The organism is Paenibacillus fonticola DSM 21315 (genome assembly GCF_000381905.1).
GTDB lineage: Bacteria > Bacillota > Bacilli > Paenibacillales > Paenibacillaceae > Fontibacillus > Fontibacillus fonticola.
The window spans coordinates 1-57,671 of record NZ_KB907252.1 but is presented as its reverse complement, the minus strand read 5'-3'; the positions used below and the strand labels follow the sequence as shown (position 1 = coordinate 57,671).

At 48.6% G+C, this 57,671-nt stretch carries 46 protein-coding genes and 1 riboswitch (1 of these 47 running past the window's edge); of the genes, 33 read left to right on the top strand and 13 right to left on the bottom strand.

Annotated elements, in window-relative coordinates; genetic code table 11:
• The 4 genes from G358_RS0109650 to G358_RS0109635 all read right to left on the bottom strand — a co-directional run.
• Positions 1 to 210: the start of an NAD(P)-dependent oxidoreductase gene (locus tag G358_RS0109650; RefSeq protein ID WP_019637009.1), read on the bottom strand. It extends 429 nt beyond the left edge of the window; 210 of the gene's 639 nt are visible here — the first part of the coding sequence; its start codon is at positions 208 to 210; the stop codon falls past the left edge of the window.
• An 80-nt stretch (positions 211 to 290) separates the two neighbouring features.
• Positions 291 to 1,271, bottom strand: a complete 981-nt coding sequence (locus tag G358_RS0109645) for a sugar ABC transporter substrate-binding protein (protein WP_019637008.1) — start codon at positions 1,269 to 1,271, stop codon at positions 291 to 293.
• Complete coding sequence (locus G358_RS29800) at positions 1,243 to 3,027, bottom strand: response regulator (protein WP_019637007.1); 1,785 nt, start codon at positions 3,025 to 3,027, stop codon at positions 1,243 to 1,245. The genes G358_RS0109645 and G358_RS29800 overlap by 29 nt, the downstream gene beginning before the upstream one ends.
• A 3-nt stretch (positions 3,028 to 3,030) precedes the next feature.
• A complete protein-coding gene (locus tag G358_RS0109635) occupies positions 3,031 to 4,830 on the bottom strand; it encodes a cache domain-containing sensor histidine kinase (RefSeq protein WP_026342172.1) in 1,800 nt (599 codons plus the stop codon).
• A 248-nt stretch (positions 4,831 to 5,078) separates the two neighbouring features.
• On the opposite strand from G358_RS0109635, the gene G358_RS0109630 reads away from it, so the two are divergent.
• From G358_RS0109630 to G358_RS0109550, 17 genes are all read left to right on the top strand, one after another.
• On the top strand, positions 5,079 to 6,140 hold the full coding sequence (locus G358_RS0109630; protein WP_019637005.1) for an ABC transporter substrate-binding protein: 1,062 nt from the start codon (positions 5,079 to 5,081) through the stop codon (positions 6,138 to 6,140).
• Between the two features lie 89 nt (positions 6,141 to 6,229).
• Positions 6,230 to 7,750 (top strand): sugar ABC transporter ATP-binding protein, encoded by a 1,521-nt coding sequence (locus G358_RS0109625; protein WP_019637004.1) that lies wholly within the window; start codon positions 6,230 to 6,232, stop codon positions 7,748 to 7,750.
• The gene (locus G358_RS0109620; RefSeq protein ID WP_019637003.1) at positions 7,747 to 8,784 is read left to right on the top strand and encodes an ABC transporter permease; all 1,038 of its coding nucleotides are present in this window, start codon (positions 7,747 to 7,749) and stop codon (positions 8,782 to 8,784) included. The genes G358_RS0109625 and G358_RS0109620 overlap by 4 nt, the downstream gene beginning before the upstream one ends.
• Positions 8,777 to 9,739: a galactofuranose ABC transporter, permease protein YjfF gene (yjfF, locus tag G358_RS0109615; protein WP_019637002.1), complete on the top strand. Its 963-nt coding sequence runs from the start codon at positions 8,777 to 8,779 to the stop codon at positions 9,737 to 9,739. Before G358_RS0109620 ends, yjfF begins: the two co-directional genes overlap by 8 nt.
• 139 nt (positions 9,740 to 9,878) lie before the next feature.
• A complete protein-coding gene (locus G358_RS0109610) occupies positions 9,879 to 11,078 on the top strand; it encodes an ABC transporter substrate-binding protein (RefSeq protein WP_019637001.1) in 1,200 nt (399 codons plus the stop codon).
• Between the two features lie 224 nt (positions 11,079 to 11,302).
• Positions 11,303 to 12,865: a response regulator transcription factor gene (locus G358_RS0109605; protein ID WP_019637000.1), complete on the top strand. Its 1,563-nt coding sequence runs from the start codon at positions 11,303 to 11,305 to the stop codon at positions 12,863 to 12,865.
• Positions 12,862 to 14,931 carry a histidine kinase gene (locus tag G358_RS29795; RefSeq protein WP_019636999.1) on the top strand — a complete coding sequence of 690 codons (2,070 nt, stop codon included), beginning with the start codon at positions 12,862 to 12,864 and terminating at the stop codon, positions 14,929 to 14,931. Before G358_RS0109605 ends, G358_RS29795 begins: the two co-directional genes overlap by 4 nt.
• 544 nt (positions 14,932 to 15,475) lie before the next feature.
• Positions 15,476 to 16,792, top strand: a complete 1,317-nt coding sequence (locus tag G358_RS0109595; RefSeq protein ID WP_026342171.1) for an ABC transporter substrate-binding protein — start codon at positions 15,476 to 15,478, stop codon at positions 16,790 to 16,792.
• A 242-nt stretch (positions 16,793 to 17,034) separates the two neighbouring features.
• Positions 17,035 to 17,928, top strand: a complete 894-nt coding sequence (locus G358_RS0109590; protein WP_019636997.1) for a carbohydrate ABC transporter permease — start codon at positions 17,035 to 17,037, stop codon at positions 17,926 to 17,928.
• Positions 17,925 to 18,749 carry a carbohydrate ABC transporter permease gene (locus G358_RS0109585; protein ID WP_019636996.1) on the top strand — a complete coding sequence of 275 codons (825 nt, stop codon included), beginning with the start codon at positions 17,925 to 17,927 and terminating at the stop codon, positions 18,747 to 18,749. The genes G358_RS0109590 and G358_RS0109585 overlap by 4 nt, the downstream gene beginning before the upstream one ends.
• 293 nt (positions 18,750 to 19,042) lie before the next feature.
• Positions 19,043 to 19,435, top strand: coding sequence for a hypothetical protein (locus G358_RS33015; protein ID WP_051107667.1), 393 nt, complete (start codon positions 19,043 to 19,045; stop codon positions 19,433 to 19,435).
• 805 nt (positions 19,436 to 20,240) lie between these two features.
• Positions 20,241 to 21,767, top strand: a complete 1,527-nt coding sequence (locus tag G358_RS0109575) for a glycoside hydrolase family 43 protein (protein ID WP_019636995.1) — start codon at positions 20,241 to 20,243, stop codon at positions 21,765 to 21,767.
• Between the two features lie 16 nt (positions 21,768 to 21,783).
• Positions 21,784 to 22,611, top strand: coding sequence for a response regulator transcription factor (locus G358_RS29785; protein ID WP_019636994.1), 828 nt, complete (start codon positions 21,784 to 21,786; stop codon positions 22,609 to 22,611).
• Entirely contained in the window at positions 22,608 to 24,416 is a 1,809-nt protein-coding gene (locus G358_RS0109565; protein WP_019636993.1) for a cache domain-containing sensor histidine kinase, read from the top strand. The genes G358_RS29785 and G358_RS0109565 overlap by 4 nt, the downstream gene beginning before the upstream one ends.
• 143 nt (positions 24,417 to 24,559) lie before the next feature.
• A complete protein-coding gene (locus G358_RS29780) occupies positions 24,560 to 25,903 on the top strand; it encodes an ABC transporter substrate-binding protein (RefSeq protein WP_019636992.1) in 1,344 nt (447 codons plus the stop codon).
• 125 nt (positions 25,904 to 26,028) lie between these two features.
• Entirely contained in the window at positions 26,029 to 26,913 is an 885-nt protein-coding gene (locus G358_RS0109555; protein WP_019636991.1) for a carbohydrate ABC transporter permease, read from the top strand.
• Between the two features lie 19 nt (positions 26,914 to 26,932).
• Positions 26,933 to 27,775, top strand: coding sequence for a carbohydrate ABC transporter permease (locus G358_RS0109550; RefSeq protein ID WP_019636990.1), 843 nt, complete (start codon positions 26,933 to 26,935; stop codon positions 27,773 to 27,775).
• A 27-nt stretch (positions 27,776 to 27,802) separates the two neighbouring features.
• Here G358_RS0109550 and G358_RS0109545 read toward each other — a convergent pair whose 3' ends face one another.
• The gene (locus tag G358_RS0109545) at positions 27,803 to 28,138 is read right to left on the bottom strand and encodes a type II toxin-antitoxin system PemK/MazF family toxin (protein WP_019636989.1); all 336 of its coding nucleotides are present in this window, start codon (positions 28,136 to 28,138) and stop codon (positions 27,803 to 27,805) included.
• Positions 28,135 to 28,437 carry an AbrB/MazE/SpoVT family DNA-binding domain-containing protein gene (locus G358_RS0109540; RefSeq protein WP_019636988.1) on the bottom strand — a complete coding sequence of 101 codons (303 nt, stop codon included), beginning with the start codon at positions 28,435 to 28,437 and terminating at the stop codon, positions 28,135 to 28,137. The genes G358_RS0109545 and G358_RS0109540 overlap by 4 nt, the downstream gene beginning before the upstream one ends.
• Positions 28,438 to 28,585: 148 nt before the next feature.
• On the opposite strand from G358_RS0109540, the gene G358_RS0109535 reads away from it, so the two are divergent.
• The 3 genes from G358_RS0109535 to G358_RS29775 all read left to right on the top strand — a co-directional run bounded on the left by G358_RS0109535 (position 28,586) and on the right by G358_RS29775 (position 32,719).
• Complete coding sequence (locus G358_RS0109535; protein WP_019636987.1) at positions 28,586 to 29,347, top strand: SDR family NAD(P)-dependent oxidoreductase; 762 nt, start codon at positions 28,586 to 28,588, stop codon at positions 29,345 to 29,347.
• Between the two features lie 134 nt (positions 29,348 to 29,481).
• Positions 29,482 to 29,811: a thioredoxin family protein gene (locus G358_RS0109530; RefSeq protein WP_019636986.1), complete on the top strand. Its 330-nt coding sequence runs from the start codon at positions 29,482 to 29,484 to the stop codon at positions 29,809 to 29,811.
• A gap of 628 nt (positions 29,812 to 30,439) precedes the next feature.
• Positions 30,440 to 32,719: an outer membrane protein assembly factor BamB family protein gene (locus G358_RS29775; RefSeq protein ID WP_019636985.1), complete on the top strand. Its 2,280-nt coding sequence runs from the start codon at positions 30,440 to 30,442 to the stop codon at positions 32,717 to 32,719.
• Between the two features lie 138 nt (positions 32,720 to 32,857).
• On the opposite strand, the gene G358_RS0109520 is transcribed toward G358_RS29775, so the two are convergent.
• Genes G358_RS0109520 through G358_RS29770 form a run of 4 tightly spaced genes read right to left on the bottom strand, consistent with a single transcriptional unit; the run spans position 32,858 to position 34,918 of the window.
• On the bottom strand, positions 32,858 to 33,400 hold the full coding sequence (locus G358_RS0109520; RefSeq protein WP_019636984.1) for a phage tail protein: 543 nt from the start codon (positions 33,398 to 33,400) through the stop codon (positions 32,858 to 32,860).
• 16 nt (positions 33,401 to 33,416) lie between these two features.
• The gene (locus G358_RS0109515; protein ID WP_019636983.1) at positions 33,417 to 33,911 is read right to left on the bottom strand and encodes a phage tail protein; all 495 of its coding nucleotides are present in this window, start codon (positions 33,909 to 33,911) and stop codon (positions 33,417 to 33,419) included.
• An 18-nt stretch (positions 33,912 to 33,929) separates the two neighbouring features.
• Complete coding sequence (locus G358_RS0109510) at positions 33,930 to 34,430, bottom strand: phage tail protein (protein ID WP_019636982.1); 501 nt, start codon at positions 34,428 to 34,430, stop codon at positions 33,930 to 33,932.
• Entirely contained in the window at positions 34,427 to 34,918 is a 492-nt protein-coding gene (locus G358_RS29770; protein ID WP_019636981.1) for a GNAT family N-acetyltransferase, read from the bottom strand. Before G358_RS29770 ends, G358_RS0109510 begins: the two co-directional genes overlap by 4 nt.
• Positions 34,919 to 35,126: 208 nt before the next feature.
• Here G358_RS29770 and G358_RS0109500 point away from each other — a divergent pair, with 208 nt between their 5' ends.
• From G358_RS0109500 to G358_RS0109480, 5 genes are all read left to right on the top strand, one after another.
• A complete protein-coding gene (locus tag G358_RS0109500; protein WP_240480001.1) occupies positions 35,127 to 39,557 on the top strand; it encodes a cadherin-like beta sandwich domain-containing protein in 4,431 nt (1,476 codons plus the stop codon).
• A 489-nt stretch (positions 39,558 to 40,046) separates the two neighbouring features.
• The gene (locus G358_RS31255; protein ID WP_019636978.1) at positions 40,047 to 40,685 is read left to right on the top strand and encodes a stalk domain-containing protein; all 639 of its coding nucleotides are present in this window, start codon (positions 40,047 to 40,049) and stop codon (positions 40,683 to 40,685) included.
• A 229-nt stretch (positions 40,686 to 40,914) separates the two neighbouring features.
• Positions 40,915 to 41,679: a methionine ABC transporter ATP-binding protein gene (locus G358_RS29760; protein WP_019636977.1), complete on the top strand. Its 765-nt coding sequence runs from the start codon at positions 40,915 to 40,917 to the stop codon at positions 41,677 to 41,679.
• Positions 41,672 to 42,355, top strand: a complete 684-nt coding sequence (locus G358_RS0109485; protein ID WP_019636976.1) for a methionine ABC transporter permease — start codon at positions 41,672 to 41,674, stop codon at positions 42,353 to 42,355. The genes G358_RS29760 and G358_RS0109485 overlap by 8 nt, the downstream gene beginning before the upstream one ends.
• Positions 42,356 to 42,416: 61 nt before the next feature.
• Positions 42,417 to 43,262: a MetQ/NlpA family ABC transporter substrate-binding protein gene (locus tag G358_RS0109480; protein WP_019636975.1), complete on the top strand. Its 846-nt coding sequence runs from the start codon at positions 42,417 to 42,419 to the stop codon at positions 43,260 to 43,262.
• Positions 43,263 to 43,394: 132 nt separating this feature from the next.
• Here the strand turns inward: G358_RS0109480 and G358_RS0109475 are convergent, their stop codons facing one another.
• Both G358_RS0109475 and G358_RS0109470 read right to left on the bottom strand, forming a co-directional pair.
• A complete protein-coding gene (locus tag G358_RS0109475; protein ID WP_019636974.1) occupies positions 43,395 to 44,147 on the bottom strand; it encodes an ABC transporter permease in 753 nt (250 codons plus the stop codon).
• Positions 44,135 to 44,881: an ABC transporter ATP-binding protein gene (locus G358_RS0109470; protein ID WP_033403916.1), complete on the bottom strand. Its 747-nt coding sequence runs from the start codon at positions 44,879 to 44,881 to the stop codon at positions 44,135 to 44,137. The genes G358_RS0109475 and G358_RS0109470 overlap by 13 nt, the downstream gene beginning before the upstream one ends.
• A 312-nt stretch (positions 44,882 to 45,193) precedes the next feature.
• A riboswitch (FMN riboswitch) is annotated at positions 45,194 to 45,346 on the top strand.
• A gap of 131 nt (positions 45,347 to 45,477) precedes the next feature.
• Here G358_RS0109470 and G358_RS0109465 point away from each other — a divergent pair.
• Both G358_RS0109465 and G358_RS29755 read left to right on the top strand, forming a co-directional pair.
• Positions 45,478 to 46,458 (top strand): DMT family transporter, encoded by a 981-nt coding sequence (locus G358_RS0109465; protein WP_019636972.1) that lies wholly within the window; start codon positions 45,478 to 45,480, stop codon positions 46,456 to 46,458.
• A gap of 421 nt (positions 46,459 to 46,879) precedes the next feature.
• Complete coding sequence (locus G358_RS29755) at positions 46,880 to 50,332, top strand: 5'-nucleotidase C-terminal domain-containing protein (RefSeq protein WP_019636970.1); 3,453 nt, start codon at positions 46,880 to 46,882, stop codon at positions 50,330 to 50,332.
• A gap of 228 nt (positions 50,333 to 50,560) precedes the next feature.
• On the opposite strand, the gene G358_RS0109450 is transcribed toward G358_RS29755, so the two are convergent.
• Entirely contained in the window at positions 50,561 to 51,232 is a 672-nt protein-coding gene (locus tag G358_RS0109450; RefSeq protein ID WP_019636969.1) for a phosphatase PAP2 family protein, read from the bottom strand.
• Between the two features lie 674 nt (positions 51,233 to 51,906).
• On the opposite strand from G358_RS0109450, the gene G358_RS0109445 reads away from it, so the two are divergent.
• The 6 genes from G358_RS0109445 to G358_RS0109420 form a co-directional block, all read left to right on the top strand.
• Complete coding sequence (locus tag G358_RS0109445) at positions 51,907 to 53,403, top strand: contractile injection system protein, VgrG/Pvc8 family (RefSeq protein WP_019636968.1); 1,497 nt, start codon at positions 51,907 to 51,909, stop codon at positions 53,401 to 53,403.
• Positions 53,404 to 53,417: 14 nt separating this feature from the next.
• Positions 53,418 to 54,515, top strand: coding sequence for a pentapeptide repeat-containing protein (locus tag G358_RS0109440; RefSeq protein ID WP_019636967.1), 1,098 nt, complete (start codon positions 53,418 to 53,420; stop codon positions 54,513 to 54,515).
• 12 nt (positions 54,516 to 54,527) lie between these two features.
• Positions 54,528 to 55,052, top strand: a complete 525-nt coding sequence (locus G358_RS0109435) for an imm11 family protein (RefSeq protein WP_157274315.1) — start codon at positions 54,528 to 54,530, stop codon at positions 55,050 to 55,052.
• Positions 55,052 to 55,669 carry a hypothetical protein gene (locus G358_RS0109430; protein WP_019636965.1) on the top strand — a complete coding sequence of 206 codons (618 nt, stop codon included), beginning with the start codon at positions 55,052 to 55,054 and terminating at the stop codon, positions 55,667 to 55,669. Before G358_RS0109435 ends, G358_RS0109430 begins: the two co-directional genes overlap by 1 nt.
• 42 nt (positions 55,670 to 55,711) lie before the next feature.
• Positions 55,712 to 56,113: a DUF4280 domain-containing protein gene (locus G358_RS0109425; RefSeq protein ID WP_019636964.1), complete on the top strand. Its 402-nt coding sequence runs from the start codon at positions 55,712 to 55,714 to the stop codon at positions 56,111 to 56,113.
• A gap of 16 nt (positions 56,114 to 56,129) precedes the next feature.
• Positions 56,130 to 57,671, top strand: a 1,542-nt coding sequence (locus tag G358_RS0109420; RefSeq protein WP_019636963.1) for a type VI secretion system Vgr family protein, incomplete at its 3' end; no start/stop codon positions are given.

Genomic DNA, 57,671 nt, shown 5'->3' with positions numbered 1-57,671 from the left:
AACATCACAATCCTGGAGCAGCTGTCGTATATGATCTCTATTTTCCACATTGCCCTGCAGAATTTCGATTCTGTCATCTTGGCCGTCCAGTTTCCGGGGATTTCTTACGAGCATGCGAACCTGATAACCTTTTCGCAGCGCAGCTGCGGCGATATGGCGTCCTACTTTTCCTGTCCCGCCGATAATGGCTATTTTGTAGTTATTTGTCATAAATACGCCCCTATTCAAGTTCTCATTCATCAATCCATCCAAACAATAGTTCTGTTATCCGATTATAATACAGCCATGTTTCATTCCGATGACAGGCTCTGTACAACTTGGGTATCGGTGTCGACGAAGGGAGGAATAGGCTCGCCCTCGGCTGCCCGCAGCAGATGCTTGATGAGCAGATGCCCCCAGTCCTGTTCATGCTGGGAAATGACGGAGGTGATCTGTCCGTTGCGGATTGCTTCTTTCATTTCCGGGGTCATGTTGAAAGAGAGTGCAAACCGGTTCAAGCCTTTGGCCTTCCAGACGAGCACAGAAGTTGAGCTGGAGATCAAATCGATCGACACTAACGAATCGAAATGCGGGTGATCGTCGATCATTTGTTCCAAATCGGATAAAGCTTTGTCGCTATTTCCTCCGTGGTAGCGGATTTCAAGCACTTGAATATTCGTGTGATCCTGCAAATACCGGAGCAAGCCTTCGAGACGCTCCTGATTCACTTTCATGCTCTTCACGCCGGATTCAATGAGAAGCATACCTTTGTTGTTGTGCAGCTGCTGGATGACTTGGCCCATTTGCTCCCCGGCCTTGACGTTATCCGTACCGATCAAAGAGAGCCGCCGGCTTCCCGGCGAGTCCGACTCGAAGCAAATGACTGGAATTCCGGCCTCAACCGCCCTGTCAATGACCGGAGCAAGGGCGGCCGCATCGATTGGAGCAATGGCGATGGCATCAACCTGCTGCTGGATCATTGTCTCCATCATATGGATCTGCTGGTCGGCACTGAAGCTTTCCGGCGCTTTCACGATAAGCCGAATGGAATGAGGAGCTGCCGCCTCCTCCGTCAAACGGGTAATCTCCTCATAAAACAGATGCGCAACCGGATATATGATGCCGAAGGTATAGCTTGGCCCTTCATCTTCGCTCGCAGCAGCAACTTTGATGGACGGTGATTTGGATTCCGTAGTCGCGGCAGATTGGCAGCCTGCAAAGACCAAGCAGCTAAACAGCATTATTGCGACTGGCAGGACCTGGCTATAAAGAAATTGTCTGGCTGCTCTCATCTGCTGCTCCTTCTGCCCGGTGCAACGCTGCAGGGAGCGTTCCCTTCCTGCGGAATTGCGTCGTGGTCATCCCGGTAGTTCGCTTAAATAGATTAGAAAAATAATGCGGATCGCTATAACCCACCCGAAAGGCGATTTCATACGTTTTGGCCTGCGTGGAGTGCAGCAGCTCCATCGCTTTGCGAATCCGGGTCTGGGTCAGGAATTCGATGAACGTCTGTCCCGTTTCCTGGCTGAATATTTTACTGAGATGGCTCGGGCTTACATTCACATAATCAGCCGCATCCTGTAGAGAAATATGGTCCTTGTCATAGTTGGCTTGAATGTACGCCTTGACCTGGACGAGCAGGTGGGCGTAGCGGTCGGAGGAGCGGGTGCGCCAGAGCCAGAACTGTTCTGCCAGCCGGGTCAGATAAGCGCACGCATCCTCCCAGTCTCGGATTGACTCAATGTCGCTCTGAAACGGCCGAAGGAAGCTGTCAGGAGACTCGGGCTGGCGGTACAGCTCCTCCGCCGTGCGAATGACTTCCAGTGTGATGTCGTTGAGAATGTAGTAACCGATCAATGAGGTGTTCCAGTCAATAGGCTGCAGCACCGCTGCAAAATCCCTGATGAAGCCTGGCGTTTCCGGGGGAGAGCCGACCTTTAGAAATCCGATGAAGGCCTGCCGGTCCAGAAAAATGTTTCTGTGCAAGGTACTGCGGGTGGCCTCCCATAAATTTCGGCGGTTCTGCCGGGACAGCCGCTGCCAGTGCATATCCTCCTCCGCTTCCAGACAAGACAGATGAACGCCCTGCAGCCGATCCTGAATCGAGCCGATACCGACCGCCATGACACAGCTGCGGGCATGTTCGGCCGCGTTCTCTTGCAGCCTTCGGAACGGCTCGATCCGCTCGTTCAGGGTATCGACCGTATCGCCTTTGACAATCCAGCCGGTCTTTGTCCGGCTCTGGCGGAAGGGGAGAGCTGTGTCCTCCTCCCAGGCACTGATTTGCTGCATTAGTTGCCTATTCACCGTGCTTAGCTCTGCAGCCTGCCCGAGCAGGAGCCTAGCATCAAGGAACAGTCCCTCCGGCGCATCCTCTTTGGTTCCTGTCTCAAGGCCTTCAGCGGCACGGGTCCTGGCACTGGTCATTTCACCGGCGGTCTGTTGCTCCGGCACGTGTGCGCCTGCCGGGTCATCGGCTTCGCGCAGATCCATCACCACGACCGCATAATAACGGGCGACCAGGGGCACCTCGAGCTGGGACGCGGCATGCAGCGCCTCCGGTGTTGTGAGGAAGCCGCTGCATAGATCGTCCAGCAGCTTTGCCCGGGATTGCACCCTGCCCATGCTCTCGTTCCGCCGGAGACGTTCAAGCTGCGCCTGCTCGCTGCGTTCCTTATCGATCTTTCGGCTGACACTCCGCAGCAGGCTGGTCAAATCCGCAGAGCTGATCGGCTTCAGGCAGTATTCCTCGATTCCGATGCTGAGGGCGCTCCGGGCGTACTCGAATTCGCCGTGTCCGCTCAGAATGATGATTTTGATATCCGGCATACGCTGGCGGACGAGAGTGCACAGCTCCAAGCCGTTCATGAAAGGCATCTTAATGTCGGTGATCAGAATGTCCGGATGAAGCTCCTCGATCAGCGGCAGCGCGACCTCGCCGTCCGAGGCATCGCCGCAGTAGAGGAAGCCTTCCTGCTCCCAATGGACGCAGTCCCGGATCGTCTCCCGGATCAGAATTTCGTCATCGACTAGAAATACCTTCTTCATTGCTTAATCACGTCCCCTCATCGGAATTCGCATCGTTACGGTCGTACCTTCTCCTTCACTGCTGTCGACCTGAACGCCGTACTGCTGTCCGTAATACAGCCGGATTCGCTGCTGTACGTTGTGCAGTCCGAAGCCGCCGGAGACCTCCTCGCCGGTTTCAGCCGGAAGCCGTTGATTCGCCAAATTGGCGCGCAGCTGTCCAAGCTTGTACGCGTTCATTCCGCAGCCGTTATCCTGAACTCGGAGCTCCATCTCCCCGCCGTCTGCGGCACGGGCGCTAATCTGAATAAGGCCCTTGCCCCGCTTGTTCTTGATTCCGTGGTAAAGCGCGTTTTCCACGATAGGCTGAAGCAGCATTTTCAAGGTCGGAGCGCTGAGAAGATGCGGCTCTGCCGCGATCTCGTATTCGAGAATATCGCGATAACGCATTTGTTGAATAATCAAGTAACTGTGCACATGCTCGATTTCCTTCTCCAGGCTGATCCAGTCCTTACCTTTGCTCAGACTGATCCGGAACAAACGGGAGAGTGACTCGACCAGGCGGATCACTTTATCGGTCTTGCCGGCCTCGGCCATCCAAAGAATCGAATCCAGCGTGTTATACAGAAAATGCGGATTGATTTGCGCCTGCAGCGCCCGGAGCTCGGCCTTTTTCATTTCTTCCTGCTCCCGGATATTCTGCTCGAGCAGTGTCTTGATTTTGCTTAGCATAATGTTGAAGCTTTGGCCGAGATCGGCGATTTCGTCATTGCCTGTAGGAGCGACCTTCGATTCCAGGAAGCCGGAAGCAGCCAGCCGCATTTTATTTTTCAACAATTGGAGAGGTCTAGTGAGTCTGGATGAGATGAAAAAATGAAGCGACACCGCAAACACGATGCTTAAGATGACGCTAATGATGATCAGCTGCCGGATGGAATTCGCCTCGGACACGATCTCCTGAAGCGGCACTTGCCCGATGATTTTCCAGCCGGTGGCCTTGGAAGCCGAGGTAAAGATAAATTTAGGGCTGCCCCGAGATGTATCTACGTAGCTCGTCATGGAGCCGGCCGCTAGGCTCGTTAAATTGTCCTGCGCGGGGAGCTGGATTTCCCGGCTTGAACGCGCGGGCGTAAAGATCGGCCTCCCGTTCTGATCAATGACGTAGAAGAATCCCGTCTCGCCGATGGTGACATTGTCGCAAAACTGCTTGACGACGGCATCGTCCAGATCGATCACAATGAAGCCGATGACTTCGTGCGTGATCCGCTGCTTCACGGCAGCCATGATGGAAATGGCATGCGGCTCGGCGAAGCCGTCCAGCCGGTCTAGCGGATTGGCATCCGGCGGCGGAACATAGAGCACGGTATCCGGATGATGCAGCAAAAAAGTAAAGTGGGGATTGCGCAGCGGATTTTTATCCAGCTGGAAGACACCGCGACGCTCGCTGATTCCCCGGCCGTACAAATTGATCATCGAGATGTTGAGAACGCTTTCATATTTATAGGTTTGCCGATATGAATCCATCAATTTAAGCACTTCTTTGGCATCTTCATAGGTGTCGTTCTGAGAGAAGAGGAAGTGCAGCACCCGCGGATGCTTGCCTAGCTCCAGCAGCTTGCCCGTATCCGTAAACAGCATCTCTAAATCCTGAGCCAGCTGCTCAGCAATTAACACGGCGCCAGCCTTACTGTTCTCGTACACTGTATTATACGATTTCTGGTAAGAGATCAGTCCGATGGCGATTAACGGTATGACGGTCAGGAGTACGAACATAGCAAGCAGCTTCGCCCGCAGGCTGGAGGAGAACGAGTGGATCAGCTTCATCGGAAGTCGGACCCTTTCCTTATAAATAATGTAAATTAAATTATGAATGATCCCCCATAAAAACGCAATCGATAATAAAAAATTGAACCATCTTGACAAGAAAACAAACAAAAGGCGAGCCGGCCGCCAATAATGCAAAAAAAATCGCATCAAGCCGCGATGAAACTCCATATCCTCCTGTTTTGGAAGCGTTTTATAATCGGGTCACGCCATTCAAATTGGTGATGAGCAAAAGGGGAGGATACACAATGAAGGTATTCAGGAAATCAGGAATTATAGTTGCGGCCGCGCTGATGCTGCTGATGTCCGCGGCTTGCGGCGGCGGAAGCGCTGGGGGAAATGGCAGCGGCAATGGCGGCGGGGATGCCCAGCAGCCAGCGGTAAGCCAGTCCGGCCAAGATCCGGCGGTGAACAAGGAGAATGCCAGCGACCGGAAAATTACACTGGGCTTCTCGCAGGTCGGGGCGGAGAGCGGATGGAGGACGGCCAATACGAAATCGATCCAGGATGCGGCGAAGGAGGCCGGAATCGAGCTCAAGTTCTCCGATGCGCAGCAGAAGCAGGAGAACCAGATTAAAGCGATCCGCAACTTCATTCAGCAAAAGGTGGATGTGATCGCCTTCTCCCCGGTCGTTGAGTCGGGCTGGGATACCGTTTTAAAGGAAGCGAAGGATGCTGGCATCCCGGTGATTCTGACGGACCGTGCGGTGGATTCCAAAGATACGTCTCTATATGAAACATTTATCGGTTCCGATTTCGTCGAGGAAGGGCGCAGCGCAGGCAAATGGCTGGTCGAACAATACAAGGATACCGAGGAAGAGATCAACATCGTAGAGTTGCAGGGTACAACGGGTTCAGCACCGGCCATCGACCGGCAGAAGGGCTTTGCCGAGGAGATCGCATTCAATCCGAAGCTGAAGGTGATCGCTTCCCAGACGGGCGATTTCACGCGGGCTAAAGGGAAGGAAGTCATGCAGGCGTTCCTGAAGGCGCATAAGAAGATCGACGTGCTGTACGCACACAACGACGATATGGGATTGGGCGCGATTCAGGCGATTGAGGCCGCAGGCCTGAAGCCCGGCGAGGACATCATCATCATTACCGTTGACGGCGTAAAGGACGGATTCGTCGCAGCGAGCGAAGGCAAAATCAACTTTATCGTCGAGTGCAATCCGCTGCTCGGCCCGCAATTGATGGATGCGGTACGCGACGTGGTAGACGGCAAGGATGTGGCTAAACGGATTGTTACGGTAGAAGGTGTGTTCACCTCGGAGGATGCGAAGCGGGAGCTGCCGAACCGCCAGTACTGACGGGGATGGCAAGGAAAAATGGGGCTCCGGACAATTGGCCTGGCCAAGCGTCCGGAGCTGCTTACTATGGAAGGGAGAGGACTGTGCAAATGATAGAGAACGAACCTATGTTACGAATGACTGGCATCCATAAGCAGTTCCCCGGCGTCAAGGCATTGTCCGGCGTAAACTTCCGGTTATTCCCGGGAGAAGTTCATGCGCTCATGGGCGAGAATGGCGCAGGCAAGTCGACGCTGATCAAGGTGCTCACGGGGGTGTACACCATCGATGCAGGCAGAGTTGATATGAACGGCCAGACGATTGCGGTTCACAACCCGCAGGAGGCCAAGCAAGCTGGGATTAGCACGGTGTACCAGGAAGTGAATTTATGTCCTAATCTGTCGGTTGCCGAGAACATATATATTGGTAATGAGCCCCGTAGCTTGGGGCGTATCCGCTGGAAGGAAATGAACCGGAATGCGGAGCGGCTCTTGCAGGACAGATTGCATTTGCATATTGATGTCACGCGAACACTTCAATCCTATTCGGTAGCGGTTCAACAATTAATAGCCATCGCTCGGGCCTTAAGCGTCTCGGCCCAGGTGCTTATACTGGATGAGCCGACCTCGAGCCTTGATCAAAGCGAGGTTGCCCAGCTGTTCAAGATCATGCGCAAATTGAAAAGCGAAGGGTTGGCGATTTTGTTCGTAACGCATTTTCTGGACCAGGTGTATGAAATTTCAGATCGAATAACCATTCTCCGTAATGGAGAATTTGTTGGGGAATACATGGCGCAGGATCTTCCCCGTATAGAGCTGGTAGCGAAAATGATCGGCAAGGAGCTTTCACTGCTCGAGCAGCTGCCCAAGCAGTCCGGCGAGGGGGCAGAGCGGTGCGCTGAGATCCTGCTGGAGGCGAGCCGCCTTGGCAAGCGGGGTTCGATTGAACCGTTTGATATTCGCATTCATAAAGGCGAGATTGTAGGCATTGCAGGACTGCTCGGCTCGGGACGCACGGAGCTCGCCAGGCTGCTGTTCGGTGCGGATCGCGCTGATGAAGGTCATGTCCAGCTAGGCGGGTACAGAGGAATGATGTCCAGCCCGCGGCAAGCCATAGACCTGGGGATCGCTTTTTGCTCGGAGAATCGAAAGACGGAGGGCATTATCGACGATTTGACTGTGAGGGAGAATATTATCCTCGCCCTTCAGGCGACAAAGGGCTGGTTCCGCGCAATTTCCCGCAAGCGTCAGGATGAGATCGCCGAAGAGTATATCCGCTTATTGAATATCAATCCTCCGGCACCCGAGCAGCTTATCCGCCACTTGAGCGGTGGCAATCAGCAGAAGGTGCTGCTGGCGCGCTGGCTGCTCACAGAGCCTGGCCTGTTGATTCTGGATGAACCGACAAGAGGCATCGACGTTGGGGCCAAAGCGGAAATCCAGAAGCTCGTGGTCACTTTGGCGGAGAAGGGAATGTCCGTCCTGTTCATATCCTCCGAGCTGGAGGAAGTGCTGCGGGTGAGCGATCGCGTGGCCATTATGCGGGATCGCCGCAAGGTGCAGGAAATACAAGGCGGAGCAGCAAGACAGTCGGAAGTTATGCAGGCGATAGCAGGGGGGGAGCAAAGATGATCAAGCATCGTTTGTTTTGGCCGTTATGCGTGTTGGCCGGTTTGCTGCTATTTAATCTCATTTATTCGCCGGATTTCTTCTCCATCAAAATGAGGGACGGCCATCTGTACGGCAGCCTTATCGATATTCTCAACTTCGGCTCGCCGCTGATCCTGGTAGCCATAGGAATGACACTAGTGATTGCGACGAGCGGCATTGACCTGTCGGTCGGCTCGGTCGTGGCCATTACGGGAGCCATGGCCTGCCTCAGCATTAGCCGCAGTGCCGACCAGAATGCACTTATGACCATACTGATAGCCGTCGCGAGCGCCCTTCTATTGTCTGCATTGCTCGGGCTGTGGAACGGCTTGCTAGTGGCGGGCTTCGGCATTCAGCCGATCATTGCGACGCTCATTCTGATGGTCGCCGGCCGGGGGATCGCCCAACTGATCACGAACGGGCAAATCATCACCGTGCTCAGTCCGAAATATCAATATATCGGTGCTGGTTCATTGTTCACCCTGCCCTTTTCGATCTTTATCGTGGCCGTCATGTTTGCGGCCGCTTCACTGCTGACGCGGAAAACGGCGCTGGGCCTGTTCATCGAATCGGTCGGCTGCAAGCCGACGGCGAGCCGTCTGGCGGGAATCCGCTCAAGGACGGTCATGCTTGCCGTCTATATGTTCTGCGGCCTATGCGCGGGGATGGCCGGGCTTATTCTAAGTTCCAATGTGTCCAGCGCCGACGGGAATAATGCCGGACTGTGGTATGAGCTGGATGCGATCCTGGCCGTCGTCATCGGCGGGACTTCGCTGAACGGCGGCCGGTTCTATTTAACGGGGACGCTGATTGGCGCGCTGATTATCCAGACCTTGACGACCACGATTTATATGGTGGGCGTTCCGCCGGAAATTACGCTTGTCGTCAAAGCGGTCGTCGTGCTTGCCGTCTGCCTGGTCCAATCGGATAAATTCCGGGGGCTGCTCCGCGGACGCGGTGGGCGCGGAAAAGCCGGCAATTATCCGGCGAACCGGGAGGTGAACCCTCATGCTTAAGCGCCAATATGTTCCGCTGCTTGTGACGGTTGGCCTGTTTATCCTGCTCTTTGCTGCCGGATCGTTCAGGTATACCGGATTTTTCTCCCTTCAGGTGCTGATGAATTTGCTTATCGACAATTCGTTCCTGCTGATTGCTGCTGTTGGGATGACCTTTGTTATCGTGTCAGGGGGGATCGACCTGTCCGTCGGCTCGATGATTGCGCTAACGACGATGATTTCGGCGAGTCTTCTGCAGCAGGGCTGGCCGCCGTATATAGTCATCCCGCTCGTGCTGTCGCTTGGCATCCTGTTCGGAACCACGCTGGGTGCGATGATCCATTATTTCAACATCCAGCCGTTCATCGCCACGCTGGCGGGAATGTTTTTGGCTAGAGGGTTGTGCTATGTGATCAGCATTAATACGATTACAATCGATAATGCCTTCTACACCACGATGGCTCAGACGAAAATCAGGCTGCCGGGGAACACCTTCGTTTCAATCAGCGTCATTATCGCATTGCTGGTCGTCGCGCTTGGCATTTACGTGGCCCACTACACGAGGTTCGGCCGCAATACGTATGCCGTCGGCGGCAATGAGCAATCAGCTCTGCTGATGGGTCTGCCGGTCGCCCGGACGAAAATCATGGTGTACGGCTTCAGCGGCTTGTGCTCTTCACTGGCCGGCGTCGTGTTCACCTTCTATATGCTCTCCGGGTACGGTCTGCATGCGAGCGGCATGGAGCTCGACGTCATCGCGGCGGTTGTCATTGGCGGCACGCTGCTCACTGGCGGAGTAGGTTTTGTCTTCGGCACTTTTTTTGGCGTGATGATTCAGGGTGTCATTCAGACGATCATCAGCTTTGAGGGAACGCTGAGCTCGTGGTGGACGAGAATCGTTATCGGCGTGCTCCTGCTGCTGTTCATTCTGCTGCAAAAGCTGCTCGGGGAGCGGCGTCTGGCGGAGCGCAGCTGAGGGGAGAGGCTGTTAATTTGAAGGATATTCAAGGGGAAGGCATCTTGTCCTTGGATATCCTCTTTTGCCTGTAAATGGACGAAAAACATGTTAGACTTGCAAAATAAGGAGATATAAAGGCGATAAGGGGGATTGAGCGGTGAAAAAGGATCGCAAGGATTCGAAGCCTCTCGCTATGCGGCTGCTGAAGCTCATCTTGGCAGTCTGCCTAGTGGTGCTTCCGTTGGGCTGCGGTGAGGTCCGCATGGGGAATGAGGATACGGCTGGTTCGCATAGGCATGAGAATAGGATCGGCGAAGCCGGAAGGTCTGCAGGAGGCATGACACCAGAGGACGTGGCGATTCCAAGAGGCGGCCCCGTGCCTGGAGAAGGCTTATCATTAGACGGAAGACTTTCGTCCGCCGAAATCATGCCGTCTCATAGAGAGGGTCAGTTTGGAGGCACCGTCATGCCATCCCGTCCGATCGTGCTTGGCTTCTCGCAGCTTGGCTCGGAGAGCGACTGGCGTAACGCCAACAGCCAGTCTGTGAAGGAGGCGGCGAAGGAAGCGGGCATTACGCTGATCTTCGACAATGCCGAGCAGTCGCAGAGCAAGCAATTTGAGGCGATCCGCAGCTTCATCCGGCAGAAGGTCGATGTCATCGCTATCGCTCCGGTCGTCCAATCTGGCTGGGAGGGCATTCTGGGGGAAATCCAAGAAGCGGGCATTCCAGTCATCATCCTTGACCGGGCAGTGGACACAGCCGACGCCTCGCAATACGTGACATTGATCGGGTCGGATCTATATGAGGAAGGGCAGAAGGCCGGGAAGTACGTGCTGGATAAAATGGCGGCCAACACCGGACCAATCGGGATCGTGGAGCTGAAGGGGACAGAGGGCTCGACGCCGACGATCGACAGGAGCAGGGGATTCCATGATACAATTACGGGTACCGATAAGTTTGTATTTCTAGGAAGTGAATATGCTGATTTCACCCACGAGCAGGGCAAGGAGAAGATGCGTTCACTGCTCCATCGACTGGGCGGCGATATCGACGTTTTATTTTCGCATAATGATGATATGGCTCTTGGAGCCATCGAGGCGATGGAGGAATACGGCCTGCAGCCGGGCAAGGATATCGTTATCGTCTCCGTGGATGGGACGCGCAAGGCGCTGGAGCAGCTAATCGAGGGCAAAATCAACTGTGTGGTCGAATGCAACCCGCTGCTCGGCCCAAATCTGATGCAGGCGGTGAATGAAATCATGGAAGGCCGTACCCTGCCCAAGCGGATCGTTACCCCGGAGAGCGTGTTTACGGAAGTGACGGCGGAGCGGGAGATCAGCAGCCGCAAGTATTAGCTTGCAAGCAAGCAAACAAGCAAGCGGAAAGCAAGCAAGCGTAAAGAAAGCATAAAGTAAGTAAGTAAGTAAGTAAGCTGGTGAAAGCAGGCCGCAAAAACGACGAAAGAGAACGAACAGGGGAGCCTGAGCACGAATAGAAGGCAATGGTGGGAATAGGGAGTAAACGCATGTATAGGAAGCAGGAGCACATCGTTGGACGTTGCTTGAAGGAGAGACTAGAAATGGGGAATCGCGAACTGTACAGAATACTCGTTGTGGATGATGAAATACTGGTGCGGCAGGGCATCAAGCATATACTGAACTGGGAGCAGGACGGCTTTCAGATCGTCGGCGAGGCATCGAACGGCAAGGAAGCGCTGGAGTTGATCGAGACGCTGCGCCCGCATATCGTATTGACAGATATCGTGATGCCGGTCATGGACGGTGAGGAGCTGACCCGGCTCATCAAACATAACTGGCCGGAGATCGAGGTCATTGTGCTGAGCAGCTTCAGCGAATTCGACTATGTGCGCTCGACCTTCCAGAGCGGGGTATCCGATTATATTCTGAAGCCGCATTTGGAGACGGGAATGCTGCTCGAGGTGCTGCGTAAAACAGCGGCGAAGCTGCCTGCTCCAAGCGGAGGCGTGCGTCAGTACGCAGATCCCGCATCGATTTCCATGCAGCAAACGTTGGAGAAGCTGCTTGCAGGATATGAATTAGAGCTGGATCGCGAACAGGTGGAGGAATGGTTCCCTTACCCTTATTTCTATGTACTGGGGAGCAGCGGGAATTCATCCGTTCTGGATGAATTGAAAGCGCTATTTCCGCGAATGGCTGCGGCAAAGCTGCCATGCGGTCCGATTGCCGGGCATCCCGGGCTTTGCGTGTACGTATTGAATGTCGACGAAGAGGGACGGGAGGCGCTGCCAACCAAGCTGAAGATGCTGTATCCTGCTTCCTTGTCAGAGGCAGGGGAGCTGTTATGGGTGCTCAGCGCCCCCTTTCCCCTATTGGATCAGCTCGGCGGGGTTTACCGGGACGTCTGGATAAAGCTGCTGCAGTATCGTTTCTTTTTGCCGCTGGATGCTGCGCTGATGCCAGGCGAACTACCGGAGCCGGAAGAGGTGAAAGAGTTTCCGCTTCAAGCCTTCATGGAGCAAATTCGCAGGCTGCAGCTGGAAGAGGGGTTCAATGAGCTGGATCGGTACATCGCGCAGCATACCAAGGCCTATACAGCGGAGGTGTTTGGTTTTAAGTCATTGATCGGAAACATTCTGTTTAACGTTATACATATGCTTGGCAGTCTGAATCTGGACGTTAGGGCGCTGGACGAAGCCAAATACGCGTACTTCAAAGCTATTGATGAGGCGGAGCATGTCAGCGGCATTACTTCGCTGCTAAAGGAGTTTCGCCGGCAGGCGGAGGACTGCGTGCTGGCCGCCCAGCAAGCACTGCAGGAGGGAAACCCCAGCATGAAGCTGCTGCTTGATTATATCGATGAGCATTACGCGGAGCCGATCAGCCTTACGGAGATGGCGAGGCATTTCCATTTTAACCCGTCTTATTTGTCCAGCTTCTTTGCGGCACATCATCATGAAGGCTTCAAGGAGCACCTGAACCGGGTGAGGATCGACAAGGCGGCCGATTTGCTTCGAAAGGGGGATATCCCGATCTCAGAAGTCAGCAGCAGGGTGGGATATGGCGATCACAGTTATTTTTGCAAAGTGTTCAAGAAGAGCATAGGGCTGTCCCCGACCCAATACCGGAGACAATATGCCGAACGAGTGGTGAAGAAGTTATGATGAGGGCACGATTTGAGCGGCTGAAATTTCATGGATTATTTATTAAATTGTTCGTCGTTATGGTCATTTGCATTGTGACGATTACGGTGTCCGTCGTGTGGACGAATCTGCGCATGACGGAGCAGCTGTTCCTGGAGACGTTCAGCATTTCGAATTCCAAAGTCATTGATCAGATTCATAACAATTTCGAGGCGTTCCACTACTCGATCGTGCTGGCGGCGAATCAAGCGCAGCAGAGCGGGACGCTCAAGACCTTTCTGACGGAGGCCGAAGCGCCCCAATCTATACGTGTGATGAATTCCTATTACAACATGACCCAGCAAATGAAACGGGTGCAGTCCATGGTGGATGCCTATTCCGTCGGGGTCGCAATTGTCGGGAAGAACGGGCGGAGCTACTCAGGCAACGTCAATTTAACCAAACCATCGGCTCTTGAACTGCAGCAGAGCGGACTTACGGCCAAGGCAAAGGCGTATCCGGACAAGCTGATGTATCAAATATACCGCGATGCGTCCGGAAGGCAGTTCATCGTGGCAACCAAGGTGCTGCTCGAACGGACGACGGGCCAAGAATACGGCATGCTCTATATCGTCATTGACGAGAATGACTTCAAACCCTTCTACACCAGCTTTACAAGCGAAGGAAATGATGTTGTCATTATGGACAAAAGCGGGATGGTGATGACGAGCAATTTGCCGGATCTGACCGGGCGAAGAAACTTCGCGCTGCTGTCTTATGCCGAGGAGATCGAAGATCAGGGACTAGATGTCAAAAAAGTGCAGCTCATGGGCAAAGACCAGCTCATGCTGGCCCAGTACTTGCCTTCCTACGACTTCTACCTGGTCAACATGATCGACCAGCAGATGGTGCTCGGCCAAATGGTCAATACGCGAAGCGTCGTCCTCATTTGTCTGGCGATCGTGCTGGTTGCCCTGGCCGTGGTTTTTCTGATCTCCCGCAAAATGACTCGCTCACTCACCCTGCTGGCCCGCCAAATGTCGAAGGTGACCCGGCGGAATTTCCATAACTATGTCAACGTCTCGGGCGGGTACGAAATACGCGAGCTGGGCCGGGCCTATAACTATATGCTCGACGAGATCCATGAATATGTCGACAAGCTCGTGGAGACACAAAAGGGGCAGCGGAAGGCGGAGCTTGCCGCTTTGCAGCAGCAGATCAACCCTCATTTTCTGTACAATACGTTAGCTTCGGTCAAATTTCTCGTTCAGCAGGACAGCAAGGACAAGGCGGTGGAGACGATCCATGCGCTTATTTCGCTGCTGCAAAATACGATCAGCAACGTCAGCGAGACGATTACCGTGGAGCAGGAGCTGGCGAATCTGAGAGCCTATGTATTCATTAACCATATCCGCTATGGGGAGCGGATCCGGGTGAACTATTACGTTGCGCCGGATTGCGCACATTACCAGGTGCCGAAGCTGATGATCCAGCCGTTTATGGAAAATGCCTTTTTCCATGCCTTCAATGTGAAGGGGGAAGGCGTGATCCATGTGCTGGTAGCAAAAGAGGGACCCAAATTGGTCTGCGAGGTGGCCGACAACGGCGATGGCATGGATATGGCGGCGTTTGAGCTGGAGTACTGGACGACGGGCAGAGCCGGGCGACCGGCTTGCGAGGCTGCTAAGACAGAGGCTGGCAAAACAGAGGCTGGCAAAACAGAGGCTGTTGGGGCAGATGCTGCTGGGATAGGGGCAACAGAGGCAATGGTTGTTGAGGCAGAGACTAGCAATACAGTGGCAACAGAGGTAGAGACTGGCGCAACAGAGGCAGAGACAGGCAAAACAGTGGCAACAGAGGTAGAGGCTGCTAAGATAGGGGCAGCTGATGCAAAGGTTGGCAATGCCCCGGCTGGTGCAGGGGCAGGCAGTACTCAGGCTGGTGCAAAATCCAGAGGCTCACGCAAGCTGTTCTCAGGCATCGGCGTGGCCAACGTCAACGACCGGATCCGGCTGCTTTATGGCGAGGAGTACGGTGTGACGATTACGAGCAAGCTCGGCGAGGGCACCCGTGTACACATCACGCTGCCGCTCATTGTAATTAATTAAATTCAATTACAAATTGCCTTATATTTTGGTCTTCATCGAATGTTAAAATGCCATACCCTAATGCCTATACCAAGCTGTTATTATTCTAAATGGAATTCATGTAACTAAAATCGCCCTAAGTGAATGTTTCAGAGGATTAAATGGATTTTACGCACCTAAAATCAAAAATCCAGCCATCATTGGCAATTTCCCCCCTTCTAATGACATGAAATCCATCTAAATCTATTTTTATCTCCTTGCCGCAGAAACTAACTACGATAAATCCATTTATTCTTGGAGCTGAACAATTTAAAACGGACGTGAGCCATTAAAAGAAGCCAAAGAAGCCAAAGAAGCCAAAAAAATTACCAAAATCCAAAGAATAAACATACTCCAATTGAAAGCGTATTCACCCAAACGATATAATCACAAATTCCACTAAAGGAATTGCTAACGCTGCTTTCTGGCCCGGTGCTACGATAAATTCAGACCCTGCGGTAAGCGTTTGCAAATCAAAGGCAAGCAGGGGAAAGAGAACTCATTTACGATCAAAGGGGCTGAAACGATGAAGAAGGTACTAGCTTTATTCCTAAGCTGCATGGTGCTGCTGGCAGGCTGTTCATCCGTCGGAGGCGGCAAAGAGCCGGCGGCAAGCGGAGGCAATAGCGGCAGCGGCGATTCCGGGAGCAAGGCGGAGGAGATTACCATTTGGGCCTGGGACCCGGCGTTTAACATTGCCGCGCTGAACATTGCGAAGGAAGCGTACAGCAAGAAGAATCCCGACGCCAAAATCAACATCGTAGAATTCGCGCAAGCGGATATCATTCAGAAGCTGAACACGGGGCTGAACTCCGGGACGACGAAAGGGCTGCCGAACATCGTACTGATTGAGGATTACCGGGCGCAGGGCTTCCTGCAATCCTACCCGGACGCATTCTATGATCTCAGCGGCAAGGTGCGTTCCGAGGATTTCGCGGATTACAAAATCGGGCCAACCAGCCTGAACGGCAAGCAATACGGCGTACCGTTCGATTCCGGGGTCACGGGCATGTACGTCCGCAAAGACTACATTGAGCAGGCAGGGTACACCCTGGACGATTTGAAAAATATCGATTGGAAGCAATATATCGAAATCGGCAAGGTTGTTAAGGAGAAAACCGGCAAGGACATCATTACGCTGGACCCGAACGACCTAGGTATCATCCGCATGATGATTCAATCTGGCGGATCATGGTATTTGGCGGAGGACGGCAAAACGCCTGACTTGGCGGACAATGCGGCGTTGAAGGAAGCGTTCGAGTTGTACAAGGAAATGATGGAAGCGAACGTTGTGAAGGTGAATGCGGACTGGAGCCAGTTCATCGCTAACATCAACAACGGAGATGTCGCTACGGTACCGACGGGCAACTGGATTACGCCGTCCGTCAAGGCGGAAGCCTCTCAAGCCGGGCAGTGGGCAATCCTGCCGATCCCTAAGCTCCCGCAAACGCCGAACTCCGTGCACGCGACGAACTTAGGGGGAAGCTCCTGGTACGTCATGAACATACCAGGTGCAGAGACGGCTGCGGATTTCCTGGACGAAACCTTCGGATCGGACGTGGAGATGTACCAGAACCTGCTGACGAACGTCGGCGCGATCGGCACGCTGAAGGCAGCCGCTTCCGGTGAAGCTTATGCCAAGCCGGACGATTTCTTCGGCGGCCAGCAGGTCGTCAATGATTTCGCAGCATGGACGGCCGAAATTCCGAAAGTGAACTACGGCATTTCCACTTATGCGATCGAGGATATCCTAATCGTCGAAATGCAAAATTACTTGAACGGCAAAGGCATCGATCAGGCGTTAAGCGATGCACAGGCACAGGCAGAAGCTCAGGTTAAATAAAGCGGCGTGATATCCGCCCGTTTCATAACAATTACCCAGAACCCCTGGGCGCTGAGCTGCATCCAGACATGTTGAGGCGAAGCGTCCCGGGGTTATTTTAAGATTATAGAAATGATAAATTTTCAGCGGAGCTGAACAATTCTATAATCGCGAGAAAAACTACCGCCAAACGCGGCCTATCATCCTTGGAGAGTACGTCGAAAGACGTTTTTCTTACGGGCAGAAAGGGGCTCTTGCTAACGATGAAAGCGGACAGAACAGGCCTTAGCATCCGCGCCAAAAGCAATTTAACCGGGTGGAGCTTCATCCTGATTGCCGTGGTTATGATCGCGACCTTCTACTTCTATCCGATGGTTCAGGCGCTGATCCTGTCCTTCAAGACCGGAACGGGGAGCAATTTGACTTATACGGGAGGGTCCAACTACGTAAGGCTTCTATCCGACAAAACATTTCTGACGGCCTTATCGAACACGTTCATTTATTTGATCATTCAGGTTCCGATCATGATTCTTCTCGCGTTGTTCATTTCGGTGCTGCTGAACGACAGCAAGCTGAAATTTCGCGGGTTTTTCCGGACGGCGATCTTCCTGCCATGCGTTACCTCGCTTGTCGCTTACTCCGTCGTGTTCAAATATTTGTTTGCGGCAGACGGGCTGGTGAATTCGCTGCTGATGAAGCTGTCCATCATTCAGGAGCCGATTCAGTGGATCACCGATCCGTTCTGGGCGAAGATTACGATCATTTTTGCGATTACCTGGCGCTGGACGGGATATAACATGATCTTTTACTTATCAGCGCTGCAAAATATCGACAGCTCTATCTATGAAGCCGCGCGGATCGATGGGGCCTCGTCATTCAAGCAATTTACGAAAATTACGGTTCCGATGCTGAAGCCGATCATTTTATTCACCTCCATCACCTCCACGATCGGTACGCTGCAGCTCTTCGATGAAGTCATGAACATTACGAAGGGCGGACCCGGCAATGCGACGCTCTCGATTTCGCAGTATATTTACAATCTGTCCTTCAAGTACACGGCGGACTTCGGATATGCGGCAACCGTATCGTACTCCATCGTGGTCATCATTGTTCTGTTGTCGATCCTTCAATTTAAAGTGGCAGGTGATAAAAAATGAGGAAGCTGAAGCGTGTATTCACCTACGCTTTTCTCGTCAGCGCGGCGTTCGTCTCGATCTTTCCCTTCCTGTGGATGATCGTGAGCGCTACAAACAAATCGGTTGAAGTCACGAAGGGCCGCCTGCTGCCCGGCAGTCATTTGCTGGACAATTTCCGGAAGCTGGCCGAATCGACCGATCTATGGACATCATTGTGGAATTCCGCAAAAATATCCGTGCTTACAACGATTTTGGCGATTGTCATTGCCTCACTGGCCGGGTACGGGTTTGAAATTTTCCGCAGCCGGGCGAAGGATATCGTCTTCAGCATCCTGCTGTTATCGATGATGATTCCATTTGCAGCGCTGATGATCCCGCTTTACCGGATGTTTGCCAACATTTCCGGCAACCTTCCGGCGATCGGAATCGATACGATGGCTTCGGTCATGCTGCCGACGATTACGACGGCGTTTCTGATTTTTTTCTTCCGGCAAAATTCGAAGATGTTTCCCAAGGATATGGTGGAGGCCGGGCGCATTGACGGGCTGAGCGAGCTGGGGATATTTTTAAAAATATTCATGCCTACGATGAAAACAACCTACGCTGCTGCGGGCATCATTACATTCATGTCGAGCTGGAACAATTATTTGTGGCCGCTCATCGTACTGCAATCGCCGGAGCAGAAGACCATCCCGCTGCTCATATCCAATCTGGGATCGGGTTATTCGCCGGATTACGGTCTGATCATGCTGGCGATTGTCATCGCAACGCTGCCGACGGCGCTGGTATTTTTCCTGATGCAGAAGCATTTTGTGGCAGGCATGATGGGTTCGGTGAAGTAAATCTATCTGCTATGTATGGTGGTGTAATTACAGTGAAGTCGATGAGTCATTATGAGTTAAAGCCTACTGAACGACAAAGATGAGATAGGAGTGATTGAGTTGACAGAACAGAGGATGGCATTCTGGATCAACAGCGATTGAGTTGACAGAACAGAGGATGGCATTCTGGATCAACAGCGATTGAGTTGACAGAATAGAGGATGGCATCCTGGATCAACAACGTGAGTTGGCAGGATAGAGGATGGCATCCTGGATCAACAACGATTGAGTTGGCAGTACAGAGGACACCAAGCTTGGTTTGGTTTAGTGATGCGAGTGTATTCGCGGTGAACCGGCTGTCGGCGTATTCGGATCACAGGTATTACAGGAGCAGGGCGCTGGCTGCAGGAGCAGGGCTGCCGGCTGCAGGAGCAGAGCTGTCGGCTACAGGAGCAGGGCTGCCGGCTGCAGGAGCAGAGCTGTCGGCTACAGGAGCAGAGCTGTCGGCTACAGGAGCAGGGCTGTCGGCTACAGGAGCAGGGCTGCCGGCTGCAGGAGCAGAGCTATCGGCTACAGGAGCAGGGCTGCCGGCTGCAGGAGCAGAGCTGTCGGCTACAGGAGCAGAGCTGTCGCTACAGGAGCAGGGCTGTCGGCTACAGGAGCAGAGCTGTCGGCTACAGGAGCAGGGCAGCCGACTACAGGAATAGGGCAGCCGGTTACAGGGCAGAGCGGCCGGTGGTGCGGCATCTCCCCGTACAGTTCGATAATAAACCGTCCGGTAATCCGGGCGGTTTATTTTGGCATATCCAACATAGGAGATAGACTTTCGTGCAGCGCTGCAGATGTACATAGTTTTACTGTATTTAGGGTACTTAAAAACGTTGCGCATCACTGGATATTTCTTTTAAATGGATATCTAGTATTTAAAAAAGAACTTTCGGACAAGAGAGAGTGAATAGGCATGACTAAATACATGAAGTCCATCTAATTCCCTGGAATCTCAGAATTAACAATAGATAAGTACATGAAATCCAGCTATTATGTTGTGGTCTGTTTTCAGGCACATATTAAGACGGATTGTATGAGTTCTGCGAAACCTAATTGCCCATAACTGCACGCACGCAGTTATTTGTATGACGATCAGGAAGATAGTCTAAATAAATGCGAAATAACATTACTAGAAAAATGCAAGAGCTGTAACTTTAGAATAAAATGCCGAAAAAAATCGAGTTTTAAGAAAAGTTTTTTACCCATATTAATCATCTTTCGTTTAGAAATTTAAACTTGAAACTAATAGAAGTAACTAATTTTACTCGTTGAATATACCCATTGAAAATAACGCAAAAATATCTCCAAAATGATACTTTATTTATCCATATCGTTCGACGAGGAGAATTGACGAAAAAAGGAAAAACGTTGTATGAATAGTCTCAAGTTATATGAATAGCCTCAAGTTGCATGAATGTCTCAATAAGTTTCAAAACATTTTATCTGAAGAGAGGATTGACGAACATGTCATACCGTAACCCTGTTATTACCGGTTTCCATCCAGATCCGAGCGTTTGCCGGGTTGAGGAAGATTATTATCTTGTGGCGAGCTCGTTTGAATATTTTCCTGGGGTACCGATTTTTCATAGCCGTGATCTGGTGCATTGGCGCAAACTGGGACATGTACTGAATACCCCAGAACAGCTGCAGCTAGAATATGCGCGAAGCTCCGGGGGGATATATGCCCCGACGATTCGATACCACCAAGGCAGGTTCTACATGGCTACAACAAACGTGTCGGGTGGCGGGCATTTGTTAGTGTGGAGCGATGATCCTGCAGGTCAATGGTCTGAGCCCGTCTGGATCGACCAGCCGGGGATTGATCCTGATTTGTTCTTTGATCAGGACGGAACGCTGTATTTTTCAACGTCTTCTGGAGAGGCAGAAACCGGAATATATCAGAGCATTGTTGACCCACAGACAGGACAACGGCTGACAGAACCACAGATTATTTGGAGCGGGACAGGCGGCAAGCACCCCGAGGCACCTCACTTGTATTACGTCAACGGCACCTATTATTTAATCCTTGCTGAAGGTGGAACTGAATACGGACATATGGTTACGATCGCTAGAGGTCCTAGCCCAGCCGGTCCGTTTATTGGTTGTCCGGACAATCCAATTTTGACGCATCGGAGTAAATCAAGCTCGATTCAGGCGACAGGACATGCTGATCTGATCCAGGCACATGACGGGAGCTGGTGGGCTGTATGCCTCGGCATCCGTCCGGTAGGTTACCCGAGTCGGCATCATTTGGGCCGGGAGACTTTTCTTGCGCCAGTTCACTGGAATGAAGCGGGTTGGCCGGAAATTGGCGAAGGCGGTATGATAGCGGAAATAGTGAATGCGGATACATTACCTTTACACCCTTGGCCGAGTGATAACGGAATACGTGACGATTTCAACGGAAAATCACTTGGAGTAGAGTGGAATTTTCTTAGAAATCCGAAACCGGACAGATGGTCATTGACCCAACGGCCGGGGTGGCTCACTTTACAAGGCTCGCAAGTTACTTTGAATGAGGAGGATTCTCCGGCGTTTCTGGGAAGAAGGCAGCAGCATTTTGACTGCAGTGTATCAACCCATCTTGAATTTACTCCACTACGTGAAGGGGATGAAGCCGGATTAACTGTACTAATGAATCATCGCTTTCACTACGAAATTGCGTTAACGATGTTGGATGGAGAACAGATTTTGATTTTCCGCCGCCGCTTAGGTTCTCTGTGGAAAGTGGAGAAGACCATTCCCTGGCTAGCAAGCAAGGTAATTTTGGGAGTTCAAGCTGACCGGGAGAAATACATATTTACTTATCGTTCCGCGGAAGAGGGAGCTGAATCCGCTATTGTTGGCGAAGGCGAGTGCAGTATGCTGGCGACTGAAGTTGCTGGAGGATTTACAGGCATTTATTTTGGACTTTACGCAGTGAATGGCTCCAATGAATCTGTCTCCCCTGCTTATTTTGATTGGTTTGATTATGCTCCAATGAATCAATGAGAAGGAGGAAGGAGATATGATCAAATTGATCATTGCCGATGACGAGCATATTACTCGTCTGGGTCTCCAATCGATGGATTGGGAAAATGAAGGATTTCGGCTGGAGGGAGCTGCCTCCACTGGGCCGGAAGCACTGGCTATGGTACGTTCCCTTGCCCCGGATTTGCTCGTTACGGACATTCGAATGCCTGGCATGGATGGATTAACGCTGATGCAAACGCTCAAGCAGGAATATCCGAAAATTAAAGTGGTATTTATTACAGCTTATCATCAGTTAGACTATGCCCTTTCGGCGATTGAGCTAGGTGCAGTCGGTTTTGTGTTAAAACCAACGGACCCGGATGAGATCCTAGAGGTTTGTAGAAAGGCGAAAGATCAGATTGAAGCCGAACGTGAACAGGCGGCAGCCGAAACGCATCTGCGACAGCAGCTGAAGGAGTATACGCTGACGCTTCAGGGAAAAGTGCTGCCAGAGGCGGACAGCGGAAATGCTATTGTTGCAACAATGACTGATTTTTTGGAGCACCATTACATGGAGGATGTCACGATAGGCAAAATTTCCGAGGAGCTGCATTTTCATCCAGATTATTTGAGCCGTTTGTTTAAAAAAGAGACGGGAGAAAATTTCAGTGACACTCTTACCCGTATCCGAATGCAAAAGGCTGTGGAGCATCTCGCTGATCCAGAGATAAGAGTGTATGAAATCGCAGCTAAAGTTGGGATTAAGGATGCCCGCTATTTTGGCCAAATGTTTAAGAAGCGGTTCGGTTTGACACCTAATGAATTCCGGCAGCAGCAGCTTGCTTTAATTGACGAGGATAACAGTGGGCGAGCGGAACCTTGATTCAATCCAAGCTCAAAATAGAAGGAGCATATGACCATGATATTTCGAAAATTAGGATTGAAAATGTTCCAGCGAGTCCGCGATTTCAAAATTCGCAGCAAGCTGCTGGCCTCTTTCTGCTGCTTATTCTCGTACCTATTGCGCTGATTGGCACACTGACCTATCAAAAATCCAGATCTCTGATTCAGGAGAAGACGAACGATTATACACTGGATTTGCTTAGTGAAGTTAGCAAAAACATCGAATTGCATCTACTGGAAATCGATCGGCTTTACCACACTGTTTTTACAAGTGCAGACGTCCGGAATGCTATGAGAGAAGCGAACAAAGGTTTTAAGACACAGGTAGATTATGTTGCATATGCCAAAAGGGTCAGTCATTTTCTAGACGGAACGATTATTGACCGCGATGATGTGCAATCCATTCAGCTGTATTCTTTAAGCAACTACCGTTTTCAGTCATCGGATTTGCCGATGACGGAGTTAAACGAGGAGGAGTGGAGCAGCCTTCAGGCCAATGAAGGGAATTTAATTTGGATGGATCCGGTTCCACTGGTGCCCGCTGTAACAGCGGGCAGCTCTATTTATGATACGGACACGCTGAAGAAGACAGGTTATTTTGTACTTCATATGCGTGAAAAAGCGCTCTACTCCAGTTACAGCCAAATTCATCTGAGCAAGCAAGGGGAACTGTATATTATCAACCAAAATGGCATGATCGTGTCGCATGGCAACAAGGAATTGATTAATACAAGACCGGCAGAAGCTTATATCGATGAGGTGCTGAACGGAGAGGGCCAATATCAGGGAAGCTTTGTGGAGAGTGTTGACAAGCGGAAAGTAGTTGTCAGCTATCGGACGATCGGCGACACCGGCTGGAGAATTGTTAGTGTCATTCCCGCGACAGAGTATGAGAACCTGTCCATCATTCTCAAAAATTGGATGTTTGTCATTTTCGCTATTTTTATCGTTGTTGCCGTTATTCTTTCTTTTATCGTCTCGAATAGCATTTCCAAGCCGATACGCAAGCTGTCCGCCGTGATGAAAAATGTAGAGGGGGACAATCTGAATGCGCGCTTCGTCTACAATTCCAGAGATGAAATCGGATTGCTTAGCCGAAACTTTAACCGCATGGTGGATCGGATTGATCATTTGGTCAAAAAGGTCTATCAGGAAGAATTGTTAAGCCAGCAATCCCAATTGAAATATTTGATGTTCCAGATTAATCCGCATTTTCTGTTCAATACACTGGAAACGATTAACTGGCTAGCCCGCATGCAGGGAGCGGAAGAGGTTGGCAAACTGTCCAAGGCATTAGGAGATTTGATGCGGGAAGGCATTAAAGGCAAGGACTTTATTCCACTCGTCAATGAGATGGAGAACATCGACAAGTATGTGTACATTCAGCAGCATCGGTTCGGCGACAAGTTCGAAGTGATTACCGGCATTGATCCGGAAGCATTATCCTTGTCCGTTCCAAGATTCATTCTTCAACCGCTTGTTGAGAATGCGATCGTTCATGGACTGGAGCTGGCGATGGAGAAGGGATTTATTGAGATTCGAGGAAGGTTTGAGGAAGGCCGCCTGATATTGACGGTAAATGATAATGGCTGCGGAATTGAACCTGTCAGGCTGAAAGAAATTCATCAAGTGCTCCGCTCAAGTCAAATGGAGATCCATACGGGCATTGGCTTAATGAATGTGCATCAGCGGATTCAGCTTTATTATGGCAAAGATTACGGCTTATGGGTCGAGAGCACGTATGGCGAAGGCACTTTAATTACGATTACCCTTCCGGCAAATTAGCTTTACTCCAGATTTCAAGGGGAGCTGGCGGCAACAGGTCGGGAAATTCCACCATAAGGTCGGTAACACCGCGTGGTGGAATTTTTGCTTGCTCTTTATGATTAAAGAGTAACAGTTAGCAGAAAAAAGGGAGGGTTCGGTTGATGAATAGAAAAAAATTAAAAGCAGCCGGTTTGGCGGTCATGCTCATCCTGACTGTCGCGTTGTCCGCTTGTGGCGGAGGGAATGGCAAGGCTTCAAACGGCTCAGCTGGCAATCAAACTGCTGCTGACGGCAGTGGCAGTAAAGTGAAAATGGTCATGTACGATTGGCAGACAAAAGACAATGTTGTTACGAACCTCGCGGATGAATTGGCTAAAGATTTTAGTGAACGGCCGGATTCCGGGGCAACGCTGGAAATTCAGCACATTCCGGGGGATCCTTATTATCCGAAATTGAATGCTGGACTAGCGGCCAATAAGGGGCCGGACGTATTTTCTGTTCATGCGGCTGGCAAAATGAAAACTTATGTCGATGCCGACCGCCTGCTTCCGCTAGATGACGCCCTTGCAGCGGACCCGGAATGGAAAGAGAAATTTACTTCAGGGGCATTTAACTTACTAACCTTCGACGGCAAGATTTATGGTATCCCTACTTCATTCTCAGCCGTCGCAATGTTCTATAACAAAAATACTTTTGAGCAATACAATCTCGAGGTGCCTACGACTTATGAGGAACTGAAGCAAGTAATTCAAGTTTTGACAGACAATAAAGTGATCCCGTTCGCATTTGGCGCCAAAGAGGCATGGACGAGTGCACTATTCAGTGAAATTGTGGCGAATCGGATCGGTGGAGATGAGCCGTTCAATGCGATTATGGACGGCGGCGGAACGTGGCTTGATCCTTCGTATATCGAAACAGGGCGAATTATGCAGGAACTGGAACAGCTTGGAGCTTTCCCTGATGGTTTCCTCGGTATTGATAATACCGGCATGATGAATATGTTCAAGAACGGCGAAGCGGCGATGATGGTCACTGGAAGCTGGGCGATTAATCAAATTACGGGCGAAGACTCCAAAGTGAAGGATGATCTTGGAATCGCTAAGTTCCCGACTTTTGAAGGTGGCAAAGGCGACCTGGATACTTGGCTTGGACAGCCGGCTTTTAACCTTGTTATAAATGCAAAGACGGTTAACAAGGACGCCGCGATCAAGTTTTTGAAAACCTGGTCTGAAGACAAGTACCAAAAGCGGATTGCGGAAGAAGCGGGGGATATCCCTGCAACTCAGGTTGAACTTGATTCGAACAAGGTCCCAGCTTTATCTCAGGAATTGAATCAACAGATGTCGACGATGAAGGGAATGTTCATCTTTTATGATGTAGGCCTTGGCGCGCAAATCGGTGATGAGTATAACAACACGATTCAAGCGATTTTGGCTGGTAAATCTCCAGAGGATGCCTTCAAAGATCTACAGACTTATACGGAACGATTCCGCTCCGAGAACTAATTCTACTATTGATAGGGGCAGTCATTCAGGCTGCCCGATCGATGAACTAGAAACGATTTCATTGCTCGGAATGGACGATGGGATCGTTTTTGCTTCTATACAAAGACAGAATGGAGTTGTCGGATATGGAAAAGGTGCTCAGGAGCAGAACAGCCATTTTGTTCTTCATTTTACCTGCATTGCTCGTTTACACGGCGATTGTATTTATTCCGATTGTGTCCTCTATATATTTCAGCTTTTTTAAATGGGATGTCGTCAGCCCGATGAAGTTCATCGGTATTGATAACTATATACGGATGTTTACGCAAGACAGCGTGTTTGGTACCAGTGTGCGTAATATGCTGCTGCTCCTCGCAGTTAGCTTGGTTCTGCAGTTGGGTATGGGATTTGTACTCGCTGTTGTGCTGAGTGGCAGGCTGCGGGGGAAGGAATGGTTTAAAAATGTATTCTTCATGCCTGCTGTTATTTCCAGTGTTGCGGTAGGGATGATGTGGACGTTCATTTATGATCCATCCATGGGTATTCTCAATGAGCTTCTTAGAGCTGTTGGCCTGGAATCCTGGACACGCCAGTGGCTTTCGGATCCAAAGACCGCGATGTGGGCGATTTCTATTGTGACGTCCTGGCAGTTCGTTGGATACACGATGATTTTATTTATTGCGGCAATCCAGAATATTTCTGCGGATATTTTTGAAGCAGCAAGGATTGACGGAGCTACCGGATGGAAAATTATTAAGCATATTACAATTCCGCTGGTCAAGCCGATTACCCAGGTCAATACGATTCTGATATCTATCGGGTCATTGAAGTTCTTCGACTTAATCTTCGTCATGACGGGCGGTGGGCCGGCGAATCGTACACAGGTTATTGCTTCCTATTTATATTACCGCTCTTTCAATTCGTTTGAGTATGGATACGGTGATGCTATGGCCGTTATTTTGCTTATGATGTGTTTAATTGTCACCTTAATTATTAATAAGCTGTTTAGTATAACGAATCGGGATTTCTGAGGAAAGGGGGGATGATCTAATGACGCAAAGCGATGTAGGCAGGCATCCTTTCAAAATGGTGCTGATTTACGTCATATTAGGTATAGGGACTTTATTTTATTTGTATCCTTTGCTATGGCTAATTCTTAACTCTTTAAAGCATACGCCGCAAATTTATGAGAATCCTTGGGGGCTTCCGAAGGAGTTTATCTGGAGCAACTATTCAGACGCCTGGACGACAGGAGGAACCGGAGAATTTTTATTCAACTCGATCCTCATTACAGCGATTACGCTATTGATTGTGGTTGGGATCAGTTCTATGGCAGCCTATGCTTTAGCGAAATTAAAATGGAAGGGTTCCAAAATAACGCTCGGCTATTTTCTGATCGGAATGATGGTACCGATTCATGCGACGCTTATCCCGCTGTTCGTTTATTTTTCCAAAATGGATTTAATAGATTCTCATATTGGACTTATTTTGATTTACGCCGCTTTTGCATTACCTGCTGCGATTTTGATTTTATGCGGGTTCCTCATGGCAATTCCGAATGAACTCATGGAGGCGGCTGTCATTGATGGATGCTCTATTTATGGCGTATTCTGGCGGATTATACTCCCTGTCGCCAAGTCAGCGCTAATGACCATCGTAATTTTCAGCTTCGTCAGCATCTGGAATGAGCTGCTCGTTGCCCTCGTATTTATTTCCGATCCATCGAAGATGACTTTGCCGGTGGGATTGTCGAATTTCAAGGATCAATACACGACGGACTATGCTCCGATGTTTGCCGCTATTTTGATGGCGACAATTCCGACGATTACGGTCTGTGCTATTTTTAGCAAACGCATTATGTCCGGTATGGCCGAAGGCGCCATCAAAGGGTAAATCAGGTAAACCATAGAAAGAAGATCTTTATGCCAATATAGCTCTGGTATTGCGAAGAACTTGTCTCATAAAGCTGGAATCGGCGGGAACATGATCTATCACTTTGAATTTTCGTTTATTCACGTCCAGACTTTTTAATTGATCTGTGAGCACGACACCTGATATTTGCAATCCCTCTGGAAGCGGGACTTCAAATGCATAGTTTTTAATTTGACTTGTAATGGGACAAAGAAACGCGAAACCAGTAATTTCATTAAACTCTGCCTCAGATAATACGATGGCAGGACGCCGTCCTGCCTGCTCTCTCCCCGCCTGTGGATCGAAATCCAGCCAAACGAGATCACCACGTTGAACTATATTCAAATCAACTCGTCTCCTTCGGTGCCAAGGTCAACTTCCTCATGGCGAGGTGATTCAGGCTTAATCATGGAGAGAAGAGCTTGTAAATGAGCACGTAAATCTTCGTTTGTCTCTTCGGGTTTTGATAAAGGGCGGAGTAAAATATCATTGTCTGCGGTCAGCATGATCTGAATTTCAGCTCCTTCCTCGAGGTTAAGCTGCTTAATAAGTTGATTAGGAATACGTATAGCATGGCTATTTCCCCATTTACTAAGCGACGCGGTTGTCATCGGAATTCGTCCCTTTCCTTCATGATGTTTCAATCATACCTCATCCTTTCAGTAATGTATATACATATGATATACATGTGAAGAGGATTTGATACGAAAGAAATCATAAGAGAATTATCGTAAAATAGTAAATGAAGCTATGATGATACTATGAAGAAGTAAGGGAAAGGGCGGATAATGTATGCAAATCGATCTGACAGGGAAGGTAGCGTTGATCACGGGGGCAACCGGGCAGCTTGGAAGAGTGATGACCCGAACGCTTACTGATTGCGGAGCCAAAGTTGCGATTCACTACAATAATAATGAAGTAAAGGCGAAGGAGCTGCAGCAGGAAATCAACTCCGCAGGCGGTTCAGCTATTATCGTACAAGGAGATGTCACGAAGGAGTCCTCCATATTGGAGATGAAGGAGCGGATTGGCGCGGAGCTGGGTGCCCCGGATATCGTCGTTGCGAACGCTGTTATCCAGTATAACTGGACATCCGTCCTGGAGCAGCCGCCGGAGGATTATATCAGTCAGTTTGAGTCTTGCGTGATGCAGAGTGTATTTTTGGCCAAAGCCTTCATTCCTGCCATGACCGCCAAGCGTGCGGGACGCTTCATCGGGATCAATACGGAGTGCGTGATGCAGAACTTTCCCGGCCAATCCGCTTATACTGCAGGGAAAAGAGGCATGGACGGGGTATACCGCGTCTTAGCTAAAGAGGTCGGGGAGCATCAAATTACCGTCAATCAGGTAGCTCCCGGCTGGACGATCAGCGAGAAGGATCGCAGCGCAGGCGATTTGCATGATGCGGCATATGTGGCCCAGGTCCCTTTGAAGCGCCGCGGGGAAGATCAGGATATTGCGAATGCGGTAGCGTTCCTGGCCTCGGACTTGGCGGGCTTCATTACGGGAGCGTATATTCCGGTCAGCGGCGGAAACGTGATGCCGTCCATTTAACCAGAGCGCTGGAAGGAAATTCATACGTTTGCCAGGAGGTATTCATTTCGCACCGCGCGAAGCTCCCAGCGCGCGGTGGCCGGCGTTACATGACGGTGGTCAACCACAATTTAACTGTAGGGAGGTGGGTTCGCATGCAGAGATTATATCAACTAAGCGAAATTAAACAGATGATTCAGGAGCACTCTTTGGTGCTGCTACTAATCAAGACGAGCCAATGTGGTGTATGCGATTCGATTCAAGCGAAGGCGGCCGTTTTACTGGAATCCCATGCCAAGGTAAAGGGAAGCTGCGTGTTCATGGAGGATGCCCCCGACACGGCATCGGAGTACTTGGCATTGTCCGCGCCGACATTGCTGCTTTTTTTTCAAGGAAAGGAAGTGTACCGGGAGTCCCGCTTTGTCCGCTTTGATGAGCTGGAGCAGGTGCTGCAAAGCTATGAAGGGGCTTTAGAGGAGATGTGATTTCGCTGGGTTGTGAGCGCTGGGATATCTGGAATGTGTTATAGGGTATTGCGTGGCTTATTACGACATGGCGTAATAGCCAGCCATACCATGACCGTGGTCGATCTCGAATTAACCTGAACCTTGGTGGGCATGAGCACTTCAAGGTTTTTTTATATCGGAGAGGATAAAATTCTGATCTATTAGAGTCATAAAGTTTTATCCACAGCACGTATACAGCAAATAAAGGTAAGCTTATACATCGAATGAATACTGCCTGCTGGATACGGATGGATACATATGCTAACTGTATTTGTTGTATAAAAATCATGCAGTCTATCGCTGGAAGTACAATTAGCTGGATTTCTTGTAATTAGAATGAAATATAAGGGTTAGTAAGGTGAAAAGGTATGTTTTAGATACACAAAAAGCAGCTATTTCGCGAAACCACCTCAATGAATTAAACGTTGATACATGAAATCCAGCTAAATCTAGGGTGAAGCTCCACAAAGTATGGGTTAGCACATCGCTTTTCGGACGGCGCTAGGCGTTTTTTCTAGGGTCTCTTTTAAGCACTATATGGCAACTTTATCACTTTATACGCGTCTAAGCTATCAATAGGTAGTTGGAAAAAGGAGGAAGAGTCCTTATGAATCTTCGCGGTTTCATGGTCATTTGCTCGGCTATTCTACTGATGCAGCTTTTGGCAGACGCGCCAATTTCAGCGAACGTGAAAGGCAGCAGCAATTCTCCGACGAAACAAATCTATGCTCAGAAAGCGAATGCCCCTATCCGAGCGGGGGATCGGCTTGCGCTCAAGCAGGAAGCACCCTATTTTGCCGACCCGCTGTCCGGAAAGGAACCCATCGATAGCTTCAGGGTGAATTATATTGGGCAGCCAGGGGAGTCGTTCTCCGTGCAAGCCGTATCGGGCGAAATGGTTTCGCTGCAGGACTCGTCTCGGGGGAAGTTGTGGGTACCGGTTTGGTATACGACGGAGGCTTCGAGCAGAATAGCGAATACCGCACCGACCTATGCAAGCCTCAGCGCAAAAGCGAAACTGGCGCTAACTCCAGGCAGTTCGATTCAGTGGAGTGCCAGCGCTTTGGGGGATCGAGGTGAACGCCCGATATCGGTTGCCAGGTGGGACGATTGGTACGGCATTATCGCAAGCCCGGCACATTGGCATGAAGACTCTATTATGAATCGCCCTATCTTGCTGTGGGTCCATGAGAGCCAAGTTGTGGAGCAAGAGGAGATTTCCACAGGTTTAATGGAGCAAAGCTCGGCTGTTCCCATTGCGGCGGTTCGAGATATCGCCGATCTGCTTCTCCATAAGGGAGTTTCAGCTGAGGAAGTCACAAGGCTCCTGGGTCAGCCTGCCGTAAGGGAGCATTCAGGAAATGTTGGGCTCGAAGGGCGCACGTTCCTGCTAGGCGATAGCTGGAGATTTGTACGTCCAGAGGGGCACTTCATCGTCTACTTCTCCCCAGCGGGCACACTTGAGACAGCCGAGTGGATATGGCCGACAGGCGATGAGCCGAGGACTTGGCTGTATACCGGCGCTGACTACCTTTTCACTCATGATTTCATGACAGTGCCGCTCCCAGCCACACTAGAAGTGCCCTCTGTATGGCGGAATCAGGGAGATTTACAGTTCGCCTACTTAACCGGGGCTAGCAGTGATGTCCTCGTGGTTCAGGGGGACGACGGGCGGATCAGCGGGATGCATGACGATTCTAACGTATACGGCGTACATCGGCTGACGGGGGAGAAGCTATGGCAAATTGATGCCGGACACGGCAGTCTGCTGACCATGATAGGGAATATGGATGATTCGGTCACCGTCTATACTTCGCTCAGCCCAGAGAAGAAAGCATATGAGGACAGGGTGCGCCACATTCGGCTTGCCGATGGGAAAGTACTGTGGGAAGCGAGGCCGGAGGGCGGTGAAGAAGGAAGAGTTATAGAAATTGGCGGGGCAAAGGATTCCGTTATTATTTACGATCGGCCGGACAGGTTTTGGAAAATAGGCCATTTAGCCGTGCTGGATAGGATGACAGGGAAGCAGAAATGGGAAATGGCCATCGAAGGGGATTACCGGGTGCTGAATACCGGTGTGGACGACCCGTATGTACTCATTCAGGCAGGACAGCTGCTGCAAGCGAGGGACACGGATACCGGTAAAATAGCCTGGACCCTGAAGGCGGATACTGTAACAGGTACAGACCCGCATTTGCATCCGTATTATGCCGGCGGCCCGAGAATCGACCCTTTTGTACCGGACAACAGTTTACGAAGATGGATTCTCCATGGCGATCAGTGGCTGCTGGTCGATCTGGAGACGGGAAGCGAGGCTGCCCGGTATCCGGCAAAGGCGGGAGAACGCTTTGAGGTGCTGAATGAGCGATACCTTCTTGTTCAGCGAGAGCTGCCGGCAAAGTCCAAGTCAGCAGAGTCCTCCCCTGAGCGCTATGAATCGGTATTATATGATGTGGCTGCCGGCAAGGAGCTTTGGACTTTACCGGGGAAAGCATCGAAAGGTATCCTCGAAGAGGAGCATATGTATTTGGTTCTGGACGGCGTTCCGGCAAAAATGGAGCTGCAGACAGGGCGCATCGTATGGAAGCTTCCTGTCACCGCCAGTCAGGACTTGTCCTTCATGGCGCCGGGCAGCTATGTGCTGCTGGATGATTATGCCCTGATCGCCTACGGCCACGATCTGCTTGCACTTGGCAAGAAGGATGGGCATATTGCAGGACGCATACAGAATATCCGGATGGGATACACCGAATTAAGGGAGCAAATATCGAGAAACGGCCTGCTGAACATGACGGGGGATGAAATATATGCAGGTTCCGACAACGGTGCGTTTACCCGGCTAAGCGTGAAGGAACTGGAATTTATATTAAAGAGCTCGAAAAAGTAGAGGCTATAACCCCAGCATATATACATGGTTTACAAGAAGCCGAGAAACAGCCACTTGTAACGTGGCTGTTTCCCGGCTTCAATTTGTTAGTTCATATTAGCTTCCTCATGACTTTGAATTATGTATTAAGCAACCAAACTAATCCTTAGAAGGATACTCTCCGTTGAGGCAAATGATAAAATTCAGGGCTAGAAATGGCTGCATATTATTATGAGGCTGACTTGAACCGGTTGGTGATAATGCCGTTGGATTCATATTTGTAGTGGAATCCGAATCATATAGTGGGAGTTGCGTCTGCTGTCCGGGCCGGCCTTCACGCGGTGATTGCGCCCAAATATTGCTGCCTGCTGTATTCGCACTCCCTGGTGCATTGACCGCCTGTGGGATATGAGTGTGGGCCGGTATTTGGCTTTCTGTAAGTGTTACGGTCTCTGAACCTACCCGCTGACCGACTTTGCGTGACGTCAAGCCTTGGCCTTGGCCCTGGTGCATGGGAACAGCTCCGGTTAAATTGGGCAGAGCGAAGGTCGTTTTACCGTCACCACCATACTGGACTCCAAGGACGGAATATAGTGCAGTGTTTTGGGCAATCGGTAATAATTGACCGTTACATAAAGCCCAGCCCCTCGGCGGAAAGTCACCTGCAAAAATGCGTATTTCTCCTGTATAAGCATCTGCCATTTTAAATTCCTCCTTATTAATTTCGCGAAGGGTAAATACCTTGCAGCGCGATACAGAAATTAAGCGTAAGAAAAGGCTGCATATTGGAATGGGACTCGGAGCTGCCGGAACTGGAAATAGCCCCGTCGTTCATTGGAATTAAAGAAGAAGCCGAGCCATAGTAATTGTCCTGTTTCGCCCATATATTATTTAACGGTGATGCTGAGCTTGCATCGTTCTTTGAAGCGTTAATTTGATGGGTGTGCTGAGGAAGTTCACTAGTAGTTAAAGTGTGAGAAGACTCTCCTGAAGATGTTCCTATTTGTATGGCCGATGAGACGTGGAGCGGGACACGTCCGCGAAGGTCCGGCAATGCGAAAGTCGTAACTCCATCCCCGCCATAGTAATTTCTGATTATGGAAAATAAGGCCTGATTGGTATTGATTTGCAAAATTTGTCCTTCGCACAGCGCCCAGCCCTGGGGGGCGTAGCCATTGGCAAATAAGCGGATTTCTCCAGTGAACGGTTCCATATTTCTTCCTCCTTTTTTTTAATTTTGTGGGGGGAACAACCCATCTAGAGCAATAATGAACGATATCGTCAATGAGGGCATCATGTTGTCGTGTGGTTGATTTCCTCCTACGGGGGAAAGGGCATAAGGCATCATGGAGATGGGAGCGCCGGATGCAGCATAGCTAGTTTTGGAGCCTGTGGCCCAAACCATATTTTCTGGTGTAGAAGAGGTTCCAGGTTCATTTGCAGCCAGGGGAATATGGGTGTGTGTAGGCATTTGATTATGTGTGATAGATACGGTTTCGGCACCGCCCTTCGTACCTAAAGAATAAGCAGGACTAGGGTGAACAGGTATGCGGCTCCGCAGATCCGGCAAGGCAAAGGTATTTTGCCCATCCCCCCCATAAGTTGTGCCAATCAAGGCGTAGAGCAGCTCGTTATCTGCTATGTTGAGAAGCTGACCGTTGCAAAGTGCCCAGCCTTGGGGCGCATAATTGCCGCCAAACATACGAATTTCACCGACATACGGTTCACTCATGATTCGTCACCTCTAAATAAAGAGTTTTGGTGGGTCCATTCGAGAAAATGATACAGATCATTGCCTCCGCTACATTTGAAACCAAGTCGCTGGTATAAATGATAAGCAGGATTCGTTTTCAAGACGGATAGTTGAAATGGAATGGATAAGCTGGAAGCTTTGTACTGCAGCTGCTGCAATAGCTGTGTGCCGATTTTTTGGTTGCGGTATTCTGGAAGGAGTGTAATATCCACTAAAGTCAAGCGCCTTGGGGTGTGCGAGATGATCATGTTGCCCGCACGATGCTGATGAGAATAAATGATAAGATGCTCGGCTTCCGGGTATCGGGAAGCATAATACTGCTGCTGAGCATTCCATTGCATTTCAAGGAAGGCGTTTATCATCTCTTCATTCCAGCCCCAAGCGTATACTTCATCGGCACGTGAACTCGCGTAAAGCTGAAGCAGAAAGGGCTTATCTTTAGTTTGAGCTGAGACGGTTTGCAGCATAATCCTCCTTGGTTATTAATGGATTTCAAGTTCATTAATACTATATCATACTAAATGTGATTTTTTTCATAGATTTATAATGTTTTTGTTAAAAAAGTCATATATAATAACAGATAAATAGGCAAAAAAAGGATAACGCTGTCTTTATATATCTTGCTTTTTTTGCATAAATTTTAAGAGAATTGAAGGAGGGTAGAAGGTGTTAAAAATGAGAAGAGCAAGCAGCTCCGCGTGTATGGTCATATTATGTATTTTGGTCGCCTTTTCTGGAATTCCGGGAATAGGGTTAGGGTTTGCAAAAGCAGCGCCCGTATGGGTAGAAGAGCAGTCTCCAGGCATTAAACATCTAAATAGTGCTGCATATGGGAACGGTCTTTGGGTCGCGATTGGAACAGACGGTGAGTTTCTTACTTCAACGGATGGACACCAATGGACGGCCAGCAAGCCTTGGCAATTGAAATCCATGTTCGATGTGATTTATGCAGGGAATAAGTGGGTCGTTGTAGGCAGCGGAGGGGAAATATACACCTCGCAGAATGGTGTGACATGGCAGCAGCAAACCTCTGGTGTAACGAGTGAGCTTAGCGCGATTACGTATCACGACGGACTTTATGTAGCCGTAGGAGAAGGCGGCACCATATTAACTTCGTCAAATGGGGAGAATTGGACAAAAAGCAATTCGATTGCCAGCAATGAATATTTGATTGGAATTACTTACGGCGGAGGGCAATTTGTAGTCGTCGGAGATCCGGATAATATTTATACGTCAACGAATGGCCGGGATTGGACAGCAAGAGCGCTGAATATAGGGACGACTGAATATTTGTTTGATGTTGTTTATGGTGCCGGGAAATTTATTGCTGCCGGAACAAATGGCACAGTGCTTACATCGGATACTGGAGCAGTATGGACAAAGGTTCAAGGACTGCCGACGGGGACGATAAATTTAAATTCAGTAGAATATAGTGGAGGCAAATTTCTTATAGTCGGGGGCGATGTGGACCAGGATGTTAATGGTCAAGGGACATCAGGGGTTATTTTATCTTCAACGGATGGAGTCAATTGGAGCGAAGAGTTACATATAGGCAATTTTTTTAATAAAGTGATTGCTCGGCCTGACGGCAATTTTATCGTTTCTGTTGGAGAGAAAGGCATGATTTATACATGGGAAATGGTGTTGTCGAACAACGCTTATCTTGACAGTCTTACGCTAAGTGCCGGCACGCTCAGCCCGGCCTTTGACAAAGATGTTCTTGACTACACGGCTTCAGTAAGTCACCCGGTCAGCGAGCTGGACGTGACGGCGAGTGTGGCGGACGCGGAGGCAACGGTTCAAATTAATGGAACCAAAGTAAGCAGTGGGGTAGCCCGAACGATCCCGTTGAGCGTCGGCTCGAATGCGATCACTATTGAAGTTACAGCCCAGGATGGAACGAAAAAGATGTACAGGATTACGGTGACCCGTGCGCTATCAGCGAATGCGGATTTAAACAGTCTTACGCTAAGTGCCGGCACGCTCAGCCCCTCCTTTGACAAAGATGTACTTAGCTACACGGCTACAGTAAATCACCCGGTCAGCGAGCTGGACGTGACGGCGATTGTGGCGGACGCGGGGGCAACGATCCGAATTAACGGTACGCTAGTAAGCAGTGGAACGCCTCAAACGATCCCGCTGAGCGTCGGCCCGAATCCGATATCGGTTGCGGTTACAGCCCAGGATGGCACAATAAAGACGTACACGATCGCGGTGGCCCGTGCTCTATCTGCAAATGCAGATTTAAACAGTCTTACGTTAAGTGAAGGCACGCTCGGTCCGGTCTTTGACAAAGATGTGCTTAGCTACACGGCTTCAGTAAGTCACCCGGTCAGCGGGCTGGAGGTGACGGCAAGTGTGGCGGAGGCGGAGGCAACGGTCCAAATTAATGATACCGAAGCAAGCAGTGGGGTAGCCCAAACGGTCCCGCTGAACGTTGGCCTGAATACGATCACTATTGTAGTTACAGCCCAGGATGGAACAACGAAGACGTACACGATTACGGTGGAACGCGCTCCCTCTGCGAATGCAGATTTAAACAGTCTTGAGCTGAGTGAAGGCACGCTCGATCCGGCCTTTGACAAAGATGTGCTTAGCTACACGGCCTTAGTAGGTCACCTTGTCAGCGGGCTGGATGTGACGGCGAATACGGTGGACACGGGGGCAACGGTCCGAATTAACGATACGTTAGTAAGCAGTGGAACGGCCCAATCGGTCCCGCTTAGTGTCGGCCCGAATACGATCACTGTTGCAGTTACAGCCCAGGATGGAACAACCAAGACGTACACGGTCACGGTGACTCGTGCTCTATCTGCAAATGCAGATTTAAACAGTCTTACGTTAAGTGAAGGCACGCTCGATCCGGTCTTTGACAAAGATGTGCTCAGCTACACATCTTCAGTAGGTCATCCGGTCAGCGGGCTGGCAGTGACGGCGAGTGTGGAGGACGCGGGGGCAACGGTTCAAATTAATGGTACCTCAGTAAGCAGTGGGGTAGCCCGAACGATCCCGCTGAACGTGGGCCCGAATACGATCGCTGTAAAAGTTACAGCCCAGGATGGCACAATAAAGACGTATACGATCGCGGTGACTCGTGCTTCGTCAGACAATGCGTTACTAAGTGATCTTTCTCTTAAAGGCTTGACACTGACACCTCAATTCCACACAGAAGATACGGACTATTCCGTTAATGTGGCTAATGTAGTGACTGCTGTGTATGTAACGCCTACACTGGAAGATCTTAATGCGACAGTGCGAGTAAATGGAATAGAAGTGCTTAGTGGCCAAGAAGCCGAGGTCGCGCTAGTAGTAGGCAGAAATTTAATTGAGATAGTTGTCACAGCACAGAGCGGAACCGTGAAGATTTACACCTTGACGGTTCATCGGGCAGATTTGCCAAGCGATGCCGATCTTAGCAGTCTGATTGTTAATAAGGGAACAGTGACTCCTGAATTTGATCCGGGTATTACGGATTACAGCGTTTTGGTGGCCTATTCTGTAGACGAAATAGATATTACTCCAACTTTGGCGGATCCATCGGCTTCGCTTGAAGTAGATGGACAGATAGTTGGCAGCGGCGGCCCAATTACCGTACAGTTGAATACAGGAGTGAACGTTGTCCAAATCCGTATTTACGCTCAGAACGGAGATTCAAAAACCTATGTACTTACAATAACAAAGGACCGAAAGCCGGATGATAACGGTAGTGGCGGCAACAACGGTGGCAACAACGGCGGCAACGACGACGATGGCGGCAATAACAATGGGAACAGCGGTGGCTGGCCAAGTGGAAACAGCAGTCGCTCAGGCGGGGGAACAGATTCAAAGGATGGCGGAAAGCCTGGAGATGCTGCAGTTGAGTTCCTGCCGATCTATGTAGGACGTGAACGAGTAGAAAAGTGGGCTGCCATTAAGACTATGGAGGAAGCCGGACAGAAGATAACGACTGTTTCCATAGCCGGGAGTGCGGTAATTGAGAGTTTACAGAAGGAAAATAACGGGTTCGTTCTCTCTATTCCAGTACTTCATTCCTCAGATTCCGTTGTCGCTGAATTGTCAGGGGATTTAATCTATCTCATGTATACGAAGCAGGCTATACTGGAAGTTAAAACAGATTACGGAGAGCTTAAACTTCCGATCCATTACACTACTATGCAAGAAATAATCGATCAAATGAGAAGCGGCAGCTCAGCACAAGACATCCAGGTGCGTGTAGAAATAAAAAAATCAGCTGAGCACCCGGCCATAACGAGTGGATCTGGGCCGTCTGTCAAGTGGATTGCGCCTGCCGTAGATTTTCTGATTAAAGTAACTAATGGGGAACGGACTGTTTCGGTTGATACGTTTAAACAGTATATCCAGCTAACGATTCCGGTCTTGGAAGGCGTTGCGAAGGATCAGATTACTACAGGGATCGTAATGACAAAGTCAGGAACTCTTGCTCATGTTCCAACGCGAGTTGTCCAGAAAGAGGGGCGGCTCTATACTGTAATTCATAGTCGGAGCAATAGCGTGTACTCGGTCATACATAATCAGAGTACCTTTAATGACATCGACGGACATTGGGCCAAGCAGCATATCGAGGAGCTGGCTTCCCGCTTAATTATTAACGGGGACGCAGATTCACTGTATCAACCTAGTCGCGATATAACTCGCGGAGAATTTATTTCGATCGTCGTACGTGCACTTGGTCTAACGACCGCGGGGAACAATTCCAATTTCGATTTCAATGATGTTCTCAATGACGACTGGTTCCGTGATGCAGTAAATACCGGGGTAGCTTATGGCTTGATTCAAGGCTATGACAGCGGGGAGTTCCGGCCGAATAACAATATTACCCGCCAGGAAGCGATGATGATTATCGCTAAAGCGATGAAGCTGACCGGATTGGACAGCAACTTGACGGCCAGTCAAATCACTGAAGCGCTATCCGTAGTTTCAGATCAGGATCATATTAGTCCTTGGGCTCAGGAGGGGGCTGCGATAAACCTCCTTCAGGGTATCATCAGCGGATATAAAGGAAAAATTTCACCTCACGAAAATATAACACGTGCTGAGACAGCTCTGATCGTAGAACGTTTATTGCGTCAATCGAACTTGATTTAATCCTGCCTAGTGCCACCCCTTCCTTGTACGGAAGCCGGGTGGCACTGCTTTTTGGTAAAAAAGTTAAATGGAATGATTTTTTAAATTAGTGACACAATGATGATACTGCGGGAAATTCCATATTCAGGAAGCGTGACACGGTAAAGGAAACGATTCTGCACACTGATTGGAAAGTTGGAGCAAACAATACGTGTAGGGCTTATAGGCCAATCGAAGGAAGCAGAGTGGTCTTTTTGTCGTGGTTGCATGGGCATCCCCTGATTTTTTCAAGGAATTGCCTGGAAATTGGGGACTTCGACACATTTAAGAAAAATGTAGAATAATGTATTATTATGTAGAAATAAATACATAGAATATTTATGGGAAGGAAGATGACTCTTGAAAATGAAATCCAAAAAGACGGTAATGATCGGGACGGCGCTTGTTCTACTGTTGACTTTTTCTGCAGGCGTATCTGCGGCTTCCGCATTGTAACGTATTCAGGCTAACTTGAACCACGGCATTTCGTTTTTGTTGAACGGACAGGCATGGACGGCTAAAGATGCGAACGGGGCGAAGGCTGTTCCAATCAGTTATAAAGGGACTACATACGTACCCCTTCGTGCTGTAGCTGAAGCCACTGGAGCAGATATTCGCTACGATGCGGCCAAACAGCAAATTTCGATCACGACGGGACCGATTGCCGAAACTCCGGGCAAGGGTGAAAGAGTTCCTTTTAGTGAGAATAATGTAAGTCATTTTAAGTGGAGTTACTATAAGAGCGGTATAACTCGTAATAAGGAAGATTTGAGGTTCGGAGAGACACAGTACGAAACTGCGTTCGTGGTTAGCGGTGTGAACAGTGCGGGTCAAGGCTTTGCTTTTAAAGTAAAAGAAGGTACAAAAAAAATTGGTGTATTAGTTGGTTTGAAGACACAAAAATCCGATAGGATTTACTCAGGAACGTACACTATTTCCGACAAAGAGGGACAAGCTCTCGCTACAGGAAAAGTTGAGAACGGCACCGTAGTTGAAAACGTTCTGGTGCTGCCTAACAACACAACCGAGTTGTACGTTAAGTTTACTGGACCGGCCGGAGAAGATGCGACAGGCTATGTCCTCTGGGACGAAAGCTGGTTGGAGAATTAATTTTAATTATTTCTATGTAAATAATTGCGCTTTGAAACCGAAAGATAACCGCTAGTTAGCGGCAGTCTTTCGGTTTTTTTGCGCAGTATTTGCTTTTTAATAGAATGATGTGTTTATTAAAATTAGTGACACAGTGACGTTAATCACGTATAATCATGAGAAGATCATGAGTATAACAGGTGTTAAATATTAGTGGTACAATTTTAGGGCGGTTAAAGGGGGAAGCCGGATGATATCCCTGCATGAGGTAAGCAAGAGCTATGGCCAGCAGCGAAATGATAGACTAGCTGCGGTTCAAGGAGTAACTCTAGCGGTTGAGGAAGGATCGATTCACGGAATCATCGGTCCAAGCGGTGCAGGGAAATCCACGCTGCTGCGGCTGATGAATATGCTGGAAGCTCCAGATGCAGGAAGGGTCATCGTGGCAGGCCAGGACTGGACCGGCATGAGCGAAACCGAGCTGCGCCAAGCGCGAAGATCAATCGGTATGATTTTTCAGCAGTTTAATCTGCTCCAGAATCGTACAGTCAGCGGCAATGTCTCCGTTCCCCTGGAACTGACCGGGCTGCCGAGAAGGCAGCGGGCCGAGCGGGTTAGCGAATGCCTGAAATTTGTCGGGTTATCGGATAAGGCGGAGGAGTATCCGGCGGCGCTCAGCGGAGGGCAGAAGCAGCGGGTAGCGATCGCCCGTGCCTTGGCGAATCAGCCTAAGGTGCTGCTCTGCGATGAACCGACCTCTTCCCTCGATCCGAAGACGACGCATGATATTCTTGGTGTCCTGCGGCATGTGAACGAGACGTTGGGAGTCACGATCGTTATCGTCACACACGAAATGGATGTGGTGGCGCAAATATGCCAACAGGTTTCCGTGATGGAGGACGGCCTGTTGACGGACAACTTTGCACTGCAGCCGCGGAATCAGACTGCCGCGATCCCGTCTCCGAAATCGTACAGGGAACAATTGCTGGGTACGGAGGGGCTAAGCGATGTTTGATATTTCTGTAATGCTGGACAGTATGATTCAATACGAGGCTGAGATCAGGAAGGCGATCGGCCAGACGTTCTTCATGGTGGGAATATCGGTTGCCGCCGCAATTCTCTGCGGCCTGCCTGTTGGCACGCTGCTGTTCCTGTGCCGAAAAGGCCAGATCTACGAGAACCATACCTGGTCATGGGTGCTTAACAGCCTCGTCAATATCATCCGCTCGTTCCCGTTCCTGCTGCTGGTCGTCTTCATGATTCCGCTCACCCGGATGATCGTTGGTACGGCGATCGGCACGCTGGCGGCCTCGATTCCTTTGGCGGTCGTGGCGATTGCTATCTATGCCCGGCAGGTGGAGCAGGCGCTGCTCGACGTGCCTCGCGGCGTGATCGAAGCGGCGCGTTCAATGGGTGCGTCCAAGCTGGAGATGATCGTCAAGTTTTTGTACGTGGAGGCCCGCTCTGGTCTGGTACTCGGGTTAACTACATCGACGATTAGCTTCATTTCCTACTCTACTGTTATGGGGATCGTCGGGGGCGGCGGGATTGGCGATTTTGCCATTCGCTACGGGTATCAGCGTTTTGAGACGGAGCTGATGACCGGAGTGATCCTATTGATGATCGTACTGGTACAGGGCATTCAATATGCAGGCACGACGATTTCCAGAATGCTGGATAAGCGTTCATAGCTAGATAAGGTTCATGGTTATCGCATCATACTTAGATTAGATATTCGGAGGGAAACATACGATGAAAAAATGGATGCTCACACTCTCATTACTGCTGGTCGTTTTGGCCGGCTGCGGCAAACAAGCGGACAGCGGCGCAGCGAATAAGGAAGCTGCGCCGGCAGAATCGCTGCAGCAGCAGGAGGAGGCAACGCTTAAAGTGGCAACGCTTATTCCGCCGATGACCGAAATCCTCGAGCTCGTTCAGCCGCTGCTGAAGGAGGAAGGCGTTAATCTGGAGATTGTTGTACTCTCGGACAATATACAGCCGAATGATGCGCTGGCGAATAAGGAAGTGGACGTCAACTTCTTTCAGCACGTCCCGTATATGGAGCAGTACAACCAGAACAAGAACGCTAATCTGGTAGCCGTGCAGCCGATCTACCACGCCATATATGGCGCGTATTCAAAGCGCTATAAATCAATGGAAGAGCTGCCGGAGGGCGCGGTGATTGCTATCGCCAACGACCCGTCCAACATTGGCCGGTCACTGGATATGCTGGATAAAGCCGGAGTAATCAAGCTGAAGGAAGGCGCAGGCATTAACGCGACCCAAGCCGATATTATTGAAAACGAGAAAAATTACAAATTCGAGGAAGTGGATCTGCTTATGCTGGCGCGGATGCTGGACGACGTGGATCTCGCGCTCATGACTCCGGCTTATGCAAGTCCGCTCGGCTTGACGCCGAAAAAGGATGCGCTGCTGACCGAGACGGCGGAATCCGACTTCGCCATTACGTTAGTAGCCCGTGAGGATAATCAGGATTCGGAAGCTGTGCAGAAGCTGGCTAAAGTGATGTCGGGACCCGAAGTGAAGCAATTCCTGCAGGAAAATTACGATGAAATCGCCATACCTGCCTTTGAATAACCATAAACGATGATTATAAAAATCCGGAGCCTGCTCTATACTGAGAGGCTCCGGATTTTAAGTTGAAAATTGGGCTGGACTATCTCTATCTTATATTTAATTTCTCTATCGCTTCCGTTTATTCCACTTGGCTTAATCCACTTGGCGAAGGAGTAAATCCTTCGTGAACCATTGCCGGTAGCTTAGCGTGCTAAGCAGGATGCTGGTGATGGCTGCAGAGCTTGTGAAGGCGAAAACGATAAGAATCTGATAACGAACCGCTTCAACAGGGTTGGCACCAGCAATGATCATCCCCGTCATCATGCCTGGAAGCTGAACGAGTCCTACAGTTTTCATCCCATCGATCGTCGGGATCATGCTGGATTTTACCGAGCGCTGCATGACGTTTTGCACAGCCCTACGTGCGGTAGCTCCAAGGGACAGCAATGTTTCAATTTCTCCCGAAGAGGCCTGAATATCGCGCTTGAACTGGTTCAGGAACAAGCCAGCGACAACCATCGCATTGCCGATCGTCATTCCGCTAATCGGAATTATATACTGGGGTGTAGGTTCAATAATGTTCAGTCCGAGCAGCAGCCCCATCATTAACAGCTCAGTGGCTGAAATGGCGACGGCCACTCTCCACCAAATGCCTGCGAGACCTTTACCGCGTTTGGCTGCATTTCTCGAAGCGATGATAATCATAAACACAATGATAGCTAGTATGAATAAAGGATGATTGCTGTTAAACACAAACTGGAGCACATACCCGACCAGCAGCAATTGTGCAGCGGCACGGACCGTTCCGATGGCGATATCTTTTTCCAGATCAAGCTTCTGCCAGACGGAGATGAGCATCGTTACCATAACAAAAATGATCGTAAAGCTGAGCGCTAGGAGAGACATAGTTCATCCCCCTTGACCAGCGGCTGCTGCAAATATTGCCGCGCCAGCTCTGTGGCCGGCTGTTCGAAAAATTGGCGGGTAGGCGACTTTTCGAGCAAAGTGCGATTTCCCATAAACCAGACGTAATCGCTAATGCGGGCGGCTTGCTCCAATTGATGCGTGACCCAGATCATGCCCGTGCCTTCCTGTTGGTGCCATTCCTCGAGCATGTCCTCTACCCGCATTGCGTTGCATTGATCCAGTGAAGCCGTAATTTCGTCCAGCAATAGCATTTGCGGCCGCAATAACAAGGCACGGATCAGGGAGATGCGCTGCTTCTCGCCGCCGGACAGCTCGGAAGCCTTTTTACTTAGGTCGAGCGATTCCAAACCCGATTGTGTTAATAGTTTTTTTACAAGCGTGACATTGTACGGGATGTGATGAAGCTCGTGGGTTATTTTTAAATTATCTTCAACACTGCCTGGCAGCATGACCGCTTGCTGGGCGACATAGCAAATTTTCATTCGCCATTGAATGGGATCGGCTTGTTTAGAGGAAAGGCCCGCAAAGCGGATCACTCCTTCATCGGCGATATCCAGCAAGGACAGAATTCGCAGCAGAGTACTCTTGCCCTGTCCTGAGCTTCCGAGCAGCGCAATGCGGTCATGCTGGGCCGCTGCCGCGTCTACATCGCGAAATAGAAGAATTTCGGGCGTATTGGCATGGCTCTTCTTCAATTGTTCAATTTCCAGCATTTGTGGCAAAATAGGGCACCTCTTTTTCACGGATTGGTTCTACTGACCATTGTAGCAAACCCCTGGAATGAAGAGAACGATCGATCAACAACGAAAGCAGTGTGTTGTGCAAATGCACAATCGGTATAAATTGGCAGTAGGCTTCACATATAATGAAAAAGTGTTATACTATATGAAAGTGAATTGAAACTTTATGAAACAAAGCAAAGTGTCGTTTCAAATGTGACTTCCTTCACAGGAATAAGCATAAATTTGTAGTATTCTAAATTCAAAGCAAAAGTACAGTTCAATGCATCAAAAATACATTTGAATATGGATCTTCGGGGTAAGGTGAAATTCCTGACCGGCGGTTATAGTTCGTTCCATGAACGTGCTTCAGCCCGCGACTCGTCACTTGAACAAGGTGGCGACTGACTTGGTGAAATTCCAAGGCCGACGGTAAAGTCCGGATGGGAGAAGATCAAGGGTAAGCATGCTGCGGTTTTTTGTGCCAAGGCAAGCTTATTTGATCAGCCCCCGTACAGGTCGACAACTAGTGTCGATGACGGGGGCTTTCTGTTCATAAAGACTCCGTATTCAAGATAGGAGAAAGCATCATGGAAAATGTAAGTCTAGGAGTCAAAGTTAATTCTTCGCTGCCGCTGAAAGCCGCCCGCTCCAAGAGCGGATTCTGGCTCGTCGTTCTCGGAGCCGCCTTATGGGGCGCCGATCCATTATTTCGCATCATTCTGCTGAAGTCGCTCACTTCAGCGCAAATCGTGCTGCTGGAGCATATCATTATCGCGCTAATAGCTGTTCCGGTAATGTGGAGGAATCGCCAGGAGCTTCGCGGACTAGGCTGGAAGCAAGCCGGTGCCCTTCTCTTTATTTCTTGGGGAGGTTCAGCGATCGCTACTATCCTGTTCACGATGGGACTCGTTAACGGCAATCCCAATGCCGTCCTGCTGCTGCAAAAGCTCCAGCCGTTGTTTGCGATTATTTTAGCGAGATTGCTGCTCAAAGAGCGTTTGCCAAGACATTTTTCCTGGCTCATTATGCTAGCTCTTGCAGGCACATACTTGCTGACTTTTGGCTTTACGCTGCCGATCGGGCATTGGAGTGAAATTGTGCAGATCGGAAGCCTGCTGTCGCTCGGCGCGGCTGCCTTGTGGGGCGGTTCTACCGTAATGGGGCGTCTGATGGTGGGGCAGATGAAGTATGAGACGGTAACTTCACTTCGTTTCTTATTGGCACTGCCTTTGTTGTTTGCGATCACGTGGAATGAAGGCGCCGCCTGGAATATACCTGCGGAGTCTGGCGCATTTGCCGCAGTTTCGCTGAATTTGCTAGGTCAGGCACTGCTGCCAGGTTTGCTCAGTTTGCTCGTTTACTATAAAGGGCTGACAACTACGAAGGCCTCCGTAGCCACTCTAGCTGAATTGAGCTTTCCGATGGTCGGGGTGCTCATTAACTGGATTGCTTTTCAGGAAGTAGTCACGGTGGCCCAGTTGTTTGGATTTATGCTGATATGGATTACCCTGTTTACGATTTCCCGTCAGTCTCAATCCTCATCAGAGGAGATCGCTGCGTCAGCTTGAGGGAGATAAACTGAATATAACTATATAAGATGAACTGAAAAATGAGATGCAGGCAAGGCAGGAAAATGATTCTGAAGAAACTGAAAGCTTTCTGAAAGAAAGCTGCTTCGAGAGCATAAGCTTGTGGTCGCCTTTGTGAGTGGATTTCTACCTCTTATGAATCTATATCATCCAAGAAATCTGGGAGCAACAGCGATCGTAGGAACATTTTACGTACTTGCCCCACATCCATTTTATTGTTCAACTTATATAGCAACAAGGATAACCTCCTGTATCGATTAATGGGGTTATCCTTGTTTGCATTTACTGCCTAAATTTGAGTTCGATATTGAAGTAATTTACATAAACCGGAAAAAGTGATGCCTTAGCGATAACATTTATTCTATATGATTGGGGCGATAATAATGTAGGGAGGTAGATTATGTTAGGAAAAAAGGGTTACAAGTCGCTTGCACTGCTTCTAATCGTACCGCTTATGACGGCTTGCTTATTTAGCGGAACAGCGCTTATGGCTGAGCAGCCGGAGTATACTGGGGCTCAGAAGGCAAGCGTATCCACTGACGTCTCTTCCTTTGGCATTGCGGAGCAGCTGCTTCCAAAAGCAACTGCAGGCACAGCATATTCAGTTACGATCGATGTGTATGGGGGACAACTGCCTTATACCTTTGCTGCACTTGAACTGCCTGAAGGACTGTACATAGAACCGGCAAGCGGAACGATATCGGGAATTCCCGGGGAAGCATCTGCTGGCGTCGTGCCGATAACGATACAGGTCACGGACAGCAGTTCACCAGCTCTTGTTGCGGAGGCCGTACTGGAGCTGGAAGTGCAGCCGCCTTCCCCGCATGCAGAAGAAACGTCTGGAAACTGGAAGCTGACCGTGATGCATACGAATGATACGCATGCACATCTGGCCGATGTGGCCAAGCGGACAACGCTTGTCCGGCAAATACGTGAGGAGGCTGCGGGCAACAGCCTGCTTTTGGACGCTGGGGATGTATTCTCAGGAGATCTTTATTTTACAAAATGGCAGGGGATGGCTGATCTCGCATTTATGAATTTAATGAAATATGATGCCATGACTTTCGGCAATCATGAGTTTGATAAAGGAACGGCTGTATTGGCTGATTTTGTGCGCCAAGCGCACTTTCCGCTCGTTAGCTCCAACATTGATTTCAGTCAGGATCAGCATATGAGTCCGCTGCTCAAGCTGCCGAAGACGATTGATGCCAGCGCTCCGAAATCTACCCTCGATGCTGGCGTATACCCCTATATTGTACTAGATGTAAACGGTCGGCGCGTTGGGGTGATGGGTTTAACAACGGAGGATACGAAGGAGACGTCTAGCCCGGGAAAGGATGTCGTCTTCCGTCAGGCGGCGGAGGCTGCAACTGAGGCGGTCAATGCTATGGAAGCGGAAGGACTGGACATTATTATTGCTTTATCTCATCTGGGGTACGCCAGGGATAAGGAATTGGCCCGACAAGTTGAAGGAATTGATCTAATCGTCGGCGGGCATACCCATACGAAGCTAGATGAGCCGGAAATCGTGAAGAATGGCACAAACAGTGCGCCTACGGTAATCGTCCAGTCTAATGAATGGGGGAAGTATTTGGGACGGGTGGATTTGTATTTTGACAATCAAGGTGTGGTGCTGACAGGAGAAGGTCTGACAAGCGGCCAACTGATTGCAGTAGACAGCATGATTGCGGAGGACAGCATGGCCCAAGCGATGCTTGCACCATTCAACGAGGAACTGGATGTGCTCAAGAAGCAGGTAATCGGCGTTGCTAAGGTCGTGCTGGACGGCGAGCGCGGTCACGCTCGTTCCCGGGAAACGAATTTGGGCAACCTGATAGCCGATGGCATGCTCTCTAAGGCAAAGCAGTTAAAAGATGCGGACATTGCGCTCATGAACGGCGGAGGTATTCGTGCTTCGATCGATGAAGGCGATATTACGATGGGCGAGCTGCGTACGGTAATGCCTTTCGGAAACACGCTATTTGTCCTAGATGTGACTGGAAAACAGTTGAGGGAGGGGCTAGAGAATGGAATCAGTGGGGCGAAGCTTGCGGATTTACCGGGGAAATTTCCGCAGGTAGCCGGTATGAAGTTTAAATGGGATCCGGATGGGCCTGCCAACAGCAAGGTTTATGATATTCAGATAAAAAAGGAAGACGTGTATGTCCCATTAAGTGAAACGGCGACGTATCGTTTGGCAACTAACAGTTTTGTAGCGAATGGCGGCGATGGATATGCGTCATTTGCCGAGGCTATCGCTAACGGAGCATACAACGAGGATTTGGGCTATCCGGATTATGAAATTTTCATGGAATATGTGGATCTGCTTGGCGGAAAAGTATCCCCTATCGTAGAGGGACGCATTATTGAGCTGGCGAAGCCGAACGGTAACGGTGGAGGGGACAGTGGTACGGGCGGTGGCGGCAATACGCCGGATTCTTCTTCGGGGTCATCTTCGGGATCAACCCCTGCGGGGCCGCAAACATCACCCGGTAACCCCGCTGCTAAGCCGGAAAATACTCCTCAGGCAAATCCGGAAGCTGGAGCTCAAGCATATGAACTGAGCGGAAAACAGCTGCAGATCGTAAAGGAACTGCAAGCTGACGGTACAGAACTGACCCGCATAACTGCGAGTGCGAAGCACATTCAGACTGCACTTGCCGCAGCTAAGCGCAGTGTCCGGCGTGAGCTCGTGGTCCGGGCGAATGAGCTGAACGGTGCTGTTAAAGTGTCCTTGCCTGCAGAGGTGCTTGCTCTGGCTTCGGGCAAAGACGACAAAATCATCCTTGTTATTCAGACTGCCCGCGCCAGCTATGGTCTTCCGCTGCACGTACTCGGCCTCGGGCCTTCGGGACAAGGGAATAGCATGAGCGATCCGATCGATTTCAGCCGGGCTATGGTTAATATCTCCCTAATTCCGCTAACGGGCAAGGCGCTTGAAAAAATGGAATACGAGGCGCAAGCACTTGGAGCCGCATTAGTGGCTAATACGGCGATGGATTTCAATGTCAGCATTTCGGTGGATGAAGAGGAACGTGGCTTGCATCAATTCGGCTTGACGTATGTCAGCCGGATGATTTATCTCCCTAAACCGGTTAATAGCCGTGTATTAACGGCGGTTCATTTCAATGAAGCTAACGGGGAATTGTCTTTCGTTCCCGCTGTGCTTGTAAATTCCGATAGAGGGCCTGCTTTGGAAATGAAGCGTCCGGGCAACAGCATTTATGCTGTACTGGAGTATACTAAAAATTATGCGGATGTTAAGGGACATTGGGCTGAGCCGTATATTGGGCCGCTGGCCTCCAAATTTATCGTCAAGGGCGTCGACGAGGAGAATTATGGACCCGGGGCAGCGATGACGAAGGCGGAATTTACAAAAGCGCTCGTCCGAAGCTTAGGAATGGCTCCAGTACACAGCGACAGCAAGTTTACAGATATTGGTCCAAATACGTCCTTTGCGGGAGAGATTGGAGCTGCTGCCAAGTATGGCCTTGTCAGCGGAGACGAGATGGGCCGCTTCCTGCCGAATGCCGAACTGACCCGTGCGGAAATGGCAGTGATGACAGCACATGCCGTTCGCTTCGTCACAAGGAATGAAGCTGGAACAGCTGCTGGAATGACCGCTGGAATAACAGCGATGGAAACGCCTTTGTCTACAGCATCGTCTCTAGCTGTGTTTAAGGACAAAGAGGCGATCCCGGCGTGGGCGGAATCAAGCGTGGCGCTGCTGGCCAACCGCGGAATTTTGAAAGGGGATGACGATGGAAAGTTTAACTCATCGAGTACAGTAACGCGTGCCCAAGCTGCTGTTATTTTACTGAAAATGCTGCAGCAGCTGAAGTTTATCGATTAGACGGACGGTAAATACAGTTCCAGTTAAAATCCCCGACAAAGCCCCCGGCAAAGATCCATGACAAAGAGCCCTTGGTTGCAAGGGCTCTTTGCTGTCCGACTGACAACGATGAGGTGAATGAGTACCTGAAAGGGTACCTATGTATAAATTTATTTTAAAAGGATAGCACATTGAACTTCGAAGGAACCGTACTTGAATAGACGAGCTGCAATGTGGTTAGATATTCTGCTATCCATTCGACGACATTTCCCGAGCACGTTCCCGCAGACGGGAACTGGAGGCGGAATGGCTGATATCGGCGGAAAAAATCCATTTGCGGACAATAAAGTATAACAGTTCTACTAAAACGATCGCCCCTACGATATCGAGAAGGACATGCTGCTTCACGAATACGGTAGAGAACGTAATGATCCACGAGGAAATCATAATCGTCCACTTGGATAGGTTTGACCAATTGCATTCGGATAATCCTTTAAGCATCAAGTAACTGGTTAGCACATGAATGCTGGGAAAGCAGTTGTAAGGGCCGTCCGTCATGTATATAAGGTTAACGAGCCAGTATGTCGGCCCGGTCTCTGTAATGATCGGGCGTTCTACCGTCGTTTGATAGAAATAAAACGTAATATAGCTGGCGATTAAGCCCAGGCACAGCGTAAGCAGCGTACGATAGTACGTTGCTTTATTTTTCAGAAAATAAGCAAAGAGCATGGCTATAATAAAAGGATACCAAAGCACATAGGGAATAATAAAAGCCGATATGAACGGAATGTGATGATCCCACGAGATCATCAGACTTCGTACGGTTGTATTTCCATGATTCAGCACGCCATAAAAAACATTAAGTATCGGAATGGCCAAAATCCATAGTAAAGGCTTATAGTCGGTAAACTTTCTTTTCAAGTGGTTCTACTCCCTTTTCATCATCAATTTCTGTAATATGCTACTCCATATGTATATCAGATGTGCGGGAATTTTGCCACCTAAAAAGTGTAAGAAATTTAAAAAACTGCTGGTGCGGTAATCTGCACGGCTGCATTTGAAGAGTCCAGAGCTGAAGTGATTTCATCAGTTTTTACTCATTGGTAATCTCTCCTCCATTTGAAAAAAATGCTGCTTCAGCAAAGTGAAACAGCCATTTTTAAATCAGCTGGTAACAATAATTATTAGCTAATGTTAACTCCACATACGGACTTTAATATACAAAAGATCAAGAAGGCACGCAGCTGGAGTTAAAGGATTACTATGACTTAGGCCATTTTTATCATTAACATAATGGTATCATTAGTTCATTTTGTTAGTTGTGATTTTCTTAATAAAATGACATTTTATCTCATTATATTTTTGGCGTAATATGAATCGTTTTAAGACTTCGTGGAGACTGTTACGCCGCGGAAAACCATTTCGGCCCCACGAAATACAGCACTTCGACGAGTCTCAGTTATCATTGTCTACACCTGTTGGTTCTAAAGAACTAAAAAGGTGTAATTTATTATTTATGGGTAAATTTCCCTCCTTGTTAAGCCGAAATAATGTAATACGGATTATGTTTAGAAAGGTAGTTGGGGGGAAGAAGGATGGATAATGTAGTTACATATAATCATATTGAAGTAATGCCTTATAACCTTATTCGATTACAAGATATTAAAATCGTAAAAAAAGTTAACGATCATGCACGATTAAGTTTTGCGGGAATTATAGAGGAAGATAGGAAGGATCATTATATCAAAGCTTCTGATGATGAAACACAAGTTAAGGTTTTTATTACTGATGATGCCGGTAATAGACAGCCTATATTCCGTGGTATTGCATTAGATGTTGAAGTAAAAATAGTGAATGGTGTTCATTACATCTTGGTAGAGGCTGTATCTCATACGTATCAACTCGATGTAAAACGTCGCAGCAGATCATTTCAAAATCCAAAATTAACTTATAAAGAACTTATTCAGTCCATCGTATCGCAATATGACAAGGCAGATACTATGGATATGGTAACCAGCGGAAAAGAGATCGGGACGTTTATTATGCAATATGACGAGACGGATTGGCAATTCCTCAAACGGTTGGCATCCCATTTCTACTCTCCTTTAATACCAGCCATTGGATATGGCGTCCCTAAATTTTATTTTGGCATGCCGATGGGGTTAAGCAAGGGGGAAATTCCAGCAAATAATTATAAGGTTACAAAGCGGGTTGCCGATTATCAGACCGCTTCAGATAACAGAATCCCTGGCATACAAGAATATGATTTTATCCAATATGAGGTGGAGTCAATTAAGGTACTAGAGCCTGGATATGAAGTTGACTTTAAAGGGAAAACCTTGCTTGTGGCTGAAGCGGTCACGGAAATGATAAACGGCGTATTAAGGAATTATTATAAGTTATCCCCACGAAGCGGCTTACGACCAATTAAAATGTATAATCATTCAATCATTGGTGCGTCTATTCATGGCAGAGTACTCAGTGTTTATAGAGATAAGGTTCGCGTTCAGCTTCAAATGGATGACCAGCAGGATCCTAACTCCGACTTCTGGTTCCCTTATTCAACGATTTACGCTTCGGAAGATAATACGGGCTGGTATTGTATGCCAGAGAAGAATGATAGTGTTCGAATTTACTTTCCAAGCTGCAAAGAGGAAGAAGGGTATGCGATGAGTTCGGTTAAGAGACAAGCCGCTCCATCTGGGGCAAGTAAATCGACAACACAATCATCCATAAGCAGTTCTTCAGCAACCGTTCCTTCAGCAACTAAAGAATCATCCAATTCTGAAGAAGATGTCATGTTCGATCCTGCGACGAAAACACTTTATACGAAATACGGAAAAAAAATCAAATTGGCGCCTGATCATATTGAGATTTCTTCACAGGATATGTCGATCATACTCCATGATCAGAGTGGTATCCATATTGTAAGCAGTAAAAATATTAATATTAATGCAGCAGATCAAATTTCGTTAACGTCAAATAAAGATATTAATCTCACTGCAGATAAAATTGAACTGTCTGGAAAGGGGAATAGCATAACATTGGATGATAAGACGATTTTCTCTGGGACGGAAATTAAAATGAATTGATTGGAGGATTCGTTTTGGATAAGCAAGAAGCCTTGTCTCATTTTTATAAGGAGTACTTCATCCCTGGATTGGCAGAATCTATCGAAGATGTGGAAACGAAATTTAACCAATATCGAACTGAACTTGCTCTGCATGTGGAAAATTCATTTCGGGAAATTTGTTTGCTTGTTAATACTATGCAATCTAAACAGGAGAAAGATCCGATTGCATATATCCATTACTCTTTAATGAGAACCTCCGTTTTGGAAGAAAGCTATCTGTATAGGGTAGAAGCATATTCGAATAAGTGGTATTTGGATGAGCAGGCATGCATGAGTGTATATGATGCCTCATGGGCATATCAATCTATTTCTATGATGAAAGAGAAATTGGTAGTAGAGCAAAGAAAGTACATGGGTCTTCTAAATCCTGCTGATATTGAGAATATGATTCAGAGTGCTTTGAAGTATTTTCACCAATTTATTGTTTCACTGATTAAATCTGTAGTGTCCCAACTTGTTCAATTGCAGGAATATCAGTCTATTCAAAAATCTGATCGGTTGTATATTAGGTCGGGTGAATATAAGGATATCAGCGAAACATTATACATCGATGATATTAGAACACACGATGAATCTAAATTTAAATTAGCATTAATTGATGAACAGGACATCCTTATTTATGAGAATTTTAGGGGAAACAAACTTTTAAGTATAGATGTAATAGCCAAAGACTTGCGTTACAGTGATTTTAGTTATAGCGATTTTAAGCGAAGTAAATTTGTGGATTGTGTGCTTATTGGCACTTGTTGGAGAGAGTCAGATTTAAGAGAAGCGGACTTTGACGGCTCTTGGCTAACGGACGCAGATTTTTCGGGAAGTGACCTGAGAGGAGCTTACTTTGGAACGGCAAGCGGTCAAGCAATTCGGGATGGTGCTGCCCGTTCACCAGGATTACTAGGTATCAATTTTAGCGAGGCTAATTTAAATGCTGCAAATTTAGCTCATGTGCGCTGTTTTGAAAATGTGCAATTTAAAGGTGCGTCCATGCAGGGAACAGCTATTTCCTTGCAGCAAAAAGGGAAGATGAATTTAAGTGATTCACAAATCAACTCCATCGATTGGATTGAATGAGCAAGGAGGATCATGGTGCAAAATTATTATCTCATACAGGATGATACTCGGGTAGCACATAAAATTTATCCAACTCATTTTACTAACCTGAAGCTGCCATTTGAGAAAATGCCTCCTGTTCAGATTTGTGAAGTGAATGCTGTTCCATCGTCTGAATACGTGGATTGGATGCTCCAGCCTGCCATGCTGGTATCTGATCGCCTAAAAAGAATATTGGAAAAATATAATCTGTACGCCCGATTTAAAAGTTTGTATCTAATTGATAAAACAAATGACCAGCAATCTTTATATTGGTTTTCGAAGATTCCGCGAATAGAAAGTCTTTCTGAATTGACAGAGTTTAATCCTCATGACCAATCCCTGAAAAAATTAGTTTTAGATAGAGCGAAAGTAAAAGGAAATCACATTTTTAAAATTAAAGGGATCAGAGAATCTTATTGCATTATTAGCGAAGACGTTGCTGAGAGTCTTCTTCGACGAGGAATAAATGGATTTGTATTGATAAAAATAGCTCTGAACGAGCTAGAGGTGTGCTGATGGCTGAATGGTGGGATGAGTTTTTCTTAGACCAACGTAATAATCAACTAATTCATAGAGAGATTGCAGAGGCAGCGGATGAAGAGTGGATGCTGTTCTCTGAAGAAGAATGTCTAGAGGGAATTTCGAAAGGAATCCTCCAACTAAAAGATGACAGGAATATGTTGTTTAAGCCAAGCCAAGTTTTTAATAATCAAATGACAATTTATATGCCGAATAGCTTTTTCGAGGAAATTAATTTAAGGGAAGGTAATGCTAAAAAGGGGAATCGACGGTTGTTTCAAGATAATGAGGCTGGAGTCACTTTTGGTTTGGATTGGATGGATCATGAAATGAATAGTGAGCAGGTGGAAGACTTTCTGCGAATGATATCGTTACAGGCAGCCCAATTGCGACCGGAGATGAAGATTGTTAATGAGGTAGCGATTGAGAGTAATGAGCAAATCTTAGCTTGTTATGAAGGTTTATTCTTAGTTGAGCCTACTCCCTACTATCAGGTTGTTTTTCTTACATCGTGGCATGGAAAAGCTCTATTGGGCAGTTATCAGTATAAACTGGAAGATGCCCCTTTATGGTATCCGTTAAGCTATGCTCTGCTGAGATCAATACGCTGGTAAAGTAAATGAATACTAGATTAGTTAAAGGGAGGGAGAATCTCTATGTTAATTCCAATGCTTCTTCGCTCGTTAGTGCTTAATTTAGCAGAGGGTGATTATTCTTATGTCGTAAGAGGTGCCGTTCTAAAATGCAGCCAAGGCAATCAACCCGGAGTTTTAAATTTGCCAACCTGTCATGGTGTTTATATTAAGGACCATCCCCTTTTAAACGTTGCCGATACAGTTTGTGGGGCAAATATTAGTGAAATTGGTGCATTTGGAATGTGTAAGTTAACGTGGGATATTTGCAAGCCGGAAATTGCTCCCGGATTGAAGTGGACAGATGGTAAAGAAGATGTCCTTATTGATGGTGAACCCGCTCTGCTTAGCAAGTCAAAGTTAGTTTGTTCATGTAAAGATCCCGGTGGAATAATAACCATTGAAGATGACGGCCAGGACTTGTAAAAGAAGGTGAGAATATATGACGGAAAAGTTGGCGGAGGTCATAGCCTTTCATAATATTAAGGTGATTTGGCCCTATGGGAATCTGCGTCTGCAGCATGTGGAAATGACACAGGAATTTGGAGAGCACGCAAAATTGCTAATCACAGGCTACATGAATGAGGAATACGAGGAGAAAATCATTAGCAGTAGTCAAAGTGGAGATTTCATTGAGTTATGGCGTGTACAAGATGACGGTCAGGAAATACCTTTATTCATGGGTCAATTATATCGTGTGGATGTTCAAAAGATACATAATAATTTATTTGCCACAATACATAGTATATCTCATAGCTTTAAACTGGATACTCAACTAAAAAGCCGTTCATTCCAACAGGTTAATTATAGTTATAATGATATTGTAAAGGGAATTCTTAATGAATATTCAAACTCAGACATGCTTGATGAAGCCTTCGGAAAACAGTTGACCGGGAAATTCATTATGCAATATCAAGAGAGTGATTGGACTTTTATTAAGCGATTAGCCTCCCATGTCGGAGCGATCGTAGTGCCTAACATTACTGCACATCGGATTCAATTTTGGATTGGAATTCCACAAGGAAGACGCCAGTTATCTTTAAAGAACGTTCCTCTTCAAATGCGTAGGAATATTGCTAATTATATGGATAGGGCGATTCATGGGGCAATAATGACTTCACCTGATGATTTCACGAGATATTCATTTGAATGGGATGAGGTTCTTGGGCTTGGTGACGAAGTTTACTGCGATGATAAAATTTATGTCATTATTTCTCGCAAGGGTTCGATGGTATCAGGAGTCATGAAATGGTCTTATGAATGCGCGCTGCCTGATGGTATGAGAGTAAATAAAATATATAATCCTACCATAATAGGAGCTGCGATCGAAGGCAGGATCCTTGAGATTAATCGAAATCAGGTTCGTATTCACTTAGATATGGATGAACAGCAGAATCCGGATGAAGCCCGCTGGCTTCCCTATTCCGCAGAGGGGAACCAAGTATGGTACCTTATGCCTGAGAAAGGGACGCAGATTAAACTATATTTTCCAAGTGCCGATGAAGATGACGCCATGGTGATTCAATCGGTACGAAAGCAGCCGAAGAGGCCCCCTTCTACGTCTTTTTCGGATGAATCAAAGGGAGAACGATATGATAGGAAAATGTCTGATCCAGGCGTAAAATCTATCTCTAATCCTCAATGCAAAGAATTAGTACTGGGCGACTCCGAGTTAAATATAAATGCGGATGAAGGTATGTTATATATATCCATGAACTCTGCAAACGGAGTTGCTTTAAATAGTACACAAACTATACAAATTCAGGCAAGGGGCGGGCTAAATCTTAAGGCTAGTCATATTTCTATCCATGGAGAAGAAGGCCTAGAAATCAGGAATCGTTATGCCAAACTTCGTTTAGATGAAGAAATTGACTGTTACAGCACTGAAATTGAATTATCCGGTACTATTCATAATAGCTACCCGAAACTGTTATCGCCGTTCGAACAAAAGATGGCTGAGAAGGGGACTGGCGGAGCGATTGTA

What these genes read in the sequence shown, in the direction of transcription:
- G358_RS0109645 (WP_019637008.1), bottom strand. Translation starts at nt 1,271, where the DNA reads ATGAGAGCAGCCAGACAATTTCTTTATAGCCAGGTCCTGCCAGTCGCA.
- G358_RS29800 (WP_019637007.1), bottom strand. Translation starts at nt 3,027, where the DNA reads ATGAAGAAGGTATTTCTAGTCGATGACGAAATTCTGATCCGGGAGACG.
- G358_RS0109635 (WP_026342172.1), bottom strand. Translation starts at nt 4,830, where the DNA reads ATGAAGCTGATCCACTCGTTCTCCTCCAGCCTGCGGGCGAAGCTGCTT.
- G358_RS0109630 (WP_019637005.1), top strand. Translation starts at nt 5,079, where the DNA reads ATGAAGGTATTCAGGAAATCAGGAATTATAGTTGCGGCCGCGCTGATG.
- G358_RS0109625 (WP_019637004.1), top strand. Translation starts at nt 6,230, where the DNA reads ATGATAGAGAACGAACCTATGTTACGAATGACTGGCATCCATAAGCAG.
- G358_RS0109620 (WP_019637003.1), top strand. Translation starts at nt 7,747, where the DNA reads ATGATCAAGCATCGTTTGTTTTGGCCGTTATGCGTGTTGGCCGGTTTG.
- yjfF (WP_019637002.1), top strand. Translation starts at nt 8,777, where the DNA reads ATGCTTAAGCGCCAATATGTTCCGCTGCTTGTGACGGTTGGCCTGTTT.
- G358_RS0109605 (WP_019637000.1), top strand. Translation starts at nt 11,303, where the DNA reads ATGGGGAATCGCGAACTGTACAGAATACTCGTTGTGGATGATGAAATA.
- G358_RS29795 (WP_019636999.1), top strand. Translation starts at nt 12,862, where the DNA reads ATGATGAGGGCACGATTTGAGCGGCTGAAATTTCATGGATTATTTATT.
- G358_RS0109595 (WP_026342171.1), top strand. Translation starts at nt 15,476, where the DNA reads ATGAAGAAGGTACTAGCTTTATTCCTAAGCTGCATGGTGCTGCTGGCA.
- G358_RS0109590 (WP_019636997.1), top strand. Translation starts at nt 17,035, where the DNA reads ATGAAAGCGGACAGAACAGGCCTTAGCATCCGCGCCAAAAGCAATTTA.
- G358_RS0109585 (WP_019636996.1), top strand. Translation starts at nt 17,925, where the DNA reads ATGAGGAAGCTGAAGCGTGTATTCACCTACGCTTTTCTCGTCAGCGCG.
- G358_RS0109575 (WP_019636995.1), top strand. Translation starts at nt 20,241, where the DNA reads ATGTCATACCGTAACCCTGTTATTACCGGTTTCCATCCAGATCCGAGC.
- G358_RS29785 (WP_019636994.1), top strand. Translation starts at nt 21,784, where the DNA reads ATGATCAAATTGATCATTGCCGATGACGAGCATATTACTCGTCTGGGT.
- G358_RS29780 (WP_019636992.1), top strand. Translation starts at nt 24,560, where the DNA reads ATGAATAGAAAAAAATTAAAAGCAGCCGGTTTGGCGGTCATGCTCATC.
- G358_RS0109555 (WP_019636991.1), top strand. Translation starts at nt 26,029, where the DNA reads ATGGAAAAGGTGCTCAGGAGCAGAACAGCCATTTTGTTCTTCATTTTA.
- G358_RS0109550 (WP_019636990.1), top strand. Translation starts at nt 26,933, where the DNA reads ATGACGCAAAGCGATGTAGGCAGGCATCCTTTCAAAATGGTGCTGATT.
- G358_RS0109535 (WP_019636987.1), top strand. Translation starts at nt 28,586, where the DNA reads ATGCAAATCGATCTGACAGGGAAGGTAGCGTTGATCACGGGGGCAACC.
- G358_RS0109530 (WP_019636986.1), top strand. Translation starts at nt 29,482, where the DNA reads ATGCAGAGATTATATCAACTAAGCGAAATTAAACAGATGATTCAGGAG.
- G358_RS29775 (WP_019636985.1), top strand. Translation starts at nt 30,440, where the DNA reads ATGAATCTTCGCGGTTTCATGGTCATTTGCTCGGCTATTCTACTGATG.
- G358_RS0109520 (WP_019636984.1), bottom strand. Translation starts at nt 33,400, where the DNA reads ATGGCAGATGCTTATACAGGAGAAATACGCATTTTTGCAGGTGACTTT.
- G358_RS0109515 (WP_019636983.1), bottom strand. Translation starts at nt 33,911, where the DNA reads ATGGAACCGTTCACTGGAGAAATCCGCTTATTTGCCAATGGCTACGCC.
- G358_RS0109510 (WP_019636982.1), bottom strand. Translation starts at nt 34,430, where the DNA reads ATGAGTGAACCGTATGTCGGTGAAATTCGTATGTTTGGCGGCAATTAT.
- G358_RS29770 (WP_019636981.1), bottom strand. Translation starts at nt 34,918, where the DNA reads ATGCTGCAAACCGTCTCAGCTCAAACTAAAGATAAGCCCTTTCTGCTT.
- G358_RS0109500 (WP_240480001.1), top strand. Translation starts at nt 35,127, where the DNA reads ATGAGAAGAGCAAGCAGCTCCGCGTGTATGGTCATATTATGTATTTTG.
- G358_RS29760 (WP_019636977.1), top strand. Translation starts at nt 40,915, where the DNA reads ATGATATCCCTGCATGAGGTAAGCAAGAGCTATGGCCAGCAGCGAAAT.
- G358_RS0109485 (WP_019636976.1), top strand. Translation starts at nt 41,672, where the DNA reads ATGTTTGATATTTCTGTAATGCTGGACAGTATGATTCAATACGAGGCT.
- G358_RS0109480 (WP_019636975.1), top strand. Translation starts at nt 42,417, where the DNA reads ATGAAAAAATGGATGCTCACACTCTCATTACTGCTGGTCGTTTTGGCC.
- G358_RS0109475 (WP_019636974.1), bottom strand. Translation starts at nt 44,147, where the DNA reads ATGTCTCTCCTAGCGCTCAGCTTTACGATCATTTTTGTTATGGTAACG.
- G358_RS0109470 (WP_033403916.1), bottom strand. Translation starts at nt 44,881, where the DNA reads ATGCTGGAAATTGAACAATTGAAGAAGAGCCATGCCAATACGCCCGAA.
- G358_RS0109465 (WP_019636972.1), top strand. Translation starts at nt 45,478, where the DNA reads ATGGAAAATGTAAGTCTAGGAGTCAAAGTTAATTCTTCGCTGCCGCTG.
- G358_RS29755 (WP_019636970.1), top strand. Translation starts at nt 46,880, where the DNA reads ATGTTAGGAAAAAAGGGTTACAAGTCGCTTGCACTGCTTCTAATCGTA.
- G358_RS0109445 (WP_019636968.1), top strand. Translation starts at nt 51,907, where the DNA reads ATGGATAATGTAGTTACATATAATCATATTGAAGTAATGCCTTATAAC.
- G358_RS0109435 (WP_157274315.1), top strand. Translation starts at nt 54,528, where the DNA reads ATGGTGCAAAATTATTATCTCATACAGGATGATACTCGGGTAGCACAT.
- G358_RS0109430 (WP_019636965.1), top strand. Translation starts at nt 55,052, where the DNA reads ATGGCTGAATGGTGGGATGAGTTTTTCTTAGACCAACGTAATAATCAA.
- G358_RS0109425 (WP_019636964.1), top strand. Translation starts at nt 55,712, where the DNA reads ATGTTAATTCCAATGCTTCTTCGCTCGTTAGTGCTTAATTTAGCAGAG.